This is a genomic window from Citrobacter sp. XT1-2-2, assembly GCF_023516235.1.
GTDB classification, from domain to species: Bacteria; Pseudomonadota; Gammaproteobacteria; order Enterobacterales; family Enterobacteriaceae; genus Citrobacter; species Citrobacter werkmanii.
The window spans coordinates 403,376-457,537 of the sequence record NZ_CP097324.1 but is presented as its reverse complement, the minus strand read 5'-3'; the positions used below and the strand labels follow the sequence as shown (position 1 = coordinate 457,537).

72 protein-coding genes (2 of these 72 only partly in view) are annotated in these 54,162 nt (G+C 50.8%); 17 read left to right on the top strand and 55 right to left on the bottom strand.

Going from position 1 to position 54,162, the window contains the following annotated elements:
- Nucleotides 1-980, top strand: the 3' portion of a protein-coding gene (gene trkA / locus M4I31_RS02230) for a Trk system potassium transporter TrkA (protein WP_006687350.1). 397 nt of this gene lie to the left of the window's left edge; the window shows 980 of its 1,377 coding nt (coding positions 398-1,377); its start codon lies off the left edge, out of view; it ends in the stop codon at nt 978-980.
- Nucleotides 981-1,121: 141 nt separating this feature from the next.
- Nucleotides 1,122-1,535, top strand: coding sequence for a large-conductance mechanosensitive channel protein MscL (gene mscL / locus M4I31_RS02225; RefSeq protein ID WP_003031152.1), 414 nt, complete (start codon nt 1,122-1,124; stop codon nt 1,533-1,535).
- On the opposite strand, the gene M4I31_RS02220 is transcribed toward mscL, so the two are convergent.
- From M4I31_RS02220 to M4I31_RS02060, 33 genes are all read right to left on the bottom strand, one after another.
- Complete coding sequence (locus tag M4I31_RS02220; RefSeq protein ID WP_085049668.1) at nt 1,532-1,750, bottom strand: alternative ribosome-rescue factor A; 219 nt, start codon at nt 1,748-1,750, stop codon at nt 1,532-1,534. The two genes, mscL and M4I31_RS02220, sit on opposite strands and share 4 nt — an antisense overlap.
- 59 nt (nt 1,751-1,809) lie before the next feature.
- Complete coding sequence (gene zntR, locus M4I31_RS02215; RefSeq protein WP_038634659.1) at nt 1,810-2,235, bottom strand: Zn(2+)-responsive transcriptional regulator; 426 nt, start codon at nt 2,233-2,235, stop codon at nt 1,810-1,812.
- A gap of 10 nt (nt 2,236-2,245) precedes the next feature.
- The gene (locus M4I31_RS02210; RefSeq protein WP_038634662.1) at nt 2,246-2,614 is read right to left on the bottom strand and encodes a DUF1992 domain-containing protein; all 369 of its coding nucleotides are present in this window, start codon (nt 2,612-2,614) and stop codon (nt 2,246-2,248) included.
- Nucleotides 2,615-2,721: 107 nt separating this feature from the next.
- A complete protein-coding gene (gene rplQ / locus M4I31_RS02205; protein ID WP_001216370.1) occupies nt 2,722-3,105 on the bottom strand; it encodes a 50S ribosomal protein L17 in 384 nt (127 codons plus the stop codon).
- Nucleotides 3,106-3,145: 40 nt separating this feature from the next.
- Complete coding sequence (gene rpoA / locus M4I31_RS02200) at nt 3,146-4,135, bottom strand: DNA-directed RNA polymerase subunit alpha (RefSeq protein ID WP_003031139.1); 990 nt, start codon at nt 4,133-4,135, stop codon at nt 3,146-3,148.
- A gap of 25 nt (nt 4,136-4,160) precedes the next feature.
- The gene (gene rpsD, locus M4I31_RS02195; RefSeq protein WP_003031138.1) at nt 4,161-4,781 is read right to left on the bottom strand and encodes a 30S ribosomal protein S4; all 621 of its coding nucleotides are present in this window, start codon (nt 4,779-4,781) and stop codon (nt 4,161-4,163) included.
- A 33-nt stretch (nt 4,782-4,814) separates the two neighbouring features.
- A complete protein-coding gene (gene rpsK, locus M4I31_RS02190; protein WP_003031137.1) occupies nt 4,815-5,204 on the bottom strand; it encodes a 30S ribosomal protein S11 in 390 nt (129 codons plus the stop codon).
- Between the two features lie 16 nt (nt 5,205-5,220).
- A complete protein-coding gene (gene rpsM / locus M4I31_RS02185; RefSeq protein ID WP_003031135.1) occupies nt 5,221-5,577 on the bottom strand; it encodes a 30S ribosomal protein S13 in 357 nt (118 codons plus the stop codon).
- Nucleotides 5,578-5,723: 146 nt separating this feature from the next.
- The gene (gene rpmJ / locus M4I31_RS02180) at nt 5,724-5,840 is read right to left on the bottom strand and encodes a 50S ribosomal protein L36 (RefSeq protein WP_000868187.1); all 117 of its coding nucleotides are present in this window, start codon (nt 5,838-5,840) and stop codon (nt 5,724-5,726) included.
- Nucleotides 5,841-5,870: 30 nt separating this feature from the next.
- Entirely contained in the window at nt 5,871-7,202 is a 1,332-nt protein-coding gene (secY, locus tag M4I31_RS02175; protein WP_001118864.1) for a preprotein translocase subunit SecY, read from the bottom strand.
- A 7-nt stretch (nt 7,203-7,209) separates the two neighbouring features.
- Nucleotides 7,210-7,644 carry a 50S ribosomal protein L15 gene (gene rplO, locus M4I31_RS02170; protein WP_001238917.1) on the bottom strand — a complete coding sequence of 145 codons (435 nt, stop codon included), beginning with the start codon at nt 7,642-7,644 and terminating at the stop codon, nt 7,210-7,212.
- 3 nt (nt 7,645-7,647) lie between these two features.
- Nucleotides 7,648-7,827: a 50S ribosomal protein L30 gene (gene rpmD / locus M4I31_RS02165; RefSeq protein WP_001140434.1), complete on the bottom strand. Its 180-nt coding sequence runs from the start codon at nt 7,825-7,827 to the stop codon at nt 7,648-7,650.
- A gap of 3 nt (nt 7,828-7,830) precedes the next feature.
- A complete protein-coding gene (rpsE, locus tag M4I31_RS02160) occupies nt 7,831-8,334 on the bottom strand; it encodes a 30S ribosomal protein S5 (RefSeq protein ID WP_003031131.1) in 504 nt (167 codons plus the stop codon).
- A gap of 14 nt (nt 8,335-8,348) precedes the next feature.
- Nucleotides 8,349-8,702, bottom strand: coding sequence for a 50S ribosomal protein L18 (rplR, locus tag M4I31_RS02155; protein ID WP_000358956.1), 354 nt, complete (start codon nt 8,700-8,702; stop codon nt 8,349-8,351).
- Nucleotides 8,703-8,711: 9 nt separating this feature from the next.
- Nucleotides 8,712-9,245 carry a 50S ribosomal protein L6 gene (gene rplF / locus M4I31_RS02150; RefSeq protein WP_006687355.1) on the bottom strand — a complete coding sequence of 178 codons (534 nt, stop codon included), beginning with the start codon at nt 9,243-9,245 and terminating at the stop codon, nt 8,712-8,714.
- 12 nt (nt 9,246-9,257) lie between these two features.
- Nucleotides 9,258-9,650 (bottom strand): 30S ribosomal protein S8, encoded by a 393-nt coding sequence (rpsH, locus tag M4I31_RS02145; RefSeq protein ID WP_003031127.1) that lies wholly within the window; start codon nt 9,648-9,650, stop codon nt 9,258-9,260.
- A gap of 30 nt (nt 9,651-9,680) precedes the next feature.
- On the bottom strand, nt 9,681-9,986 hold the full coding sequence (gene rpsN / locus M4I31_RS02140) for a 30S ribosomal protein S14 (RefSeq protein WP_003031125.1): 306 nt from the start codon (nt 9,984-9,986) through the stop codon (nt 9,681-9,683).
- Nucleotides 9,987-10,000: 14 nt separating this feature from the next.
- Nucleotides 10,001-10,540 carry a 50S ribosomal protein L5 gene (gene rplE / locus M4I31_RS02135; protein ID WP_003031123.1) on the bottom strand — a complete coding sequence of 180 codons (540 nt, stop codon included), beginning with the start codon at nt 10,538-10,540 and terminating at the stop codon, nt 10,001-10,003.
- Nucleotides 10,541-10,554: 14 nt separating this feature from the next.
- The gene (gene rplX, locus M4I31_RS02130) at nt 10,555-10,869 is read right to left on the bottom strand and encodes a 50S ribosomal protein L24 (RefSeq protein ID WP_004106345.1); all 315 of its coding nucleotides are present in this window, start codon (nt 10,867-10,869) and stop codon (nt 10,555-10,557) included.
- A 10-nt stretch (nt 10,870-10,879) separates the two neighbouring features.
- The gene (rplN, locus tag M4I31_RS02125; RefSeq protein WP_000613954.1) at nt 10,880-11,251 is read right to left on the bottom strand and encodes a 50S ribosomal protein L14; all 372 of its coding nucleotides are present in this window, start codon (nt 11,249-11,251) and stop codon (nt 10,880-10,882) included.
- A 163-nt stretch (nt 11,252-11,414) separates the two neighbouring features.
- Nucleotides 11,415-11,669 (bottom strand): 30S ribosomal protein S17, encoded by a 255-nt coding sequence (gene rpsQ, locus M4I31_RS02120; RefSeq protein WP_003031120.1) that lies wholly within the window; start codon nt 11,667-11,669, stop codon nt 11,415-11,417.
- Complete coding sequence (gene rpmC / locus M4I31_RS02115) at nt 11,669-11,860, bottom strand: 50S ribosomal protein L29 (protein ID WP_000644742.1); 192 nt, start codon at nt 11,858-11,860, stop codon at nt 11,669-11,671. Before rpmC ends, rpsQ begins: the two co-directional genes overlap by 1 nt.
- Nucleotides 11,860-12,270: a 50S ribosomal protein L16 gene (rplP, locus tag M4I31_RS02110; protein WP_000941208.1), complete on the bottom strand. Its 411-nt coding sequence runs from the start codon at nt 12,268-12,270 to the stop codon at nt 11,860-11,862. The genes rpmC and rplP overlap by 1 nt, the downstream gene beginning before the upstream one ends.
- 12 nt (nt 12,271-12,282) lie before the next feature.
- A complete protein-coding gene (rpsC, locus tag M4I31_RS02105; protein WP_000529945.1) occupies nt 12,283-12,984 on the bottom strand; it encodes a 30S ribosomal protein S3 in 702 nt (233 codons plus the stop codon).
- A 17-nt stretch (nt 12,985-13,001) separates the two neighbouring features.
- On the bottom strand, nt 13,002-13,334 hold the full coding sequence (gene rplV / locus M4I31_RS02100; RefSeq protein ID WP_000448832.1) for a 50S ribosomal protein L22: 333 nt from the start codon (nt 13,332-13,334) through the stop codon (nt 13,002-13,004).
- 14 nt (nt 13,335-13,348) lie between these two features.
- Nucleotides 13,349-13,627: a 30S ribosomal protein S19 gene (rpsS, locus tag M4I31_RS02095; RefSeq protein WP_001138115.1), complete on the bottom strand. Its 279-nt coding sequence runs from the start codon at nt 13,625-13,627 to the stop codon at nt 13,349-13,351.
- A 16-nt stretch (nt 13,628-13,643) separates the two neighbouring features.
- Complete coding sequence (rplB, locus tag M4I31_RS02090) at nt 13,644-14,465, bottom strand: 50S ribosomal protein L2 (protein WP_038634702.1); 822 nt, start codon at nt 14,463-14,465, stop codon at nt 13,644-13,646.
- Nucleotides 14,466-14,482: 17 nt separating this feature from the next.
- The gene (gene rplW, locus M4I31_RS02085; RefSeq protein ID WP_000617546.1) at nt 14,483-14,785 is read right to left on the bottom strand and encodes a 50S ribosomal protein L23; all 303 of its coding nucleotides are present in this window, start codon (nt 14,783-14,785) and stop codon (nt 14,483-14,485) included.
- Nucleotides 14,782-15,387, bottom strand: a complete 606-nt coding sequence (gene rplD, locus M4I31_RS02080) for a 50S ribosomal protein L4 (protein ID WP_000424395.1) — start codon at nt 15,385-15,387, stop codon at nt 14,782-14,784. The genes rplW and rplD overlap by 4 nt, the downstream gene beginning before the upstream one ends.
- A 10-nt stretch (nt 15,388-15,397) precedes the next feature.
- On the bottom strand, nt 15,398-16,027 hold the full coding sequence (gene rplC / locus M4I31_RS02075; protein WP_003031117.1) for a 50S ribosomal protein L3: 630 nt from the start codon (nt 16,025-16,027) through the stop codon (nt 15,398-15,400).
- 32 nt (nt 16,028-16,059) lie between these two features.
- Nucleotides 16,060-16,371 (bottom strand): 30S ribosomal protein S10, encoded by a 312-nt coding sequence (gene rpsJ, locus M4I31_RS02070; protein WP_001181005.1) that lies wholly within the window; start codon nt 16,369-16,371, stop codon nt 16,060-16,062.
- 245 nt (nt 16,372-16,616) lie between these two features.
- Nucleotides 16,617-16,994: a hypothetical protein gene (locus M4I31_RS02065; RefSeq protein WP_085049669.1), complete on the bottom strand. Its 378-nt coding sequence runs from the start codon at nt 16,992-16,994 to the stop codon at nt 16,617-16,619.
- Nucleotides 16,991-18,472: a peptidoglycan-binding domain-containing protein gene (locus M4I31_RS02060; protein ID WP_085049670.1), complete on the bottom strand. Its 1,482-nt coding sequence runs from the start codon at nt 18,470-18,472 to the stop codon at nt 16,991-16,993. Before M4I31_RS02060 ends, M4I31_RS02065 begins: the two co-directional genes overlap by 4 nt.
- Nucleotides 18,473-18,513: 41 nt before the next feature.
- Between M4I31_RS02060 and gspC the strand changes: the two genes are divergently transcribed.
- Genes gspC through M4I31_RS24040 form a run of 12 tightly spaced genes read left to right on the top strand, consistent with a single transcriptional unit; the run spans nt 18,514 to nt 29,361 of the window.
- Nucleotides 18,514-19,440: a type II secretion system protein GspC gene (gene gspC, locus M4I31_RS02055; RefSeq protein WP_085049671.1), complete on the top strand. Its 927-nt coding sequence runs from the start codon at nt 18,514-18,516 to the stop codon at nt 19,438-19,440.
- Nucleotides 19,441-21,438 (top strand): type II secretion system secretin GspD, encoded by a 1,998-nt coding sequence (gene gspD, locus M4I31_RS02050; RefSeq protein WP_085049672.1) that lies wholly within the window; start codon nt 19,441-19,443, stop codon nt 21,436-21,438. It abuts the gene before it with no gap.
- Nucleotides 21,435-22,910, top strand: a complete 1,476-nt coding sequence (gene gspE, locus M4I31_RS02045; protein WP_085049673.1) for a type II secretion system ATPase GspE — start codon at nt 21,435-21,437, stop codon at nt 22,908-22,910. Before gspD ends, gspE begins: the two co-directional genes overlap by 4 nt.
- Nucleotides 22,907-24,106: a type II secretion system inner membrane protein GspF gene (gene gspF, locus M4I31_RS02040; protein ID WP_085049674.1), complete on the top strand. Its 1,200-nt coding sequence runs from the start codon at nt 22,907-22,909 to the stop codon at nt 24,104-24,106. Before gspE ends, gspF begins: the two co-directional genes overlap by 4 nt.
- Before the next feature lie 9 nt (nt 24,107-24,115).
- A complete protein-coding gene (gene gspG, locus M4I31_RS02035; protein ID WP_038634727.1) occupies nt 24,116-24,559 on the top strand; it encodes a type II secretion system major pseudopilin GspG in 444 nt (147 codons plus the stop codon).
- Nucleotides 24,560-24,561: 2 nt separating this feature from the next.
- Nucleotides 24,562-25,062: a type II secretion system minor pseudopilin GspH gene (gspH, locus tag M4I31_RS02030; RefSeq protein WP_085049675.1), complete on the top strand. Its 501-nt coding sequence runs from the start codon at nt 24,562-24,564 to the stop codon at nt 25,060-25,062.
- Nucleotides 25,059-25,415 carry a type II secretion system minor pseudopilin GspI gene (gspI, locus tag M4I31_RS02025; RefSeq protein ID WP_085049676.1) on the top strand — a complete coding sequence of 119 codons (357 nt, stop codon included), beginning with the start codon at nt 25,059-25,061 and terminating at the stop codon, nt 25,413-25,415. Before gspH ends, gspI begins: the two co-directional genes overlap by 4 nt.
- Nucleotides 25,412-26,005: a type II secretion system protein J gene (locus M4I31_RS02020; protein WP_051594490.1), complete on the top strand. Its 594-nt coding sequence runs from the start codon at nt 25,412-25,414 to the stop codon at nt 26,003-26,005. The genes gspI and M4I31_RS02020 overlap by 4 nt, the downstream gene beginning before the upstream one ends.
- Nucleotides 26,006-26,040: 35 nt before the next feature.
- Complete coding sequence (gspK, locus tag M4I31_RS02015; RefSeq protein ID WP_233638892.1) at nt 26,041-26,979, top strand: type II secretion system minor pseudopilin GspK; 939 nt, start codon at nt 26,041-26,043, stop codon at nt 26,977-26,979.
- Nucleotides 26,980-26,989: 10 nt separating this feature from the next.
- A complete protein-coding gene (gene gspL / locus M4I31_RS02010) occupies nt 26,990-28,120 on the top strand; it encodes a type II secretion system protein GspL (protein ID WP_161668185.1) in 1,131 nt (376 codons plus the stop codon).
- Nucleotides 28,113-28,595, top strand: coding sequence for a type II secretion system protein GspM (gspM, locus tag M4I31_RS02005; RefSeq protein WP_161668184.1), 483 nt, complete (start codon nt 28,113-28,115; stop codon nt 28,593-28,595). The genes gspL and gspM overlap by 8 nt, the downstream gene beginning before the upstream one ends.
- Nucleotides 28,588-29,361, top strand: coding sequence for an A24 family peptidase (locus M4I31_RS24040; RefSeq protein ID WP_085049680.1), 774 nt, complete (start codon nt 28,588-28,590; stop codon nt 29,359-29,361). The genes gspM and M4I31_RS24040 overlap by 8 nt, the downstream gene beginning before the upstream one ends.
- 46 nt (nt 29,362-29,407) lie before the next feature.
- On the opposite strand, the gene bfr is transcribed toward M4I31_RS24040, so the two are convergent.
- The 13 genes from bfr to fkpA all read right to left on the bottom strand — a co-directional run bounded on the left by bfr (nt 29,408) and on the right by fkpA (nt 43,078).
- The gene (gene bfr / locus M4I31_RS01990; RefSeq protein ID WP_038634748.1) at nt 29,408-29,884 is read right to left on the bottom strand and encodes a bacterioferritin; all 477 of its coding nucleotides are present in this window, start codon (nt 29,882-29,884) and stop codon (nt 29,408-29,410) included.
- Nucleotides 29,885-29,955: 71 nt separating this feature from the next.
- Nucleotides 29,956-30,150: a bacterioferritin-associated ferredoxin gene (gene bfd / locus M4I31_RS01985; protein ID WP_038634750.1), complete on the bottom strand. Its 195-nt coding sequence runs from the start codon at nt 30,148-30,150 to the stop codon at nt 29,956-29,958.
- A gap of 134 nt (nt 30,151-30,284) precedes the next feature.
- Nucleotides 30,285-32,540, bottom strand: coding sequence for a glycosyl hydrolase family 18 protein (locus tag M4I31_RS01980; protein WP_085049681.1), 2,256 nt, complete (start codon nt 32,538-32,540; stop codon nt 30,285-30,287).
- Between the two features lie 571 nt (nt 32,541-33,111).
- Entirely contained in the window at nt 33,112-35,535 is a 2,424-nt protein-coding gene (locus M4I31_RS01975) for a glycosyl hydrolase family 18 protein (protein WP_085049682.1), read from the bottom strand.
- Nucleotides 35,536-35,798: 263 nt separating this feature from the next.
- On the bottom strand, nt 35,799-36,983 hold the full coding sequence (gene tuf / locus M4I31_RS01970; RefSeq protein ID WP_003031109.1) for an elongation factor Tu: 1,185 nt from the start codon (nt 36,981-36,983) through the stop codon (nt 35,799-35,801).
- Between the two features lie 69 nt (nt 36,984-37,052).
- Nucleotides 37,053-39,167, bottom strand: a complete 2,115-nt coding sequence (gene fusA / locus M4I31_RS01965) for an elongation factor G (protein ID WP_038634754.1) — start codon at nt 39,165-39,167, stop codon at nt 37,053-37,055.
- A 96-nt stretch (nt 39,168-39,263) separates the two neighbouring features.
- The gene (gene rpsG, locus M4I31_RS01960) at nt 39,264-39,734 is read right to left on the bottom strand and encodes a 30S ribosomal protein S7 (RefSeq protein ID WP_003023657.1); all 471 of its coding nucleotides are present in this window, start codon (nt 39,732-39,734) and stop codon (nt 39,264-39,266) included.
- 95 nt (nt 39,735-39,829) lie between these two features.
- Complete coding sequence (gene rpsL / locus M4I31_RS01955) at nt 39,830-40,204, bottom strand: 30S ribosomal protein S12 (protein WP_003023654.1); 375 nt, start codon at nt 40,202-40,204, stop codon at nt 39,830-39,832.
- Nucleotides 40,205-40,329: 125 nt separating this feature from the next.
- Complete coding sequence (gene tusB / locus M4I31_RS01950; RefSeq protein WP_038634759.1) at nt 40,330-40,617, bottom strand: sulfurtransferase complex subunit TusB; 288 nt, start codon at nt 40,615-40,617, stop codon at nt 40,330-40,332.
- Nucleotides 40,618-40,624: 7 nt separating this feature from the next.
- A complete protein-coding gene (gene tusC, locus M4I31_RS01945) occupies nt 40,625-40,984 on the bottom strand; it encodes a sulfurtransferase complex subunit TusC (RefSeq protein WP_038634761.1) in 360 nt (119 codons plus the stop codon).
- A complete protein-coding gene (gene tusD / locus M4I31_RS01940; protein WP_085048982.1) occupies nt 40,984-41,370 on the bottom strand; it encodes a sulfurtransferase complex subunit TusD in 387 nt (128 codons plus the stop codon). The genes tusC and tusD overlap by 1 nt, the downstream gene beginning before the upstream one ends.
- Nucleotides 41,370-42,092: a transcriptional regulator gene (locus tag M4I31_RS01935; protein WP_003023643.1), complete on the bottom strand. Its 723-nt coding sequence runs from the start codon at nt 42,090-42,092 to the stop codon at nt 41,370-41,372. Before M4I31_RS01935 ends, tusD begins: the two co-directional genes overlap by 1 nt.
- Nucleotides 42,093-42,259: 167 nt before the next feature.
- Nucleotides 42,260-43,078, bottom strand: coding sequence for an FKBP-type peptidyl-prolyl cis-trans isomerase (gene fkpA, locus M4I31_RS01930; RefSeq protein WP_085048983.1), 819 nt, complete (start codon nt 43,076-43,078; stop codon nt 42,260-42,262).
- Between the two features lie 232 nt (nt 43,079-43,310).
- On the opposite strand from fkpA, the gene M4I31_RS01925 reads away from it, so the two are divergent.
- Nucleotides 43,311-43,529 (top strand): protein SlyX, encoded by a 219-nt coding sequence (locus M4I31_RS01925; protein ID WP_038634770.1) that lies wholly within the window; start codon nt 43,311-43,313, stop codon nt 43,527-43,529.
- 197 nt (nt 43,530-43,726) lie between these two features.
- On the opposite strand, the gene slyD is transcribed toward M4I31_RS01925, so the two are convergent.
- From slyD to kefG, 4 genes are all read right to left on the bottom strand, one after another.
- Nucleotides 43,727-44,329 carry a peptidylprolyl isomerase gene (slyD, locus tag M4I31_RS01920; RefSeq protein ID WP_006687368.1) on the bottom strand — a complete coding sequence of 201 codons (603 nt, stop codon included), beginning with the start codon at nt 44,327-44,329 and terminating at the stop codon, nt 43,727-43,729.
- Between the two features lie 94 nt (nt 44,330-44,423).
- Nucleotides 44,424-44,624: a YheV family putative zinc ribbon protein gene (locus M4I31_RS01915; RefSeq protein ID WP_016154768.1), complete on the bottom strand. Its 201-nt coding sequence runs from the start codon at nt 44,622-44,624 to the stop codon at nt 44,424-44,426.
- Nucleotides 44,625-44,632: 8 nt separating this feature from the next.
- Nucleotides 44,633-46,438: a glutathione-regulated potassium-efflux system protein KefB gene (gene kefB / locus M4I31_RS01910; protein WP_038634774.1), complete on the bottom strand. Its 1,806-nt coding sequence runs from the start codon at nt 46,436-46,438 to the stop codon at nt 44,633-44,635.
- On the bottom strand, nt 46,438-46,989 hold the full coding sequence (gene kefG / locus M4I31_RS01905; protein WP_003023629.1) for a glutathione-regulated potassium-efflux system ancillary protein KefG: 552 nt from the start codon (nt 46,987-46,989) through the stop codon (nt 46,438-46,440). The genes kefB and kefG overlap by 1 nt, the downstream gene beginning before the upstream one ends.
- A 132-nt stretch (nt 46,990-47,121) precedes the next feature.
- Here kefG and M4I31_RS01900 point away from each other — a divergent pair, with 132 nt between their 5' ends.
- Nucleotides 47,122-49,023, top strand: coding sequence for an ABC transporter ATP-binding protein (locus M4I31_RS01900; protein WP_085048984.1), 1,902 nt, complete (start codon nt 47,122-47,124; stop codon nt 49,021-49,023).
- Nucleotides 49,024-49,039: 16 nt separating this feature from the next.
- Nucleotides 49,040-49,972: a LysR family transcriptional regulator gene (locus tag M4I31_RS01895; protein WP_069323833.1), complete on the top strand. Its 933-nt coding sequence runs from the start codon at nt 49,040-49,042 to the stop codon at nt 49,970-49,972.
- Between the two features lie 90 nt (nt 49,973-50,062).
- Here the strand turns inward: M4I31_RS01895 and mdcH are convergent, their stop codons facing one another.
- The 5 genes from mdcH to M4I31_RS01870 form a co-directional block, all read right to left on the bottom strand.
- Nucleotides 50,063-50,959: a malonate decarboxylase subunit epsilon gene (gene mdcH / locus M4I31_RS01890; RefSeq protein WP_085048985.1), complete on the bottom strand. Its 897-nt coding sequence runs from the start codon at nt 50,957-50,959 to the stop codon at nt 50,063-50,065.
- The gene (locus M4I31_RS01885; protein ID WP_085048986.1) at nt 50,956-51,576 is read right to left on the bottom strand and encodes a malonate decarboxylase holo-ACP synthase; all 621 of its coding nucleotides are present in this window, start codon (nt 51,574-51,576) and stop codon (nt 50,956-50,958) included. Before M4I31_RS01885 ends, mdcH begins: the two co-directional genes overlap by 4 nt.
- Nucleotides 51,577-51,579: 3 nt before the next feature.
- Nucleotides 51,580-52,539: an AEC family transporter gene (locus M4I31_RS01880; protein WP_065356474.1), complete on the bottom strand. Its 960-nt coding sequence runs from the start codon at nt 52,537-52,539 to the stop codon at nt 51,580-51,582.
- Between the two features lie 126 nt (nt 52,540-52,665).
- On the bottom strand, nt 52,666-53,466 hold the full coding sequence (gene mdcE / locus M4I31_RS01875) for a biotin-independent malonate decarboxylase subunit gamma (RefSeq protein ID WP_085048987.1): 801 nt from the start codon (nt 53,464-53,466) through the stop codon (nt 52,666-52,668).
- Nucleotides 53,466-54,162, bottom strand: partial view of a biotin-independent malonate decarboxylase subunit beta gene (locus tag M4I31_RS01870; RefSeq protein ID WP_038634789.1) — the 3' portion only. The gene runs 137 nt beyond the window's last position; the window shows 697 of its 834 coding nt (coding positions 138-834); the start codon falls outside the window, past its right edge; it ends in the stop codon at nt 53,466-53,468. The genes mdcE and M4I31_RS01870 overlap by 1 nt, the downstream gene beginning before the upstream one ends.

Here is a 54,162-nt window from a genome sequence, read left to right as displayed (position 1 = left end):
TTTATCGCCTGATTGAATATCCGGGCGCATTGCAGGTCGTGAATTTTGCCGAGGGCAAAGTCAGTCTGGCGGTCGTGAAAGCTTATTACGGCGGACCGCTAATCGGTAATGCGTTGTCGACCATGCGCGATCACATGCCGCATATCGATACCCGCGTTGCGGCGATATTCCGTCATGACAGGCCAATTCGCCCGCAGGGTTCTACCATCGTTGAAGCGGGTGATGAAGTCTTCTTTATCGCGGCATCACAGCACATTCGCGCCGTCATGAGCGAGCTACAGCGTCTGGAAAAGCCGTACAAACGCATTATGTTAGTCGGTGGCGGTAATATCGGTGCAGGGCTCGCGCGGCGTCTGGAAAAAGATTACAGCGTCAAACTGATCGAGCGTAATCAGCAGCGCGCATCGGAGCTTGCAGAGAAACTGCAAAATACGATCGTCTTTTTTGGCGATGCTTCGGATCAAGAGCTTCTGGCGGAAGAACACATCGATCAGGTTGATCTGTTCATCGCGGTGACCAATGACGATGAAGCTAACATCATGTCGGCGATGCTGGCTAAACGAATGGGCGCCAAGAAAGTGATGGTGCTGATCCAGCGCAGAGCGTACGTCGATCTGGTGCAGGGCAGCGTGATCGATATTGCGATTTCACCGCAGCAGGCGACCATCTCCGCACTCCTGAGCCATGTTCGTAAAGCTGATATTGTTGGTGTTTCATCACTACGCCGCGGCGTAGCGGAAGCCATTGAAGCCGTCGCACACGGTGATGAGACAACATCACGGGTAGTAGGTCGCTCGATTGATGAAATTAAACTTCCGCCCGGCACCATTATTGGCGCTGTTGTACGGGGTAATGATGTGATGATTGCTAATGACAACCTGCGTATTGAACAGGGCGATCACGTTATTATGTTCCTGACAGATAAAAAGTTTATTACCGACGTCGAGCGCTTATTCCAGCCAAGCCCCTTCTTCCTGTAATAATTTAGGCGCTAATATAGCGCCTTTTTTATTTCCCTTTATTTATCAGGGCCTAATAATTTTTCCTTTCCGCAATACATAAATGGAAATTGCCTAAACATTTGTTAAACTTATAAACGTCAGCTGCATAGGGAGAATAAAATGAGCATTATTAAAGAGTTTCGCGAATTCGCGATGCGCGGGAATGTTGTCGATTTGGCAGTGGGTGTCATTATTGGTGCGGCATTCGGTAAGATCGTTTCATCACTGGTTGCCGATATCATCATGCCGCCACTGGGGTTGTTAATTGGTGGGATTGATTTTAAACAGTTTGCTTTAACGTTACGTGATGCGCAGGGAGACATCCCGGCGGTGGTCATGCATTACGGCGTATTCATTCAGAATGTCTTCGATTTCATTATTGTTGCGTTTGCTATCTTTATGGCAATCAAACTGATCAATAAATTGAATCGTAAAAAAGCTGAAGAGCCAGCGGCACCCCCAGCACCATCTAAAGAAGAAGTATTACTAAGTGAAATTCGTGACCTGCTGAAAGAACAGAATAACCGCTCTTAAGCGTTCACTGAAACAAAAAGGCCAGTGGTAAAAAAGTGCTTCACTTTCTTGCCACTGGCCTCCCAGTTTCCCCGACTGCCATGTTTACCTTTACGTAGATAACTTCCTTTCCCTTTCTTATTTTTCTCAACGCGCTGCCTGAACAGTGGATCATGCAGAAGCGCCTCAATGGCGTTGTCCTTTATCTGTCCTTTGGTATGCTGATAACGGCTCATACTCTCTCCAGTTTGTGGGGTAATTTACGCCGGGAGTGTAGACCTGACCGTGCAAAAAATCAACGGTCTGATAGTGTCCCGCTGGCGCCTTGTTCAAGTGCTTCAAGAATAGAACAGTACACACTGCTGTGTGCTTTACCACAGCACGCATCATTTAATCGCTGTAACGATCGTTGCATCGCCTGAAGCTCCGCTATGCGCGCTTCGACCTCTTGTAATCTTTCCTGAACGATCCCTTTTGATTCCTGGCAGGTATGGTGCTCTGGATCTATGCGGATCGAAAGCAGTTCGCGAATCGACTCCAGTGTAAAACCAAGCTGACGGGCATAACGAATAAACTTAAGACGCTGAAGATCACTTTCCGTGTAGAGGCGAAAACCGCCTTCGGTACGTACTTCATGTTCCATCATCTGCTGCTTTTCATAGTAACGGATAGTATCCGGCGTCACGTCAGCCAGCTTCGCTAATTCACCAATTCGGTACATGCTCTCTCCGCTATTTGTCGTTGATCTTCTGTAGCAGCTTATCTGCGTATTCACCATGTAAAAACTCGGTGCTAAGCCCAGCCTGTCGAAGTTTTAGCTCCAGTAGCGACAACCGTCGACTGACTTCCTGATAACTGGGATCATCTTTGCGAATCCCCGCGAGTATTTCAAGCAGTTGGATCGCCTCTCTGCGCTGCTCAAGCTCAGGTGGAAGGCAGCCCGCATTTTTTAATAAACGGTATCCGGCCCGGAGTTCAGGCGGAATATGGGAATCATCGTCAAGAGTAAGCGGTTCGCCTGTACCAGGTAAATCATCAAACTCGCCTTTAGACTGTGCAGCAATAATATGGCGCTCCGCCCACTGGTCCAGTAACCACATATGACGCTCCAGGGGATGAACAAAAAGAGTACAGATATTGTAGATAAGTGGGGATATGGCGGATATAAAAAAACCCGCCGAGGCGGGTTTTTTTACGTTACTACAGATTACTCTGCAGCAGCTTCTGTTTTCTCTGAACGATCAACCAGCTCGATGTATGCCATCGGCGCGTTGTCGCCTGCACGGAAACCACACTTCAGAATGCGAGTGTAACCACCGGCGCGGCTCGCGAAACGCGGGCCCAGTTCGTTAAACAGTTTTGCCACGATCTCGTTATCACGAGTACGGGCGAATGCCAGACGACGATTAGCTACGCTATCAGTCTTGGCAAGAGTAATCAGCGGCTCAACTACGCGACGCAGCTCTTTCGCTTTCGGCAGAGTCGTCTTGATGATTTCATGACGAACCAGTGAACCTGCCATATTGCGGAACATAGCCTGGCGATGGCTGCTGTTGCGGTTCAGTTGACGACCACTCTTACGATGGCGCATGACCTTATCCTTCTCAGTAAAACCTTAACCTGTGATCCGGTTACTCGTCAGCGATGCTTGCCGGTGGCCAGTTTTCCAGGCGCATGCCCAGAGACAGTCCACGGGAAGCCAGCACGTCTTTAATCTCAGTAAGAGATTTTTTACCAAGGTTAGGCGTCTTAAGAAGCTCAACCTCAGTACGCTGTACCAGATCACCGATATAGTGGATAGCTTCTGCTTTGAGGCAGTTAGCAGAGCGGACAGTCAATTCCAGATCGTCAACAGGGCGCAGCAGGATCGGATCGAATTCTGGTTTCTCTTCTTTAACTTCCGGCTGACGTACATCACGTAAGTCAACAAAAGCTTCCAGTTGTTCAGCCAGAATGGTTGCCGCACGACGAATCGCCTCTTCAGGATCGATTGTGCCGTTGGTTTCCATTTCGATGACCAGCTTGTCCAGGTCGGTACGCTGTTCTACACGCGCTGCTTCAACATTGTAGGCAATACGCTCTACAGGGCTGTAGCATGCGTCGACCAGCAGACGGCCGATTGGGCGCTCATCTTCTTCCGAATGAATTCGGGTAGAAGCCGGCACATAACCACGACCGCGCTGAACTTTGATGCGCATACTAATAGATGCGTTCTCATCGGTCAGGTGGCAGATCACGTGCTGTGGCTTGACGATTTCGACATCACCATCATGGGTAATGTCGGCTGCAGTCACAGGGCCAATGCCAGATTTATTCAAGGTAAGAATAACGTCATCTTTACCCTGAACTCTCACCGCCAGCCCTTTCAGGTTGAGCAGGATTTCCAGGATATCTTCCTGAACGCCTTCTTTGGTGCTGTACTCATGTAGTACACCATCAATCTCAACCTCGGTCACCGCGCAACCCGGCATCGATGAGAGCAGAATACGGCGCAGTGCGTTACCCAAAGTATGGCCAAAGCCACGCTCTAAAGGCTCAAGGGTCACCTTGGCGTGCGTCGAACTCACTTGCTCGATATCTACCAGGCGCGGTTTTAGAAACTCTGTCACAGAACCCTGCATTGTGTCCTCTCTTTGGTACTAAGCTTTACTTGGAGTAAAGCTCGACGATCAGGTGTTCGTTAATGTCCGCAGACAGATCAGAACGCTCCGGCTTACGCTTGAACGTACCTTCCATCTTGCCAGCATCAACTTCCAGCCAGGTTGGCTTTTCACGCTGCTCAGCCAGCTCCAGAGCGGCTTTCACGCGAGACTGCTTCTTCGCTTTCTCACGAATGCTAACAACGTCATTCGGACTAACCTGATAAGAAGCGATGTTAACAACACGACCGTTTACCATAATTGCTTTATGGCTGACCAGCTGACGTGCTTCTGCACGAGTGGCACCGAAGCCCATACGGTATACAACGTTGTCCAGACGACCTTCCAGCAGACCCAACAGGTTTTCACCGGTGTTGCCTTTCAGACGTGCTGCTTCTTTGTAGTAGTTACGGAACTGACGCTCCAGCACACCATAGATACGGCGAACTTTTTGCTTTTCACGCAACTGCACACCATAGTCAGACAGACGCGGTTTACGCGCACCGTGCTGGCCAGGAGCTTGTTCAATTTTACACTTGGTATCGATCGCGCGAACGCCAGACTTAAGGAATAAGTCAGTGCCCTCACGACGGCTCAGCTTGAGCTTAGGACCCAAATATCTTGCCATTTTCTTTCTCCAACAATCCTAGAAACGACAGCGTTATACGCGACGTTTTTTCGGCGGACGACAACCGTTATGAGGGATCGGAGTCACATCAGTAATATTAGTGATGCGGAAACCAGCGGCGTTCAGAGCACGAACAGTAGATTCGCGACCTGGACCCGGTCCTTTGACCATAACTTCCAGATTCTTGATACCGTATTCTTTTACGGCTTCAGCGCAACGCTCTGCTGCAACCTGAGCTGCAAACGGAGTGGATTTGCGAGAACCACGGAAACCGGAACCACCGGCTGTTGCCCAACCCAGTGCGTTACCCTGACGATCAGTAATGGTAACGATGGTGTTGTTAAAAGAAGCATGGATATGAGCCACGCCGTCAGAGACTTGTTTTCTTACACGTTTACGTGCACGAATTGGTGCCTTTGCCATTATTCAATCACCCCGATTATTTCTTGATCGGTTTGCGCGGACCCTTACGGGTACGTGCGTTGGTCTTGGTACGCTGACCGCGAACCGGGAGACCACGACGATGACGCAAACCGCGATAGCAACCAAGGTCCATAAGGCGCTTGATGCTCATGCTAACTTCACGGCGCAGATCACCTTCAACGACAAATTTGGCAACTTCGTCACGCAGCGTGTCGATTTGTTCTTCAGACAGCTCACTGATCTTAACATCTTCAGCGATACCCGCTGCAGCCAGAATGGCTTTAGAACGGGTCTTGCCGACGCCGTAGATCGAAGTTAATGCGATCACAGCATGTTTCTGATCAGGAATGTTAATGCCTGCTATACGGGCCACTATGCACTCCTACTATTTAATATGTACGCACCATGCTGAAAAGCCCGTTTTCAGGATACTCAAATGGAAACGCACAGACATACAAAAGATTGGCTGGCTAATCTAGCCAGCTCAACCCAACTTTGCAAGAAAAATATGCGAATAAATCAGCCTTGGCGCTGTTTATGCTTCGGCTCGGCACTGCAAATCACACGGATGACACCATCACGCTTAACGATTTTGCAGTTACGGCATAATTTCTTGACGGAAGCACGAACTTTCATTTTTACTCTCCGTAACTTCTCGGGCGACTGTTAACGGCCGTAGCCTTTCAGATTCGCCTTCTTCAATGCAGACTCGTACTGACTTGACATCATCAGAGTTTGCACTTGAGCCATAAAGTCCATAATCACGACAACAACGATAAGCAGTGAGGTCCCACCAAAGTAGAACGGTACTTTCATTGCATCACGCATGAACTCCGGGATCAGGCAGATAAAGGTAATGTAGAGCGCACCAACCAAAGTCAGGCGGGTCATTACTTTATCGATATACTTCGCCGTTTGCTCTCCCGGACGAATTCCTGGTACAAATGCACCGGACTTCTTCAGGTTATCTGCTGTTTCACGCGGGTTGAAAACCAACGCCGTGTAGAAGAAACAGAAGAATATGATTGCAGACGCATAGAGTAACACATAAAGCGGTTGCCCAGGCTGCAAATACAGCGAAATTGTTGTCAGCCAGTTCCAACCAGTCCCGCCCCCGAACCATGACGCGATGGTCGCCGGGAACAGAATAATACTGGAAGCGAAGATTGCCGGGATTACCCCCGCCATATTCACTTTCAGCGGTAAATGTGTGCTCTGTGCAGCATAGACACGACGACCTTGCTGACGTTTCGCGTAGTTTACCACAATACGGCGTTGACCACGCTCAACAAATACAACAAAGAACGTCACTGCAAATACTAATACTGCAACCAACAGCAACACGAGGAAGTGCAGGTCGCCTTGACGCGCTTGCTCGATAGTATGGGCAATGGCTGGCGGGAGCCCCGCAACAATACCGGCGAAGATAATGATTGAGATACCGTTGCCGATACCACGTTCAGTAATCTGTTCGCCCAACCACATCAGGAACATAGTCCCTGTAACCAGACTTACAACAGCGGTGAAATAGAATGCAAAGCCTGGATTCATTACCAGGCCCTGCATACCAGGCATATTCGGCAGACCGGTAGCAATACCGATCGACTGGAATATCGCCAGCACCAGAGTACCGTAGCGGGTGTACTGGCTGATCTTACGACGACCAGACTCCCCTTCTTTCTTAATTTCTGCCAGCGTTGGATGAACCACCGTCAGCAGCTGGATAATGATCGACGCCGAAATATACGGCATGATCCCCAGAGCAAAGATAGAAGCACGGCTGAGAGCACCACCAGAGAACATGTTAAACATTTCAATGATGGTGCCTCGCTGTTGCTCAAGCAGTTTGGCAAGTACAGCGGCATCAATACCAGGGATCGGAATGAAAGAGCCAATACGGAACACAATAAGCGCACCGATTACAAACAGCAGTCTGCGTTTCAGCTCGCCTAAGCCACCTTTGGCACTTTGAAAATCTAATCCCGGTTGTTTAGCCATCTGCTACTTATTCCTCGATTTTACCGCCAGCAGCTTCGATAGCAGCACGAGCGCCTTTAGTAACACGCAGGCCACGAACAGTTACCGGAGTAGTGACTTCACCAGCCAGGATCACTTTCGCGAACTCGATCTGGATACCGATAATGTTAGCTGCTTTCAGCGTGTTCAGGTCTACAACACCGCCTTCAACTTTAGCCAGGTCAGACAGACGAACTTCGGCTGTAATCGCTGCTTTACGTGAAGTGAAGCCGAATTTCGGCAGACGACGGTACAGAGGCATCTGACCACCCTCGAAACCGCGACGTACGCCACCGCCAGAACGAGACTTCTGACCTTTGTGACCACGACCACCGGTTTTACCGAGGCCAGAACCGATACCACGACCCAGGCGTTTACCCGCCTTTTTGGAGCCTTCGGCCGGAGACAGAGTATTTAAACGCATCTCTTACTCCTCAACTTTAACCATGAAGGAAACCGCGTTGACCATACCACGAACTGCAGGAGTATCCTCGCGTTCTACGGTGTGACCAATACGACGCAGACCCAGGCCAAGCAGCGTTGCCTTGTGTTTCGGCAGACGACCGATTGCACTGCGGGTTTGAGTAATTTTAATAGTCTTTGCCATGGTTTATTTCCCCAGAATTTCTTCAACGGATTTACCACGCTTGGCAGCGACCATTTCCGGAGATTTCATATTTTCCAGACCGTCGATAGTTGCACGAACCACGTTAATCGGGTTAGTGGAACCATACGCTTTAGCCAGAACGTTACGAACTCCAGCGACTTCCAGAACGGCGCGCATTGCACCACCGGCGATGATACCGGTACCTTCGGAAGCCGGCTGCATGAATACACGAGAACCCGTGTGAGTACCCTTAACCGGGTGCTGCAGGGTGCCGTGGTTCAGCGCGACGTTAATCATATTGCGACGGGCTTTTTCCATCGCTTTCTGGATCGCTGCTGGAACTTCACGCGCTTTACCGTAACCAAAACCAACGCGACCGTTACCATCGCCAACTACAGTCAGAGCTGTGAAGGAGAAAATACGACCACCTTTAACGGTTTTAGATACGCGGTTTACCGCGATCAGCTTTTCCTGCAGTTCGCCAGCTTGTTTTTCGATGTGAGCCATCTTACACCTCTACCTTAGAACTGAAGGCCAGCTTCACGGGCAGCATCTGCCAGTGCCTGGACACGACCATGATATTGGAACCCGGAACGGTCAAAGGACACATCTTTGATGCCTTTTTCCAGAGCGCGTTCGGCGACAGCTTTACCCACAGCTGCTGCAGCGTCTTTGTTACCGGTGTACTTCAGTTGTTCAGCGATAGCTTTTTCTACAGTAGAAGCAGCTACCAGAACTTCAGAACCGTTCGGTGCAATTACCTGTGCGTAAATATGACGCGGGGTACGATGTACCACCAGGCGAGTTGCGCCCAGCTCTTTGAGCTTGCGGCGTGCGCGGGTCGCACGACGGATACGAGCAGATTTCTTATCCATAGTGTTACCTTACTTCTTCTTAGCCTCTTTGGTACGCACGACTTCGTCGGCGTAACGAACACCCTTGCCTTTGTAAGGCTCAGGACGACGGTAGGCGCGCAGATCTGCCGCAACCTGACCGATCAGCTGTTTATCAGCGCCTTTCAGCACGATTTCAGTCTGAGTCGGACATTCTGCAGTGATACCTGCCGGCAGCTGATGATCAACTGGATGAGAGAAACCTAAAGCCAGGTTTACTACATTCCCTTTGACCGCTGCACGATAACCTACACCAACCAGCTGCAGCTTCTTAGTGAAGCCTTCGGTAACACCGACAACCATTGCATTCAGCAGGGCACGCGCGGTACCAGCCTGAGCCCATCCATCTGCGTAACCATCACGCGGACCGAAGGTCAGTGCATTATCTGCATGATTTACTGCAACAGCATCGTTGAGAGTACGAGTCAGCTCGCCGTTTTTACCTTTGATCGTAATAACCTGACCGTTGATTTTTACATCAACGCCGGCAGGAATAACGACCGGTGCTTTAGCAACACGAGACATTTTTTCCTCCGATTAGGCTACGTAGCAGATAATTTCGCCACCAAGACCAGCCTGGCGCGCTGCACGATCAGTCATAACACCTTTAGAGGTAGAAACAACTGCGATACCCATGCCAGCCATAACCTTCGGCAGCTCGTCTTTACGCTTATAAATGCGCAGACCTGGGCGACTGACACGCTGAATGCTTTCTACAACAGCTTTACCCTGGAAATACTTAAGAGTAAGTTCCAGTTCCGGCTTGGTGTCGCCTTCAACTTTAAAATCTTCAATAAAACCTTCTTCCTTCAGCACGTTGGCAATTGCCACTTTCAGCTTGGAGGAAGGCATGGTGACCGCAGCTTTATTCGCGGCCTGACCGTTACGGATACGGGTCAGCATATCCGCGATCGGATCTTGCATGCTCATCTGTCTTTACTCCCGTGATTCAATTGGTAATTACCAGCTAGCCTTTTTCAAGCCTGGTACTTCACCGCGCATAGCGGCTTCACGCAGTTTGATACGGCTCAACCCGAACTTGCCCACATAGCCATGCGGACGACCTGTTTGACGGCAGCGGTTACGCTGACGGGACGGGCTGGAATCACGCGGCAGAGACTGCAGCTTCAGAACTGCGTTCCAACGATCTTCGTCGGTCGCGTTCACATCAGAGATAATAGCTTTCAGTTCAGCGCGTTTTGCGAAGTACTTATCAGCTAAAGCTACGCGCTTTACTTCGCGTGCTTTCATTGATTGCTTAGCCATTCAGTAACCCTACCTTACTTGCGGAACGGGAAGTCAAAGGCAGCCAGCAGAGCACGGCCTTCTTCGTCAGATTTCGCAGTAGTGGTAATGGTAATATCCAAACCACGCACGCGGTCGACTTTATCGTAGTCGATTTCTGGGAAGATGATCTGCTCACGGACACCCATGCTGTAGTTACCACGACCATCGAATGACTTAGCGGACAGGCCACGGAAGTCACGGATACGTGGAACAGCAATAGTGATCAGACGCTCAAAGAACTCCCACATGCGTTCGCCACGCAGAGTTACTTTACAGCCGATCGGATAGCCCTGACGGATTTTGAAGCCTGCAACTGATTTGCGTGCTTTGGTGATCAGCGGTTTTTGACCGGAGATTGCTGTCAGGTCAGCTGCTGCGTTATCCAGCAGTTTCTTGTCAGCGATCGCTTCACCAACACCCATGTTCAGGGTGATCTTCTCGACCCGAGGGACTTGCATGACAGAATTGTAGTTAAACTCAGTCATGAGTTTAGCGACTACTTCGTCTTTGTAGTAATCATGCAGTTTCGCCATCGTACTACTCCAAATTACTTGATAGTTTCGCTGTTAGATTTGAAGAAACGGACTTTTTTGCCGTCTTCGAATCTAAAGCCTACACGGTCAGCCTTGCCGGTTGCCGCGTTGAAGATTGCAACGTTAGAAACCTGAATAGCAGCTTCTTTTTCAACGATGCCGCCTGGTTGGTTCAGAGCCGGAACCGGCTTCTGGTGTTTCTTAACCAGGTTGATACCTTCAACAATGAGCTTGCCGGAAGACAAGACATTCTTAACTTTACCGCGTTTACCTTTATCTTTACCGGTTAACACGATAACTTCGTCATCACGACGGATCTTCGCTGCCATGATTCGCTCCTTAGAGTACTTCTGGTGCCAGAGAGATAATTTTCATGAACTTCTCGTTACGAAGTTCACGAGTTACCGGCCCAAAAATACGCGTACCGATAGGTTGCTCGCTGTTATTGTTTAAAATAACGCATGCATTACCATCGAAGCGAATGACAGAACCGTCCGGGCGACGAACACCCTTCTTGGTGCGCACCACTACCGCCTTCAGCACATCACCTTTTTTGACCTTACCACGCGGAATTGCTTCCTTGATGGTGATCTTGATGATATCGCCGACGCCTGCGTAGCGACGGTGCGAGCCACCCAGAACCTTGATACACATTACGCGACGTGCACCGGAGTTGTCGGCGACGTTCAGCATAGTCTGTTCTTGGATCATTTTAGTGCTCCGCTAATGTCAACTACTACTGAGACCCGAAAATCAGGTCGTTAAAAAAGCCCCATATCGGGGGCGCGGCATTATAACACCGCTCAAACGATATGGGTAGAAAAAATAAACGGCTCATCGCTGAGCCGTTTATTCGTTGAGAATGCCTACTGTATTACAGAACAGCTTTCTCTACAACGCGAACCAGCGTCCAGGACTTAGTCTTGGACAGCGGACGGCATTCGCGGATTTCAACCACGTCACCAGTACCGCATTCGTTGTTCTCGTCATGTACGTGCAGTTTGGTCGTACGCTTAATGAATTTACCGTAGATCGGGTGTTTCACAAAACGTTCGATAGCAACAACGATGGATTTCTCCATTTTATCGCTAACAACGCGACCTTGCAGAGTACGGATTTTATCGGTCATTACGCACCCGCCTTCTCAGTCAGTAAAGTCTTAACGCGTGCGACATCACGACGCACTTGCTTCAACAGGTGAGACTGTTGCAGCTGGCCACTTGCAGCCTGCATACGCAGGTTGAACTGCTCACGCAGCAGATTCAGCAGCTCGGTGTTCAGCTCTTCAACACTCTTCTCACGCAGCTCTTTTGCTTTCATTACATCACCGTCTTAGTTACAAAGGTGGTTTTAATCGGCAGTTTCGCTGCTGCCAGCTTGAATGCTTCACGGGCCAGCTCTTCCGGTACGCCGTCCATTTCATACAGGACTTTACCCGGCTGAATCAAGGCAACCCAATACTCCACGTTACCTTTACCTTTACCCATACGCACTGCCAGCGGCTTTTCAGTGATCGGTTTGTCCGGGAATACACGGATCCAGATCTTACCTTGACGCTTAACTGCACGGGTCATAGCACGACGTGCTGCTTCGATCTGACGGGCAGTCAGACGACCACGGCCAACAGCTTTCAGACCGAAGCTGCCGAAGCTAACATCCGCGCCAGCAGCCAGACCGCGGTTACGGCCTTTGTGCATTTTACGGAATTTTGTACGCTTTGGTTGTAACATCAGCGACGCTCCTTATTTACGGCCTTTACGCTGCTGCTTTTTAGGTTGCGCAGCCGGTTTTTCCGGTTGTTCAACAGCAGCCATACCACCCAGGATCTCGCCTTTGAAGATCCACACTTTAACGCCGATTACACCGTAAGTGGTGTGCGCTTCAGAGGTGTTGTAGTCGATGTCAGCACGCAGAGTGTGCAGCGGTACGCGACCTTCGCGGTACCATTCGGTACGTGCGATTTCCGCGCCGCCCAGACGGCCGCTAACTTCAACTTTAATACCTTTAGCGCCCAGACGCATTGCGTTCTGTACAGCACGCTTCATAGCACGACGGAACATAACGCGACGTTCCAGCTGAGAAGTGATGCTGTCAGCAACCAATTTTGCGTCCAGTTCAGGTTTACGCACTTCGGCGATATTGATCTGGGCAGGAACGCCAGCAATATCAGCTACGACTTTGCGCAGTTTTTCTACGTCTTCGCCTTTCTTACCGATAACGATACCCGGGCGAGCGGTGTGAATGGTCACACGGATGCTCTTAGCCGGACGCTCGATAACGATACGAGATACAGACGCTTTAGCCAGTTCCTTAGTCAGGTACTGACGTACTTTAAAATCGCTGTCCAGGTTGTCAGCGAATTCTTTGGTGTTCGCAAACCAGGTTGAGTTCCATGGTTTTACAATACCCAGGCGAATACCATTAGGATGTACTTTCTGACCCATTGCTAGTCTCCAGAGTCTCAGCGATCGGACACAACCACAGTAATGTGGCTGGTGCGCTTCAGGATGCGATCTGCACGACCTTTTGCACGCGGCATAATGCGCTTCATGCTCGGGCCTTCGTCTACGAAAATTTTCGTAACTTTCAGATCGTCAATGTCAGCGCCATCGTTGTGTTCAGCGTTAGCAATGGCAGATTCCAGGACTTTCTTAACCAGTACAGCCGCTTTCTTATTGGTGTAGGTCAGAATATCCAGAGCCTGCGACACTTTCTTACCGCGAATCAGGTCTGCAACAAGGCGAACCTTCTGAGCAGAAGAACGAGCATGGCGATGTTGAGCTAAAGTTTCCATCTCTTCCTCCTACCTTATTTCTTCTTCGCTTTTTTATCAGCAGCGTGGCCGCGATAAGTACGAGTCGGTGCGAATTCACCCAGTTTGTGACCGACCATTTCGTCGGAAACAAATACCGGAACGTGCTGACGACCATTATGGACAGCGATGGTCAAACCGATCATGTTAGGAAAGATCGTTGAACGACGGGACCAAGTGCGCAGGGGCTTCTTGTCTCCGCTTTCCACCGCTTTCTCTACCTTCTTCAGCAAGTGCAGGTCAATAAAAGGACCTTTCTTGAGAGAACGTGGCATGGCTTATCCTCTAAAATTATTTGCTACGGCGACGTACGATGAATTTATCAGTACGCTTGTTGCTGCGGGTCTTCTTACCTTTGGTCTGAACGCCCCACGGAGTTACCGGGTGCTTACCAAAGTTACGACCTTCACCACCACCATGTGGGTGATCGACTGGGTTCATCGCAGTACCGCGAACGGTAGGACGAACACCACGCCAGCGTGCAGCACCTGCTTTACCCAGAACGCGCAGCATATGCTCAGCATTGCCAACTTCGCCCAGAGTTGCACGGCAGTCTGCTTCGACTTTACGCATTTCACCAGAACGCAGACGCAGGGTGACATAAGCACCATCACGAGCAACGATCTGAACGTAAGTACCAGCGGAACGTGCCAGCTGACCGCCTTTACCTGGTTTCATTTCTACGTTATGAACGGTAGAACCAACCGGGATATTGCGCATCGGCAGGGTGTTACCTGCTTTGATTGCAGCATCAACGCCAGATTGAACCTGGTCGCCAGCTTTCAGGCCTTTAGGGGCCAGAATGTAACGGCGTTCACCGTCTTTGTACAGAACCAGCGCGATGTTCGCGGAGCGGTTCGGATCGTACTCAAGACGTTCAACAATTGCTGGGATACCGTCTTTGTTGCGTTTGAAGTCAACAATACGATAAGCCTGCTTGTGACCACCACCGATGTGACGAGTGGTGATACGGCCATTGTTGTTACGACCACCGGATTTGCTGTTTTTTTCAACCAGCGGAGCAAAAGGTTTGCCCTTGTGCAGCTCTGGGTTGACCACTTTAACAACGTGGCGACGACCCGGAGATGTCGGTTTACATTTAACAACTGCCATTGTATTACTCCTCCGACTTACTCAGCGCCGCCGACGAAGTCCAGATTCTGGCCTTCCTTCAGGGTGACGTAAGCTTTTTTCCAGTCGCTACGACGACCGATACGCTGTCCGTGACGTTTAACTTTCCCTTTAACTACCAGGGTGTTAACGACTTCGACTTCGACTTCAAACAGTTTCTGCACAGCAGCTTTGATCTCTGCTTTGGTCGCGTCTTTAGCAACTTTGAGAACGATGGTGTTAGTTTTTTCCATCGCAGTAGACGCTTTTTCAGAAACGTGCGGTGCGCGCAGCACCTTCAGCAGACGTTCTTCACGAATCATGCCAGCATCTCCTCAACTTGCTTAACAGCATCAGCAGTCATTACGACTTTGTCGAAGGCGATCAGGCTAACCGGGTCGATACCAGTTGCATCGCGTACGTCAACCTTGTGCAGGTTGCGCGCAGCCAGGAACAGGTTTTCGTCCAGCTCACCGGTGATGATCAGCACATCTTCCAGAGCCATGTCTTTCAGTTTCTGTGCCAGCAGCTTAGTTTTAGGCGCTTCTACAGAGAACTTCTCGACAACGATCAGACGATCCTGACGTACCAGTTCGGACAGGATGCTTTTCAGCGCGCCGCGGTACATCTTTTTGTTAACTTTTTGACTGTGGTCCTGCGGGCGAGCAGCGAAGGTCACGCCACCTGAACGCCAGATCGGGCTCTTGATAGAACCTGAACGCGCACGGCCGGTACCTTTCTGGCGCCACGGCTTTTTGCCTGAACCAGTTACTTCAGCACGAGTCTTCTGAGCACGAGTACCCTGACGAGCACCAGCTGCATAAGCAACAACAACCTGGTGAACCAGCGCTTCGTTGAAATCACGACCGAAGGTAGTTTCGGAAACAGTCAGCGCGCTCTGCGCGTCTTTCAATACTAATTCCATTGCTATCCCCTTACGCCTTCACAGCTGGTTTAACGATCAGGTCGCAACCGGTCGCACCCGGAACACCACCTTTAACCAGCAGCAGGTTGCGCTCAGCGTCAACACGTACTACGTCCAGGCTCTGAACGGTTACACGTTCGTTGCCCAGCTGACCTGCCATTTTCTTGCCTTTGAACACTTTGCCCGGAGTCTGGTTCTGACCGATAGAACCCGGAACGCGGTGAGACAAGGAGTTACCGTGAGTAGCGTCCTGGGTACGGAAGTTCCAGCGCTTAACGGTACCAGCGAAACCTTTACCTTTAGAGGTACCGGTTACGTCAACTTTTTTAACGTCAGCAAACAGTTCAACGCTAATGTTCTGACCAACGGTGTATTCTTCACCATCTGCCAGACGGAACTCCCACAGGCCGCGGCCAGCTTCTACGCCAGCTTTAGCAAAGTGGCCAGCTTCCGGCTTAGTTACACGGTTAGCTTTTTTAGCACCGGTGGTAACCTGAACAGCGCGGTAGCCGTCGTTAGCCAGATCTTTAACCTGAGTAACGCGGTTTGCTTCAACTTCGATAACGGTTACTGGGATAGAGACGCCATCTTCAGTGAAGATGCGGGTCATACCCACTTTTTTACCGACTAAACCAATCATTGTATCAACCTCTCAATCGCTCGATGACCTGATTAACCCAGGCTGATCTGCACGTCTACACCGGCAGCCAGGTCCAGACGCATCAGAGCATCAACGGTTTTTTCAGTTGGCTCAACGATGTCAACCAGACGCTTGTGAGTACGGATCTCGTACTGATCACGCGCGTCTTTGTTAACGTGCGGAGAGATCAGAACGGTGAAACGCTCTTTGCGGGTCGGCAGCGGGATCGGACCACGAACCTGCGCACCAGTGCGCTTGGCAGTCTCGACGATTTCCGCGGTTGATTGATCGATCAGACGATGATCAAACGCTTTCAAACGGATACGGATTCTTTGGTTCTGCATGAGACCAGAGCTCCAATTATTTTATAGACGAAATAGTTACTCCTCAAACCCATTACGATTGATGGGAGAGTGTAACCGTTCTTACAGAGTTCCCCGATTGGGAACATTGTCAGATAGTCAAATCGACTATCAGTGGCTCATATCGAACCAGCCGTCAATTAAGACAAGCCCGCGCATTATACGTATCTGCGGGCTTAATGCAAGTGAAGTTGTATCGATAATAACCAACCTTTCGCAGAACGACGTTATTGCTGGTCAATTTCCGCTATGGCCTGCTTCACTCGCGCTTTGAGATCCCCGTTTTGAACAGGCTCGTCAGGCGCTGACGGTTCTTCGCTGCGCATATCATCCGCGCCTTCTTCTTCAACGGTCTCTTCCGGTTCCGGCAGCGGCTGCTGCTTATATATATAGTGCGCGTCAGACAGACGAAAGTTCGGCGGCACGGCCGGCGTCGCGGTATGCTGAATAAACGCGCTATGCGTATAGTAGCCTATGATTACCATGCCAATGCTCAACCCCAGCCATGAAAGCGCGATACGCGCGCACCGCCATAACGTAAGCGGCATATCTGGACGGTCAAAACGCAGGTTTTCGCCACAATAATATTCATGATCCGTTTTCATGCTTTCCCTCCGTCATGCATCAGTTTTGGGCTTTCATCCAGCGCCTGCCATAGACGAATAAGAGTAAGCCGCCCTACCATACCGTCAGCTTTAATCTTATTTTGCATTTGAAACTGGCGGACTTTTTCCGATAAAAGAGGGCTCCACTCTCCCGTGCTCTCAGCCTCAACATTCAACACGCGACTCAGCATCATATCCAGCCAGAGAATGTCGTCGACGCTGCTTTTCTTCATGATGCTCACATTACCGTCTGGTGAAGGTTTCCACATTAGCGTGTAATTCCCTTGCCACACTTCACTGAACCAGGCTTTATCCATAATCCATGTACCAGCGCCCGACTGGGCGGTGATGGTCTGGTTGCTTTCTCCAATCACGACAACAGGTATAAGGCTATTATCTACCTTTAGCGTTGCTATCCAGGGGAGTTGCTGGGCCAGAAGCGATTCCAGCGTATCAGTGCCCGACAGGCAAACCAAACCCGCCCGGTACGCCTGATCGCACCATGCTTCCCCTTTATTGACCTCATATCCCCAGACGCTGTAAAGCCGCGCGAGCGACTCATTAGTTGACATAATCGTTGACGTCAGCGTTGTGGAAGAAAGTGATGCAGCCGATGGCTGTCCTGCAGGCCATATGCTGGCTATGGGCGGCAACCATCTGTCAAGCAATGGACTGAAGTGCCAGCCAGCACTACCACATAGCGCCGCGACGACAACCACTGCCAGACACGTCCCCCCGGTTCGACGAGGCGCAGGCAGACAACGCAGCGCTTCACGTTGCTGAAGCGGCGTGATGCTGGTTTGTTGTTCACCCTGTTTCGTTTTATTACGCGTAAGATTCCACCCGACACGCGCCGCCAGATGCAGATTACCGCGGCAACGTTTCTTGATATGTCGGATAAATGTCTCAGGAAGGGCATCTTTGCCCTCCTGTTCCGTTTCGATACAGGGTGCGATTACCCTACGGTAATCCTCAATATCCGGGATGGGGACGTCGAACCAGAGCGGATGCATCGTACGTAACTGGCGCTGCTGTCTCAGACTGTATCTACCGGTTACTAGCAGCCGGGCCTTCGGCATTATGGCGATAAACGCCTTAACCGTTGCAGTAATACCGGTGGTGACCTGATGTCCGTCTTCCAAAATAAACAGAGGCTTATCGCATGCCTTAACGGTTATCAGACCAAGTAATTCGCTCCAGATCGTCTCGCCAGAAAATGACCGTCCGGTTAAACAGCCCTCCTTTTGCGTATCTGCGATAACCTGCCATTCCCACCTATAACCTTTTCTATTTACAGGTGCCAGAGTTAGCACCCGATGTGGCCATAACGCTTCTACACTGCGTGCAAGCGTGCTTTTTCCGGTGCCTTTTGCCCCATGTAATACCAGCCATTGTTCGTTCAAAAACGCGGAAAGGATATTATCCCGCAACAGTTGCTGGCGGGAGGTCAAAACAGAAATGAACTCATCCATGAACATTCATATTTTCCATAAAATTTATTATTTCCTAAAGTAGGAACGTGGGAGCCAAAACGCTTGTCGCCTGGCAACAGGATAAATATATTATCGTTATCATTAACAAGAAACAGATTAACTTGTTAGTTATTCTTAATCATAATTTTATGAAAACTATCCGCCACGTATTCAAAAGCACGCTATTTTATCATGGCGCCTATCTCATAGTGATATTTGCAAGCGTTATATGTATTTTTGCTTGTATACATAAAGGATATGAACAGTGGTTTGAAAACAAAACATTGCGGACAGCATCAAGTCAAATTCATCAGGAGAATATCTCAAACAGAAAACAACAATGGCATTTATCATCCGTGCCCTTAGATACAGATATGAATGTTTCCCCCCATCAACAATCGCATGCGCAAGAGGCATTGCTGTCCGGGGTCGTTGTCAGCGGAATTATTCATAGTTCAAATAAATCCATTTCCCGCGCAATCTTGCAGGAAAATGGTGAGCAAAATGTTTATGCCATTAATGATTATCTGAAGTCCTCCAGCAAAATACGTGTTACGGGTATTACAAAGAATCAGATAATGTTTTCTTCTGGTGAGCAAACACTGCAACTGACATTGCTTGCTGAACTGGCACAACCGTCCGGGCCTCAGGGGGCGGTAGCATCCCGGCAAGAGCAACAAGCGGTAACGCTGGCTGATTTCATTGATGCCAGTCCTGTAGTGGATAAGAACACTTTACGTGGTTTACGCCTTCTACCACGAAAACAGGTTCAGTTTTTTAAGCATTCTTCCCTCGAACCTGGAGATATAGCCATTCAGCTAAATAATATTAAGTTGACTCAACAGGCAAATTTAGGCAAAGCACAAAATGCGCTTAAGCACCTTAAAATGGCTCAGTTCACCGTCTTACGTAATGCTTCGCCACGGTTAATTAATGTTTCAGTTCAACAATTCCAGGATGGAAAGGAAGACTAAATGGAGAGAACTGTTTTACATCGGCGACTGAAAAGTTGGTCGTTGATACTTTTACTCGCAGCCTCCTGCCGCACTGCATTCGCAGTCGATTATACCGCTAACTTTGACAATGCGGACATTCAGACATTTGTCAATATTGTCGGCCAAAATATGGGTAAAACCATTCTGATTGATCCCGATGTTAAGGCTTCAATATCCGTCAGAAGCAATGATACCTTCAATGAGGATGAATATTATCAGTTTTTCCTGAGCGTACTGGATCTCTACGGTTTCTCAATTATTACTCTTGATAATGGGTTACTTAAGGTAGTGCGTTCAGAGCAAGTCAAAACAATGCCAGGAAGACTCATTAGCGGGACGAAACCCGGCAAAGGAGATGAACTGGTGACGCGTATTGTGTCACTGGAAAACGTTCCTGCTCGCGTATTGTCCCCCTTGCTTCGACAAATGCTTGATGGCGGTAAGGTCGGTAATGTTGTGCATTACGAACCATCAAATGCATTGATCATCACCGGCAAAGCCTCAACCGTCAATCGTCTGTTGGAGGTGGTTAAACGTGTCGATGTGATGGGTGATGCCAAGGAACAGGTTTTCACACTGAAGTATGCCTCAGCGACCGACCTGGCCGACGTCCTCAATGACCTGGCGCGAGAAAATGGCAAAGAGGCTAAACCGGCCACACTTCAGACGCGCATCGTTGCAGATAAACGTAGTAATGCGTTAATTGTCAGCGGTTCCGATCGTGCCCGGGCGCGTATGGCACAACTTATTTCCCGGCTGGATACGCAAGATCAAGGTGAGGGCAACACCCGTGTCTGGTATTTGAAATATGCCAAAGCAGATAAACTGGTTGAAGTTTTAACCGGCGTCACGCAAAAGATGAAGGATGAAAAAAGCAGCGCTTCAAAATCATCAGCCAGCAGCAGCAATAACGATATATCCATCACGGCAGATGAACAAACCAACTCGCTGGTTATTACCGCAGACCAAAGTATCCTCCAGCAGTTAGAAGATGTCATCGCCAAACTGGACATTCGCCGCGCCCAGGTTCTGGTCGAAGCTATCATCGTGGAAGTTCAGGATGGTAAAGGCATTAATCTTGGGGTCCAGTGGGCCAACAAAAACGTCGGCGTGCAGCAGTTTACCAAGACCAATCTTCCCATTTTCAATGCCGCACAAGGGGTTCAAGAATTCAAGAGACAGGGCGGTACCACCAGCGATAACCCTGCATATGATTTGTTCAGTAACTTCAATGGTCTTGCCGCAGGATTCTTCAACGGCGACTGGGGGGTTCTCCTTACCGCGCTGAGTAGCAATAGCAAGAATGATATTCTTTCTACTCCGAGTATCGTGACACTCGATAACAAAGAGGCATCTTTCAACGCCGGACAAGACGTTCCGGTGCTTTCCGGGTCGCAAACCACCTCGGGCGATAATATTTACAGCACCGTCGAACGTAAGACAGTCGGCACTAAGCTAAAGGTTACGCCGCAAATCAATGAAGGCGATTCCGTATTAATGGAAATTGAGCAAGAGGTGTCCAGTGTCGATTCTACGGCAACCTCATCCACTCTCGGCCCTACATTTAATACCCGTACTATTCAAAACGCCGTCCTGGTAAAAAGCGGTGAAACCGTGGTATTGGGCGGATTGATGGATGACTCAAGTAAACAAGAGGTTTCGAAAGTTCCCTTACTGGGTGATATCCCCCTCATTGGGCAACTTTTTCGCTATACCTCAAATGAAAAAAATAAACGCAACTTGATGGTGTTCATCCGACCAACCATCATCAGAGATGATGAAGTCTATCATTCGCTTTCGAGGGATAAATATACTGGCTTCAAGGAGATGCAACAAAACAGGAGTAGCAAGCAAAACGGTAGCCTGATTGATGTCGATGCCATTGAATCATTAGATGACCACGCATTTGACTCCTCTGTGGCCACACCAGCTAAGTCAAACAGCAAAAATCCGTTCCATAACGGCAGTGCAAAATGACAGCCTTTACGTGGAAAAAAGCACAGCGATACGGTATTGCCGTACAGCAGGAAGAGCTGATTTATGCTGAAAATACCTCGCTTGAATCTATGCTGGACGTAGCCGCAACAGCGCCTGAATGTAGCCGGTTTACCCGGCTCTCTACGCAACAGTTTGAGGAAAAACTCGAGCACCTGTATCAACAGAACAGCGGCACTGCCCAGTTGATCGCAGAAGATATGAATAACCTTGATGATCTCAACATTCTTTCTGAGGAGATCCAGTCCAATGAAGATCTGCTTAACGAACAATCCGATGCGCCGGTCATACGACTAATTAATGCCGTACTCAGTGAAGCAATCAAGGAACATGCATCCGATATTCATATCGAAGTATTTGAGAAAACGATGGGGATCCGCTTTCGCGTCGATGGCGTTCTGCGTCCAGTGGTTCAGCCTAATAAAAAGCTGGCGGCCCTGCTGATCTCACGTATTAAAGTGATGGCCAAGCTGGATATTGCCGAAAAGCGCCTCCCACAGGATGGTCGCATAACGTTAAAAATAGGCCAGCGGAATGTGGATGTGCGTGTCTCTACGCTCCCCTCACAGCATGGCGAACGTGTCGTTTTGCGTCTGCTGGATAAAACCAGCCTGCGGTTATCAATCGATAAGCTGGATATGTCAGCAGAAGACACACACAGCCTGAAAGATCTGATTGCCCTCCCCCACGGCATTATTCTGGTCACCGGCCCAACGGGTTCAGGAAAAAGTACCACGCTATACGCCATCCTTTCCGCACTGAATAGCCCGGAGCGTAACGTCCTCACCGTTGAAGATCCGATTGAATATGAACTGGAAGGGATAGGTCAAACGCAGGTCAATAGTCGCGTAGATATGTCTTTTGCCCGTGGGCTACGCGCCATTTTACGTCAGGATCCTGATGTCGTGATGGTAGGTGAAATTCGCGACGCCGAAACAGCGCAGATTGCTGTTCAGGCGTCGTTGACCGGACATCTGGTTCTTTCGACTCTCCATACAAACAGCGCCAGCGGAGCCGTAACACGATTGCGGGATATGGGGGTGGAATCGTTTCTGCTTTCTTCATCACTTGTCGGGGTTATTGCCCAGCGTCTGGTAAGACGACTGTGTAACCACTGCAAAATACCGCGCCCCGCCACCCACCAGCAACAACAACTCCTGCTGGCTCAAGGGATCAATACCTCTCAGGTCTGGCATGCCGGGGGCTGCGAGGCATGCAGGCATAGCGGCTATCAGGGGCGACTGGCAATTCACGAGCTGTTACTTGTTACGCCTGAACTGCGCGAAGCCATTCACACAGAGACCAACGAACAGCATCTGGAGCAAATTCAGCGTCGTCACCATCGTAGTTTGCTGGCAAACGGTCTCCGCGTCGCCGCAGAAGGCATTACATCGCTGGAGGAAGTGCTAAGAGTGACATCGGAAGGGCAAACACCGACGGAGCAGCCTGAATGAAATATTGCTGGACCGCAACAGATGTGAAGGGAAATCGTATTACGGGCGTTAGCGAGGCCGCAAGCGAACGGGACATGGTGGCGCAACTGCGTAGCCAGGCCCTATTGCCGCAAACGATAAAACCCCAACGACGCGGGCTCCCCCTGAAGACCCTCCCTGCACGAGTCAGTCACAGTGAATTAACGCTTTTTACGCGTCAGATTGCAACGCTAATCGCCGCAGCATTACCGCTGGATGAAGCCCTCGACGTGGTTCGGCAACAAAAAGAAAATAAGAAACTTGCCGATGTGATTACGACTCTTCGGCAGTCCATTCTTGAAGGAAAATCACTGTCAACTGCGATGCAGGCGTATCCCCGCCTGTTTGATGCCGTCTTTTGTACGCTCGTTAAAGCGGGCGAAACGGTGGGTCAGTTAGGCGCAGTTCTGGAAAGACTGGCGGATTTTAACGAAGCGCGCCAGCGAATGCGCAGCAAGCTTACGCAGGCTTTAATCTACCCTTCCCTGCTCACTACGGTCGCTATTCTGGTGGTTATTATTTTGCTCACCACCGTGGTGCCTAAGGTCGCAGCGCAGTTTATCCACCTCAAACACGCATTGCCGCTCACCACTCGGATCCTGCTCGCGACCAGCAATTTTTTGTCGGCATATGGCCCTTGGATCCTGCTCACCCTCATTGGCGGTGGCTGCCTGTTTTCTTTCTGGCTTAAACAAAAGGGAAACCGGCATCGATTTCACCGTTGGTTAATTCAGTTTCGCTTAACGTCGCCTTTAGTATGCGCCATCAATAGCGCTCGCTACTTACGCGCCCTGAGCATTCTTAACAGCAGCGGCGTTCCTCTTTTACAAGCTATGTCGCTTTCCGCTGAGGGAGTGAGTAATCAGGAAATACGCCAGCGTCTGGGTGAAGCGGCTGAGAGCGTTCGCCAGGGCAACAGCGTTAGCCAGTCGCTGGAGAAGACGAAGATTTTTCCCGCGATGATGCTCTACATGATCGCCTCCGGGGAAAAAAGCGGTCAGCTTGGAGAACTCATGCAGCGGGCAACAGAAAATCAGGAAATCCAGCTACAAAACCGCATCGCACTGACGCTGGCAATTTTTGAACCTGCGTTGATCGTTGTGATGGCGATGATCGTTTTGTTCATTGTCGTCTCGGTTATGCAGCCAATTTTACAACTTAACTCATTAATGAACTAAGGAAAGGTTATGGAACAACAGACACGGGCCACAGAGCGTGGCTTTACCCTCATGGAATTGATGGTGGTCATTGTGATTTTGGGGGTTCTGGCAAGCCTGGTCGTGCCGAATCTGATGGGCAACAAAGATCGCGCGGACAGACAAAAAGCGGTCAGCGACATTGTCGCGCTCGAAAATGCGCTGGACATGTACAAGCTGGACAACCATCGCTACCCCACGACGGAACAAGGTCTGGAAGCACTCATCACCGCGCCGGAGCTCTCTCCCAAGGCCGAGAATTACAATACTGACGGTTATATCCGACGTCTGCCTGCAGACCCCTGGGGGAACGACTATATCCTGATAAGCCCCGGCGAACATGGCGCTATTGATATCAGCTCCGTAGGGCCAGATGGAGAAGCTGGAACGGCGGATGACATTAACAACTGGGATAATAACAAAAAATCGCAATAAACATGACGCATCAGAAAGGATTCACGTTGCTGGAAGTGATGCTGGTTGTGGTCATTATCGCCATCTCAGCTACGGGCATTATCGCCATGCAAAGTGACCGGCTGGGATCAGGCGGAAAGCTACTACAGCGGATCGACACCTTCAGGCAGACGGTGAAATACGCGTCAGACCTGGCGTTGCTGGAAAAGCATGTGGTCGGTTTGCGGTTGACCACTGAAGGCTGGGCTTTTTACCTGCCGCAAAAGGATTCAACCCACAAATGGAACTGGCAAGAGCTGGCCGACAGCGACAGTTTACCGCTTTACGGTAACTGGGCTGCGCCAGCGAAACCTGAAGTAACGCCTTCAGCAGCAAATGCAAATCCACAAATTATGATCTTACCCGATGGTCAACTGACGCCTTTTACCGTGATGTTCAGAGATGAAGACGGTGCAAAATTCGTGACTCTGCGGTGTGACGGATCGCTACCGCTGGATATCACTCGCCTTGAGGATGCGCAATGAAGCAACAAAGCGGAATGCTCCTGCTTGAGGTATTGCTGGCGATGGCAATCTTTGCGACCGCTGTAATAGCGCTGATTAGCAGTATGCAATGGCAACTCTCTGCTCTCGACACGCTGAAGCAAGAAACTCTGGCACTCTGGGCTGCGGACAACGCCTTGATTGGAACCATTAACGACCAGACCACCTCGGGAAAAGGTCAGACAATACTGCTGAACGAGACTTTCTCCTGGCAGTTGTCGGGTAGCCTGCAAAACCAGTCAGCCATTAATCAAAAGCAAGCCAGCGTAACCTCCGCCAGCGGACGGACGCTTAATCTGTACTCCTGGACGCCAGAAAACGGAGACAAAAAATGAGTAAGATGCCGCGGGGCTTCACGTTACTGGAAGTGATGCTGGCAATTGCCATTTTCTCGACGCTCAGTTTTTTGGCCTCAATGGTTTTTTCCCAGGCCTCAGAGCAGCATCAGCGTGCAAAAAAGACAGCCGATAATTTTGATGCTATTCAGCATACGATGCTGCTGTTTGAAAACGATTTGATGCAGTACGTTCCGCGAAAAAACCGTCAGACGAATCAGCCTTTTTTCAGCGAAAAAGATGGCGCGATTTTCACTACCCAGACACGAGACCCAGCCATGCCTTTCGAGGCCGCTTTCATTCTCACTACCGTCCACTGGTATGTGGACAACGGCACGTTATACCGCGCGATGAGACGCTCGCCCGATGGCAAAAAGGAGGCACCGCCACAAGCGTTACTCTCCGACATCGCTCATCTGTCCGCAACAATGGCTCTCGCTGAGGGCGACAGTGCATCCACAACGGCTAAAATAACGCTGGAGCGTGAAAACGGAGAGATTCTTACTCGTCTTTTTATTCTGCCCGGCTGGTTCCCGGAGAAACAGAAATCCAGCCCGACTTCAGGGGCGGCTACAGGGACAGCTAAATGAGTAATCAAAGGGGATCGGCGTTACTGATCGTGTTGATGATTCTGGCGCTGATGGCCGCGCTGGCATCAGAAATGACGATCAGCTTTCAGACTCAGTTGCAGCGCAGCCGACGCACAAATGACAGTATCCAGGGGAAATATGCGCTGCTGTATGCCGAAGCGCAAGCCACTGCACAAACGCTGCAGAATGCCAAGGATAAGCTTAGCCAACTTGATGAACTCCCCCAGTTTGCAGAACTTCGCGACAACACAACGGTAAGCTGGCAAACCAGCGATCTACAACATTGCTTCAATCTGAACGCATTAGCAGATGTGCCGACGGACCCGATGACCACTCTGCCCTATAAAATCGAGGTGTTCGCAGCCCTGTTGGAAAAAATCGGCGTGGAAAAGTATCGCGCAGACGAGATCGCTCAATCTGGCGCAGATTACATTGACGCTGACGTGACGCCCCGTGTCAAAGGCGCTGAAGATGAGTATTACAAGTCCAGCCAACCGGGTTTTCTTACAGCAGGCCAGATGATCTTTTTACCTGCCGAAATACGCAAGCTCAAAGGAATGACCGACGCTATTTATCAAAAATTATCCCCTTTTATCTGCGCGACATTCAGCAATGAACTCGCCATAAATATTAATACTCTTACTGAGCAGCAGGCCCCTCTATTAGCTGCGCTATTTCTCAATAACCTCAGTGACTCAGATGCAAAAACACTACTGAAGAAACGCCCCGAAGGTGGCTGGAAAACGGTAGATGCCTTTCTCTATCAGGCACAACAAGATTACAGCGCCGCCAAACCCCTGACGGATTCGCTTAAAAAACAGTTAACCGCCAATAGCACCTTTTTTTTGACCACATCTACAGCCCACGAGGGTGACCTTACTTCCGGTATGCGCACATTTTTCTTTTATGATGAAAAAAATAAAACAATTAAAATCTATTTACGCCAACTTACGGATGGCAGTAGCGAAGAGTAAAGCAGTTTCAGTGTCCTCACCAAAACTGCTTATCCGCCTGCAAAAACAGCCGTCAGCCCCCGTGGAATGGGTGGAGTATACTGAAGGTGGCGGAGGTGAAATCCAGCATCTGTCCATGGAACAGTTAGCGGAGCTTGGTACACTTCCAGCGGCGCAGTCCGCACATCTGCTTCTTTCCGCCAGTATGGCGACATGTAAAACAATCGTCATACCGGATGAAGAGTATGAACTGACTGACCAAAAGCTTCACTGGCTCGCTGATGAAACGCTCGACGAAGGGGCGCCCTCATTGCACTGGACATTACTGTCCCGTCAGGGGTCTCGTCTCACTGTTGCAGGCATTGATGCCGACTGGCTTGAGTCTCAGCTCCGAACCCTTGCCGATGCAGGTATTAACACCACATGTGTCACGTTTGACGCCTGTTGCCTGCCGGCATGCGACAATGGCTGGACGGTATTAAGAGAGGGCGATCGGTGGTTGCTCAGAACACAGGAAAATTATCTCTCCTGCCTGACGGAGGCGTGGCTTACCCACCTGCTTACGCATTTCGGCCCTCCGCAATTGGTAAACTACGGTTCGTTACCACTGGCCTGTTCCAGTACAGAGAGTCAACCTGAACGCCATATTCTGACTCTCTACCCAAACGGCAATGTACCTGATCTTCTACACGATAAGATTCGCGCCCCTTCTCCACGCTCGCCCACGACCGCGCTCCTGAAGCGCGTCGCGCTATTCAGCATCATGCTGGCTGCGGGTGTCGCACTGCTTACCCGCTCTATTACCTACTGGCAACTCCATAGCCTGGAGAAGCAGCTCAGTCAGGATCTGGTACAGCAGTGGCAGCGATACATTCCTGAGAACAGACACAGTAGCAATTTGCGAACCTATCTGCCGAAACAGTTACAACAACATATCCCCGCCCCCTATTTGTTCTTGCAGCAGTTGCAGTCAAAGCTGTCAGCATTCCCGGGATTGGCGCTGGAAGGACTGAACTATGATCCGGCGAGTAAATCTTTGCAGCTTTTCATCTACGCCAGTGATGAAAGCCAGGTACAGGCATTCATCAAAGCGTGCATCTATGGCTTGCCATTAAAAGTCGAAAAACATGAACAGGGAATGTGGACACTTCGAAATGATTAAACGTGCTCAGGTCTGGTTTCATCATAAAAATACGCATGAGCAACGCATCTTTATAACGTTGTTCGGATGCTGCCTGTTGGCCATTTTTTGGTTTGGCGCCTGGCAGCCTTTAGGTCAGGCTATCGATACAATGCAATCCCGGGACGAAAAGTTACAGCTCGACATACAGTGGCTGCACAAACAGGCTTCAGCAGCCGGTCTTCTTCCACAGCGGACGCAATCGGACTCCCTGGAAACGCTGGTGAAGCGCAGTCTTAAAAAATCGGGACTTAACGCAACACTCCAGCCGGCTCACGGTGGTGGACTCAATATCAGCGCCTCCACCATCAAGATGGACACCTTCGTACGCTGGTTGGCGGTGTTACAGGGCGAATATGGTCTGCACATCGTGGCGCTTGAGTTTCACGCCAGTAAAGACGATGCCGACAGTATTACGCTGACACGACTGACGATTGGAGCGAAAAAAAATGGATAACGGGTTAGCAATATTGTTCCTTGTCGTTGGACTACTGGCGGGCAGCACCATGGGAATGCTCACCTGGCGCCTGCCTCTGATGGTGCTCCCCCCCTCCCCCGCAGACGGAGCGCTCTCCCCTTTTAATTTATGGCTGCCTGGTTCGCATTGCTGCCACTGCCAAACCCCGCTGGCGTGGTATGACAACATTCCCCTACTGAGTTGGCTATGTCTGAAGGGGAAGTGTCGTCATTGTGGTCTTCCTGTCTCGAAACGCTATCCTTTGCTCGAAGCACTCTGTGCTGTTATGGCCGTTTTCTGTTACGCCCTCCATCCCAACGAAATCCTGCTGGCGCTCTTTATCTATTTTTGGTTTGCGCTCGCACTCAGCGTAATCGACCTGCAGCATTATCTTCTGCCTGACAAACTCACGCTGCCATTGCTGTGGCTCGGGCTGTTATTCAACGCCAGTTTCGGTGTTATACCCGGCAAAGACGCCATCATTGGAGCCGTTGCGGGATATATGATTTTGTGGTTGATCTACTGGTTAGTCAGGTTGTTATGGCATAAAGAGGGGATCGGCTACGGGGACTTCAAAATGCTGGCCGCTGCCGGGGCCTGGAGCGGTTGGCAAAGTATACCAATGATTCTTTACGCAGCTTCAATCACAGGGATTATGTATGGTCTTCTGTTATGGGCAAAAAAAGGACGTCGCGGCGCGCTGATTCCTTTTGGTCCGGCACTGGCTGTAAGTGGGTGGGGTTACTTTTGTTGGATAAGTTGGTGAACTCAACAGGAAGGATTAACTCCTTCCTGTATTAACGACTCTGCTTCTACTCTTCTTCGCGAATTTGCGCCTGCAGATAATTCTGGATCCCCAGTTTATCGATAAGATCCAGCTCGGTCTCCAGCCAGTCGATATGGCCTTCCTCATCCGCCAGAATTTCAATCATCATGTCACGGCTGACGTAATCAAATACACTGTCGGCATAGGCGATTGCTTCACGCAGGTCTTTTGCACCTTCCAGCTCAAGAGCCAGATCCGAACGCAGCATCTCTTCAACATCTTCACCGATGCCAAGTTTGCCCAGATCCTGGAGATTGGGAATACCTTCAAGAAAGAGAATACGCTCAATGTACTTATCGGCGTGTTTCATCTCGTCGATAGATTCATGATATTCAACGTCATTCAGACGTTTGAAACCCCAGTTTTTGAACATTCTCGCATGAAGAAAATACTGGTTGATGGCGACAAGCTCGTTTCCCAATAATTTATTGAGATAATTTATTACCTTAACATCACCTTTCATTATATAGTCCCTCCGCTTCCACTCTTAGAGAGTAGATGGGGCTAGCGGGATGTCAAAAAAAAGAGTGTGACTCAGGCGATCTCTTTAAATTCTGGCATTTGCATTAATTCTTCCTGCATCACTTCGCGCGCGGCCCGAATACATTTACCACATTGATTTCCAACAGGAATAAACTTGCGTAACTGCTGAAATGACTGTGGGTGAAACTGGCGTACCGCCTGACGAATTTTTTTATCACTGATGCCGTTACATAAACAAATGTACATATATGCTCCCAACCATGAACACCATCAGGATAAATGATTATTGTTCTCAATACAACGTCATCTAAAAGAAATAAATCCCTCCCCCTGCACAGAATCGGGTTTGGGATTTATTTCAACGAGTTAACAACTAATCATTAATGGACCAGAGCACCGCCATCCTTCAGAATATCGTCTGTGAGTACCACTTCTGCAATAGTCGTTTCAACGCTATTACTGAAACGATACAAGCGAACAGTATCTCCCGCTTTCAATTCTTTGACCCAGGTCCCCGTGACAGTATCATTCGCTTTATTAACGCGTTTCTGACCACCACTGATTGAACCAAACTGGCTTTTGCCGATATATTTTCCATTTAACTGAATAGAGTAGTTTTTATTTCTTGCCTCATGAGCGGCAGTAGTCAGAGTCATACTTAACGCAGGCTTGTCGTCCTGAATAACAACCTGGAACTCTTTCAGTTCACTGGCAATCTCCGGACGCATATCTTTTTTACCTGCCAGAGTTTCTTCTGTCACCGTTACTTGCTCCAGTGGGTAGAGTACACCATTGCTGTAGCAGCTCAGTTCAATAAGATCGCCAACCTTCAGCGGCATTCCCCAGCTCGCGGTAACAGTACCTTCCTCTTCATTAATTTCTTTTTTACCCCAATCATAAATGGTGCCGTACTGGCTCTTACCGTAATATTTTCCATTCTGATAAACAGAATAGTTCATATTCCTGGCCTCATGTGCCGCTTTGGTGATGGTGAATTCCGTCATCGGCGTACCGTCTCGCAGATATATGCCAAAATCTGACAGATTCGCGCGGCATTCGGATAAAGGCACTTCCATTATATCATCGACAATCTCACCCAATTCATGTTCTGGAGTATCACCGCTAATATCCCAGATTATCGCTCCGCCGTATCCTTGCTGGTTAATGTAGGCAACTTTTTTCTGAATCGACTCCGGATCGTCATACGTCAAGAACTCTTGCGTTTTCGCATTATACAAGTAAGGAACCTGTGATTCCGGATCCCAGTAGCGAGTGTAGTCAGCAGAAGAAGAATACTGTTTTAACAGATAGTAGGGGTTAGTACCGGTATACTGATCTTCATCATCCCACGCGCCGTGTACGGTAGCGGAACCTGAAGCGAACAGACCAGGCAGACCTTTAACGATTTCCGTCGGCGCCACGCTACCCCAGCCACGGCCGTAGAACGGGATCCCCATCATCAGCTTACTTTTGGGCACATGCCATTTCGAACTGTATTCCTGCATCGTGGAAGCGACATTTAGCAACTGATCGGCATCCTGGCTGTTGGCATAGAGCGGAGCATTGTGGCCTGTGATAGGGTCAAAAGCGCCATGAATATCATATGCCATGACATTGACGCTATCCAGCAATGGTGCGGTGACCTCTGGGTTGATGTACTCAATATTATTATGGTTGGTTGTTACTGCTGCGGAAAGTTGGAAGTACTTATCGCTCTGTAAACCAAGGGTATCCAGTTTACTTCTGAGCGTCTGGATAAGTTTAGTGAAATTGGTCTTTTCAGTATCGCTATCCGGGTATTCCCAGTCTACATCAATACCATCAAACCCCCACTCCTGCATGAAAGCAATCATGCTGTCTGCCAGTTTATTGATACCGTCATCCGTTTTGGTGGCTTCTTCGAATACACCTTCTTCAGAGTTATTCCATCCGCCAACGGAGACCATATTTGTGACGTTGTTTTGCTCAGTCAGTTTGTCCAGCTGACGGAGCAGATCCGGGCCTTTATAGGTATCATGGACAATAACTTCACCATCCTTAATAACCGCAAAGCCATAGTTAAGGTGGGTTAACTGACTGAAGTCAATTTTATCCGGCGTGAAATAGTTATGTGCTTCATAAACGCCCCACTCAGGGAAATAGCCGATAACTTTACGTTGCGCGGCAGCCTTATCTTTACCTTGTTTTTGCAGATCTGCCGCTTTCTGGCCGGTATAAGGCGTAAAACTGAACGTGGCAAGATTTTGTATTTGAATAGGACCGACCTTCAGCCATACAGAGTCACTTCCTGGAACCATACCGGGATCAACCCACCACTGACTTTTCCAGTAATAGCCATTATATCGAACAATTGTTCCTGTCGTACCATAAGTGGCAGTGGGATCATAGTCTACAGAATTAATTGCGTTATTATCCTTTTCCGCTACGGTTACCGTCACCGTACCCGGAAAATTATTTTGACTACTGTCTGTATAAGCGACCCAGGTATTACCATTATCCTTCGTCAACATCTGACTATTATCAAGGCCGCTGATTGTATTAGTGTCGTCATTCATCGACAACGTTGCAGCAAATGATGAAAAAGACAATGACATCCCAGCAGCAAGTATTGCCGCTGTTAATTTATTTAGTTTCATACATTATCCTTAATGATAAAATTATCGCTCGGTAAATAGCCATTTTTGGCAATGTTAGAATAGGTAATAGAACCAGCAATAACAATTAATACATTTCTCATCAAACCAGCGATTATTGCTATATATAAACCTCACTAATATACCGTCAGAAAGGGAGTATTACTGGCAAAAATATCATCACAGCAGTCAATAATCACAATATAAAGATCCGTTACATATCTGGCCAATCACGCATGTCAAAGAAAAACGATAACCGATATCACTTCATTCACCCCTACGCCATCCAAATAAAATAGGTAGTGTGAATAATAAAAAGTGTAATTTTTTATTACAGATGGGAGCATCATAAAAAAGCCTGAGCAGAATAGGTTATCTGACTCAGGCCTTGAGACTAACTCGATTTGTAATACTTCAGGTTACAACTGCAATGACCGCGCTCACTCTCCACAATCACACAGTAACCTTTTGCTGCTGAGGATGAATGAGGAACCTCCTTGTCCCTCGTTCAAAGGCAACCTTTGGATGTTTTTAGCCTGTAACCCGAATGATTAAGGGCATAAACTGTTTTCAGTTATTTCAGCATATCTTCCGTAACAACTACTTTCGCAATGGTCGCCGGATTTGGTGTCACACGCTCGACAACCACCGTTTCACCCACTGAAATTGCACGCTCATCAGATTTTACGGTTGTCACACCATTTTTGGTTGATTTCGAAGAGTAGTAACATTTGCCATTATCACAGCTGAAGACGTAGTTACCGTTTTTCTCATCACCCATAACTTTAACCATATATGCGCTGTTGGTGCCTGCAGCAACTTTATCAGCGGCAAAATCGACATACACCATAGGAATGCCATTCTCTTTCTTCACCGTCAGAGAAGACACATCCGCACTGCCTACCAGTGGATTATTGCCTGCCAGCATGTCATCCGTCACGGTGAGCGTCGCCAGTACCTGAGCATCAGGGTGAGTACGCTTCACTGTCACCACGCTGCCAGGATGAAGCATATAACTCAAGCCGCCAGTACGCAGAGTCGACTGTTCGCCATAGTTATAACGGTAGCTGTAATAATTCTTCTTCCCTTCCGTCGAGAAAACATATTTACCATCGACCTCAACACGGTAGTTATTAGAATCACTCAGCTTGCTGGCATCAAAGTTCACATTGACTCGCTGTGAGCCATCAAAAACATCAATGTAAACGGCTTTGACATCACCCGCTAAATCACCTGCAGTTTCGCTTTGGGTAAACGGGGCAAAGACTTCGCTAAAGGCGTATTTCGCAGCCTGCTGTTCGGTCAGACCGCTGTGCTCAGGGGAAACCTGCCTGGCCACGCCAGGCTGATCGCGCATCATGGACCATATGCCAATCATGCCCAGACCACGATCAGTGGCATCCTGCATCACCAGTTTCGCATCAGACATATAAAACACTTCGCCCTGAACGTCGTTGTAACCGATCATCGGCGTCGTGCCCATCATGGCGTTGATTTCCGCATCGCTCTTGTCAGTGAAAATCTGCTTCATCTGGCTATGGAGGTTTTCAATGGCGGATGTCGCACACTTGCCATGAATGTTTTGGCCTTCAGTACCATCAGACTGGCAAATGCTGTTACCGTAATCCATCGCCATGACGTTGACACCAGCCAGTTCAACGCCCTTGGCTTTCGCATCTTCAAGTACGTAAAGACCTTCAGCCGTCAGGCCCGTTGGCAGAATAGGCAAGGTGTACCAAATTCCGACGCTACGACCTTCTGCTTTCCAGGTGTCCTGAACAGCCTTCACCGCTTCATTACGACGGTTTATGGATTCATGATCCGCAACCCAGGTGCCTTCAATATCGAAGTCCAGCACGTTAAGATTCAGGTTGTCTACGATATCGTAATAATGCTGCTTCAGGTCATTCACATTCTTACAAGACGCTGCCAGTGGGGAGTTATTCGCTCCGCCAATGGAAACCATGATGTCGCCACCTGCTTCACGCAGCGCTTTAATTTTGCTGTACTGAGCGTAGTCGTTAACGTTATATGCGGTACCCCATGTCGGCAGGCAGGTATCAGCATCTTTACTGACCACGAAAGCCATGGTGAAGTGGGTGACATTCTGGTTCTGCGCAAGGCTTGCCAGATCCGGCTGTGAGTTGAGGGTAAAATCGACATATGGGGCATAGACATGCGCAGGCCATGGTGACTTCGGCGTGCCTACTTTTTCTTTGGTGCCGGTCCAGTCGATAAACACGCGCCATGGATTGGTATCAGATGGGGAGACTTTCTGTACTTTGGACTGCGAAACGTAATTACCACCGTTATAGCGGATCAGCGTGCCGCTTTCATATACAGTGGAGGAATTATATTCTGGAGTTTTATTCAACTGGTCCTGAGTATAAGAGACAACAGCGCCCAGTGGTTTCCATGGACGACCATTTGTGCCGGTTGGGTTTTGATTAGCTGGAAGAGAAGGATCATCCCCTACGGTATAAAACAGGGCTTCATATTCCTGGCCATTTTTCTGAACTTTATCGCCTTTATTATAGACGGTCGAGGACGCCCATTGCGTGACAACGGCATAAGCCTCCCATGGATTTTCCTGACCAGGAGCAAAACCATAAGCGCTTTGCGCGACAGACGTTTTATACGTCGCATTATTATAAATAACAATATCACCAGCATTATAAGCGATACTATTGTCATATGCTGGGTAAGTTACCGTACCGCCACCCGTATCGCAGGTTGTTGGATTACCATATTTCGTTATTTCATCAGCGGTCGCTGCTCGCTCGTAGCGCCATGGGTTATTCGCTTCGTCGCCCGCGGCGTTTCCCGGACAATCCGATGCACCTACCCACCACGCATTGCTATACACGCCGCTGTCGAAAATCACTTCATACGTACTGCCGCCTTCCTGACCGCTCCATGCTTCCAGGGCAAATGCTGGCAAGGCAGCACATGTCAGCCCCATACAAAATAAGGCTTTTGTTGCGAGATTTAATTGCATTATTAAACATTCCTGTTGTTATAAATCCATCAATTTATTACATATGTATGTAATAACGCATAAGGTAGATATAACAACAAACAAGTTCAATTAATAAAATACAAATCGCAATGCTTTAAGAAATGGACAAACTTATCCTACCAGATAAATTATTTATATATTGAGATTAACTAATATTTCTGAAATCTTTAAATAAACACAAATAAAAAAGCCCCGAAATATATTCGGGGCTTTTAAACTAACTACGTTAAATAAACGTAATATTAGCTCATTACTTTAGCAACAACGCCCGCACCTACAGTACGGCCGCCTTCACGGATTGCGAAACGCAGACCGTCGTCCATCGCGATCGGGTGGATCAGGGTAACAACCATTTTGATGTTGTCGCCCGGCATTACCATCTCTACGCCTTCCGGCAGTTCGATGGTGCCAGTCACGTCAGTAGTACGGAAGTAGAACTGCGGACGGTAGCCTTTGAAGAACGGAGTATGACGGCCGCCTTCGTCTTTGGACAGGATGTACACTTCAGATTCGAACTTGGTGTGCGGCTTGATAGAGCCCGGCTTAGCCAGTACCTGACCACGTTCGATTTCTTCACGTTTGATACCACGCAGCAGAACACCAACGTTCTCACCAGCACGGCCTTCGTCCAGCAGTTTGCGGAACATTTCAACGCCAGTACAGGTAGACTTAGCAGTCTCTTTGATACCAACGATTTCAACTTCTTCACCAACTTTGATGATACCGCGCTCTACACGACCGGTAACAACGGTACCACGACCGGAGATGGAGAATACGTCTTCGATAGGCAGCAGGAACGGCTTGTCAATCGCACGCTCTGGTTCCGGGATGTAAGAGTCCAGGAAGCCAGCCAGTTCGATGATTTTCGCTTCCCACTCTGCTTCGCCTTCCAGCGCTTTCAGAGCAGAACCACGAACGATCGGCGTGTCGTCGCCCGGGAAATCGTACTGAGACAGAAGTTCACGAACTTCCATTTCTACCAGTTCCAGCAGCTCTTCGTCATCAACCATGTCGCATTTGTTCAGGAACACGATGATGTACGGAACGCCTACCTGACGACCCAGCAGGATGTGCTCACGAGTCTGCGGCATCGGGCCGTCAGTCGCAGCAACAACCAGGATCGCGCCGTCCATCTGCGCAGCACCGGTGATCATGTTTTTAACATAGTCGGCGTGGCCCGGGCAGTCTACGTGTGCGTAGTGGCGAGTCGGGGTGTCATATTCAACGTGAGAAGTGTTGATGGTGATACCACGAGCTTTTTCTTCCGGCGCGTTATCGATCTGGTCGAATGCACGAGCAGCACCGCCGTAGGTTTTAGCCAGTACGGTGGTGATTGCAGCGGTCAGGGTAGTTTTACCGTGGTCAACGTGGCCGATGGTGCCGACGTTAACGTGCGGTTTTGTACGTTCAAATTTTTCTTTAGACACGGCTATATTCCTTACTATAGTGCTCTCCCCTATGGAGAGAGCACGGGACTTAGGTTTTAATCCTGTGGCTTATTTACCACGGGCTTCAATAACGGCCTGAGCAACGTTGTTCGGCGCATCGTCGTACTTCAGGAACTCCATGGAGTAAGAAGCACGGCCTTTGGTCAGAGAACGCAGCTGGGTTGCATATCCGAACATTTCAGACAGCGGAACTTCAGCATGGATAACAACGCCAGTGACGTTGGATTCCTGACCACGAAGCATACCACGACGGCGGCTCAAGTCACCGATAACGTCACCGGTGTTCTCTTCCGGAGTCTCTACTTCAACCTTCATGATAGGCTCAAGCAGAACTGGTTTCGCTTTCTTAAAGCCATCTTTGAAGGCGATAGAAGCGGCCAGTTTAAACGCCAGCTCAGAGGAGTCAACGTCATGGTAAGAACCGAAGTGCAGACGCACGCCCAGATCAACAACCGGGTAACCAGCCAGCGGGCCAGATTTCAGCTGTTCCTGGATGCCTTTATCAACGGCCGGGATGTATTCGCCAGGAATTACACCACCTTTGATGTCGTTGATGAACTCGTAGCCTTTCGGGTTTGAACCCGGCTCCAGCGGGTACATGTCGATAACAACATGACCGTACTGACCGCGACCACCAGACTGCTTAGCGTGTTTACCTTCGATATCGGTAACTTTCGCGCGAATCGCTTCGCGGTAAGCAACCTGAGGTTTACCGACGTTCGCTTCAACGTTGAATTCACGCTTCATACGGTCAACGATGATGTCGAGGTGCAGCTCACCCATACCAGCGATAATAGTCTGGTTAGATTCTTCGTCAGTCCATACGCGGAAAGACGGGTCTTCTTTAGCCAGACGGCCCAGAGCCAGACCCATTTTTTCCTGGTCAGCTTTGGTTTTCGGTTCTACCGCGATGGAGATTACCGGCTCAGGGAATTCCATACGTTCCAGAATGATCGGGTGATCCGGGTCACACAGAGTGTCACCAGTGGTCACGTCTTTCAGACCGATTGCAGCAGCGATATCGCCCGCGCGAACTTCTTTGATCTCTTCACGTTTGTTGGCGTGCATCTGAACGATACGGCCAAAACGCTCACGTGCAGTTTTCACGGAGTTCAGGATGGTGTCACCGGAGTTAACCACACCAGAGTACACACGGAAGAAGGTCAGGTTACCCACGAACGGGTCGGTAGCGATTTTGAATGCCAGAGCAGCAAACGGCTCATCATCGCTAGCGTGACGCTCAGCCGGAGTATCTTTACCGTCGTCCAGAATACCGTTGATCGCAGGTACGTCGACTGGGGATGGCAGGTAATCAATTACCGCATCCAGCATCGCCTGAACACCTTTGTTCTTAAACGCAGAACCACAGGTTACCAGGATGATTTCGTTGTTCAGAACGCGCTGACGCAGAGCTTTTTTGATCTCTTCTTCAGTCAGTTCTTCACCACCCAGGTATTTCTCCATCAGCTCTTCTGAAGCTTCCGCTGCGGACTCGATCAGGTTCTGGTGCCATTCGTCAGCCAGTTCCTGCATGTCAGCCGGGATATCTTCATAAGTGAAGGTTACGCCTGCATCTTCTTCGTTCCAGTTGATGGCTTTCATTTTCACCAGGTCAACAACACCGGTGAACGCTTCTTCAGCGCCAATCGCCAGCTGCAGCGGAACAGGGTTCGCGCCCAGACGGGTTTTGATCTGACCAACAACTTTCAGGAAGTTCGCACCCATACGGTCCATTTTGTTAACGAACGCAATGCGCGGAACTTTATATTTGTTTGCCTGACGCCATACGGTTTCAGACTGAGGCTGAACACCACCAACTGCGCAGTAAACCATTACTGCACCATCAAGCACACGCATGGAACGTTCTACTTCGATAGTGAAGTCAACGTGCCCCGGGGTGTCGATGATGTTTACGCGATGCGGTTCATACTGCTTAGCCATACCAGACCAGAATGCAGTAGTCGCTGCGGAGGTGATAGTAATACCACGCTCCTGCTCCTGCTCCATCCAGTCCATGGTGGCTGCGCCGTCATGAACTTCACCGATTTTATGGTTTACACCGGTGTAGAACAGAATACGTTCGGTAGTAGTGGTTTTACCGGCGTCGATGTGCGCACTGATACCGATGTTACGGTAGCGCGCGATGGGTGTTGTACGAGCCATTTGATTCCTCGTTTATCTTTTAGGCGTTCAATTTAAGTAGCCCAAAGCGGGCTGCTTACTGGAAGCGCCCGCCTGGTGACTAAAACTCCGAAGGGATTACCAACGGTAGTGTGCGAACGCCTTGTTGGCTTCTGCCATACGGTGAACGTCTTCACGTTTCTTAACTGCAGTACCTTTGTTTTCTGCAGCATCAGAAAGTTCGTTCGCCAGGCGCAGAGCCATGGATTTATCACCGCGTTTACGAGCAGCTTCAACGATCCAACGCATTGCCAGGGCATTACGACGGACCGGACGGACTTCAACTGGTACCTGATAAGTAGAACCACCAACGCGGCGAGACTTAACTTCGACAGTCGGGCGCACGTTTTCGAGAGCTACTTCGAAAGCTTCCAGTTCGTTTTTACCAGAACGCTGAGCCAGGGTCTCCAGCGCGCTGTATACGATAGTTTCGGCAGTAGATTTTTTACCATCTACCATCAGGATATTTACAAATTTAGCCAGCAGTTCTGATCCGAACTTCGGATCCGGCAGAATTTTACGCTGACCAATGACGCGACGACGTGGCATGGAAATACTCCGTTGTTAATTCAGGATTGTCCAAAACTCTAAGAGTTTAGTTTGACATTAATATAAAACGTTTGGCCTTACTTAACGGAGAACCATTAAGCCTTAGGACGTTTCACGCCATACTTGGAGCGTGATTGCTTACGGTCTTTAACGCCGGAGCAGTCAAGCGCACCACGAACGGTGTGGTAACGAACACCCGGGAGGTCTTTTACACGACCGCCACGGATCAGGATCACGGAGTGCTCCTGCAGGTTGTGACCTTCACCACCGATGTAGGAAGTCACTTCAAAACCGTTAGTCAGACGAACACGGCAAACTTTACGCAGTGCGGAGTTCGGTTTTTTAGGGGTGGTAGTATATACACGAGTACATACGCCACGTTTCTGCGGGCATGCTTCCAGCGCAGGCACGTTGCTTTTTGCAACTTTGCGTGCACGTGGTTTGCGTACCAGCTGGTTAACTGTTGCCATTAAATAGCTCCTGGTTTTAGCTTTTGCTTCGTAAACACGTAATAAAACGACCTCATACAATATGAGGACGCAGAATTTTAGGTCGGTGTCGAAAAGGTGTCAAGAAATATACAACGATCCCGCAATTACCAGGACATCTGGTTGGGATGCTTCACCGTAAGTCTGACGAAGTCAGTATAGCTAACCCTGACGACACTGTCTGAAATTTGACCATCTAACCCGCGAGCTTTAATGTCTTCTTCCAGTACAGAGACCTTAATGGAGGCATTTTGCAGACTTTCAAGGAAACGGCTTCCTTCTATTGCGGCAGTCACGCCATCCTGGAGCAGTAAAAGCTCATCGTCTTTTTCAATCAAGCGAAGAAGAGAGGAGAAATCAGTAAGCCACGCGGAGCGGTGTAGTGTGTGCAGCATGAGAGTCTCAAAACCTTAAAATGACGTCATAATTGCCTAGCTCACGGCGCAAATCTTCAGGTTCCAACGGCGTGGCATCAACCACAAAATTGACACCCTGCTGAAGACCCCGCTCACGTAATGAGGCGGCACAAAGCCAACATTGATCGATATCGTACAACTCCAACAGCTTAAACGTTGCGATATAGTTGCGAGCCAGAACGACATCCGGTTGTTGACCCTGGAGGATCTGGAACACGCCATCGCCGATAAAAAACACGCCGAGACCTTCCGTTAGCGCAGATGTCGCCAGTAAGGCATCTAACCCTTCACGGCCGGATGCGCTGCCGTGCGGCACGGTAGAAAAGACAAAAGCAACCCGTTTCATTAAAACTGCACCACGCGCTCGCAGGTCAGGGACGCCTCAGCCAGCGAACCCAGCCCGCTGAGATTGAAACCTGATTGTAAATTAGCACCTGCCAGCCCAAGCCGCTTTGCTTCAGCTTCATCAACAACGCCGCGGCGCAACGCCGCTGCAACGCAAATATTTAGCGTCACGCCATGTTGTTGGTTCAGCTGTTGCCAGGCTCGTACCAGATCATACTCATCGCTGGCGGGCGAAGTCAGGAAGTTGGCGTTATACACCCCTTCACGATAGAAAAATACGCTGCTTAACTCATGCCCTTCCTTGAGTAGCGCGTGGGCAAATTGCAACGCGCTACTCGCCTGCTGTGTACCATAAGCAGGTCCCGTCACCATGATGGTAAAGCGCATTACTTGTCTTGCCCCTGGAAATCGCCGCTTTTGAACTGGCGAATATAGAGGTAGACCGTGTGCTTGGAGATATTCAGCCGATCGGCGACCTGGTTAATCGCATCTTTAATATCGAAGATACCTTTCTCATACAGATTCAGGACAATCTGGCGGTTTTTCGCATTGTTGGATACATTGCGATCGGCATTCACTTCTTCGATCGTGAATTCCAGCGTCTGGGTGACCAGATCTTCGACTGAAGAAGCAAAGTTCACGGCAGAGCCCACTTCCGGGGTTTCCGGTGGGATAAAGGTATTCATTATCTGCGAGAATGGCACATCGAGGTTCATGTTGATGCACAGCAGACCAATCACGCGATGCTCTCGGTTACGAATGGCAATCGTCACCGACTTCATCAAGACACCGCTTTTCGCACGTGTGAAGTAACACTTCGACACGCTGCTATCCGCACCCGTCATATCATGCAGCATACGCAAAGCAAGGTCGGTTATCGGTGAGCCAATTTTACGGCCCGTGTGTTCACCGTTCGCAATGCGGATAGCTGAGCATTTCAAATCCTGCAAAGAGTGCAATACGATTTCACAATGGGAACCAATGAGCATCGCCAACCCGTCCACTACCGCTTCATAGGATTTAAGGATATCGAAGTCAGTTTGATCGAAAGGACGTTGATCCAGTAAATCTAGCTCACTGGTTTCGTTGGTTAAAAGCGACCTGGACATGAAAAAAAGCACTCCTTTTCAGGAGCCTGTCGTTATGTTGTCAGGGCAGGCTCATCACTATTATAGGGGCATCTAAAGTAATACAGCGCACAAGGCGCTTTCCAGTATTAATTATATCCTGTCGATAATAAAAAACCGCCGCCCTGTGGGCGGCGGTTACTGTTCGCTTACTTTTTGCTGCTATCTGCAGCTTTATCGGCCGGTGCAGCATCTGGCTGCGCCTCGGCTTTCGGCGCCGGTTTGATGTCTAACAGTTCAACATCAAAGACCAGCGTAGAGTTGGCCGGAATACCCGGAACCCCGGTTTTGCCGTAAGCCAGATCCGGTGGGATAACCAACTGAATTTTACCGTCTTTCTTGATGTTTTTCAGACCTTCAGTCCAGCCTGGGATAACACCATCAAGACGGAAAGAGAGCGGCTCGCCACGGGTGTAGGAGTTGTCAAACTCTTTACCATCAATCAGCGTACCTTTGTAGTTTACAACCACAGTATCGCTGTCTTTCGGCGCAGCGCCGGTACCTTCTTTCTCTACTTTGTAGATCAAGCCGGTGGAAGAGGTTTTAACGCCTTTCTCTTTAGCAAATTTCTCGCGGTAAACTTTACCTTTGGCTTCATTGTCAGCCGCGTCTTTTTCCATTTTCGCCTGAGCGGAGCTCTTCACGCGCGCTTCAAACGCCTGCAGAGTTTGTTCGATTTCCTGGTCAGAGAGCTTGCTCTTGTCAGCAAACGCATCCTGAACGCCAGCGATCAGCTGATCTTTATCCAGTTTGATGCCCAGCTTTTCCTGCTCTTTCAGGGAGTTTTCCATATAACGACCCAGTGACGCGCCCAGCGCGTAAGCGGATTTTTGGTCGTCATTCTTGAATGCTGCTTTGCTGTCAGCAGTAGCGGCTGGTTTCGCAGCATCAGCAGCGAAGGTGATCGGGGCATGCAGAGCAACAGCCATTGTGGTCGCCAGCAGCGTTACTTTAAACAGTGATTTCATCCATATCTCCAGGGCCGGGGCATCTCACCCCAGGGTTATCTAACATAAAAATGTACTATAAAGCGTTGCAGAACAAATCAACATACAGGCACGCCCTATTATCACCACTTTTCAGACTCTTTTTGTTTAAATTAGTTTCGTTGCCGAAGATTGAATGCTGTGCAAACAGGCAAAGTTAAGTAGAATTCGCCGCAGTCCGCGATCTGCCGGAGAAAAAAGAAAGAGGTGAATCATGCAGGATACAACATTGGAAACTCGCCTGGCCGAGCTGGAAAGCCGCCTGGCATTTCAGGAAATCACCATTGAAGAGCTCAACGTGACGGTAACTGCGCATGAACTGGAAATGGCTAAACTACGCGATCATCTGCGTCTGCTGACTGAGAAGCTGAAAGCCACGCAGCCGTCCCACATCGCGTCGCAGTCCGAAGAGACCCCACCGCCGCATTATTAAGACGTAAAAAAAGCGGGGATATCCCGCTTTTTTGTGCCCGATGGCGCGAACGCTTCGCAGGCCTACTCACATATACCCAAAGGATTTCAAATCACAGCAAGGCGGCAAGCTTGAGGAAGTCCCGGGAGCATAGATAACTATGTGACCGGGATTTGAAAGCGCAGCCAACACCGCTGTGGGTTGAAAGACGAAGGGTATTAGTGGCAACCGCAGCCGCCGTTACCTTTACCGCCACCGCCGCAGCAGCCTTCGCCACCGTGCTCGTGACCATGGTCGTGGCCGTGACCACCGCAGCAACCATCGTGACCGTGGTCATGATCGTGGTCGTGACCGTGCGCGCCGTGAACGTGACCATGAGCCAGTTCTTCTTCGGTCGCTTCACGAATCGCTACAACTTCTACGTTGAATTTCAGGTTCTGGCCAGCCAGCATGTGGTTACCGTCAACCACAACGTGGTCGTCTTCCACTTCGGTAATTTCTACCGGTACTGGACCCTGGTCAGTTTCAGCCAGGAAACGCATGCCAACCTGCAGTTCGTCAACGCCCATGAAGACGTCTTTAGGAACGCGCTGCACCAGGTTTTCGTCGTACTGACCGTAAGCGTCGTTTGCGCCAACAGCAACGTCGAATTTGTCGCCAACTTCATGACCGTCCAGCGCTGTTTCCAGGCCAGAAATCAGGGAACCGTGACCATGCAGGTAGTCCAGCGGTGCACTCACCGGAGACTCATCAACCAATACACCGTCTTCTGTACGTACCTGATAGGCCAGGCTGACCACCAGGTCCTTTGCTACTTTCATGATATCTCCTGAGCATGGAAAGAATAGTGGCGCAGATTGTAGCGGAATTCTGCACCCGTGTACCCTCTAGCTTAAAAAAAGCTGCGCCATATCGCTAGTCCGGATGAAAAATCCCGATCACTTGCTCTTCTTTGCGAACATGTTCGCGCGCCTCTTTATCGGCTTCCCGCATCTGATGCCCGCACTTAACACACTCAACAATATCGATATTATTTTCGCGCCACATCGCCAGCGTATCCTGCGCCTGGCAGGACGGACATTTTGCGCCTGCAATAAAACGTTTACGAATTGCCATGATTACCTCTACTCAAATTCATCCCAGCCATCCAGCTGACGCCGCTCTTGCTGCATCTCACGTTGGAAAATTTCCTCCAGTTCACGCCGGGCTTCCCTGGCTCGCGAGATTTGTACCGTGTCTGTATGCATGGGAATCAGTTCCCGCAACATGCGCATATCGAGCCGCCGAAAATGCAGCTGAGCGCGCTGAGCCTGGTGCGGATGCATCCCCAACGTGACCAGCGTTTTACGCCCCAACTCCAGCGCACTGGAGAACGTTTCGCGGGAAAACTGCGTCACCCCGGCCTGTAATAACTCATGCGCCTCTACACGTCCGCGCGCTCGCGCAAGAATATGCAAATGCGGAAAGTATTGTTGGCAAAGCTCCACCAGTTTCATGGTGTCTTCGGGTTCATTACAGGTAATGACGATGGATTGCGCCGCCTCTGCCCCCGCAGAACGCAACAGATCCACTTGGGTGGCATCTCCGTAATAGACCTTATAACCATATTTGCGCATCAGATTCACAGCGCTGATATCTCGCTCCAGGACGGTAATACGCATTTTATTGGCCATCAGTAAGCGACCAATAACCTGACCAAAGCGTCCAAACCCCACGACAATGACCTGCGGTTTATCATCCTCCACCCAGGGTTTTTCATCTTCTTCATCCGGGCCATTAAACTGGCGGGAGAGCCATTTATCAATCAGCTTCATCACCAGCGGCGTGGTCATCATCGACAACGTGACGGTCACCAGCAGTAGCGCCATTTGATCGCCCTGAAACAATCGTTGCGAGGATGCCGTTGAAAACAGCACGAAAGCGAATTCACCGCCCTGGCTTAACACGCCGGCAAACTGCATTCGTTCAGAGCTTCTCATGCCGTTCAGTCGTGCCAGCACATACAACACCAGCATCTTCACGACCACCAGCACGATTACGCTCGCCGCTACCCACAGAATATGGGTATAGAGCACGCCGAGATTGAGCGACATGCCGACGGAGATAAAAAACAGTCCGAGCAACAGGCCCTTAAAGGGATCGATTGCCGTTTCCAACTCATGGCGGTATTCGCTTTCCGCCAGCAGCACGCCCGCGATAAACGTTCCCAGCGCCATCGACAATCCCAGCGCATCCATAAATAGCGCGGAACCCAGTACCAGCAGCAGCGTAGCGGCGGTGAACACTTCCCGCACGCCAGAACCCGCAATGAAGCGGAAAACAGGGCGCAGCAAATAGCGTCCGCCAATCAACATGCCGGCGAAAGCCAACACCTTCATGCCCACTTTGATCCAGTCAAAATGTTCATCGGCAGACCCCGCCAGCAGTGGAACCAGCGCCAGTGCGGGGATTACGGCCAAATCCTGGAACAGCAGCACCGAAAAACCCAGTTGCCCGGATTCGCTGCGGTTCATGCCTTTTTCGCGCATCAACTGTAGCGCCATGGCGGTCGATGACATCGCCAGACCAATGCCGCCGACCACTGCCGCTTGCCAGGAGAATGCGGTAAGCATCAGCAAACCAGCCAGTACCACTGCGCTCAACATCACCTGCGCGGCACCGACGCCAAAAATTGAACGCCGCAATTGCCATAACTTGGCCGGGTTAAGTTCCAGCCCAATGATGAACATCAAAAAGACGACGCCCAGTTCGGAAAAGTGCAGGATTTCATCTACATCGCTAATGAATCCTAATCCCCACGGACCGATAGCGATCCCCGCCAGCAAGTATCCTAATACCGGGCCAATACCCAGCCGCGATGCCAGCGGCACCGCAGCGACCGCCGCGAAGAGGAACAACACTCCCGCGGTCAATAAATCAGAACCTTCCATCAGCGGCCTCCCACAGGAATCGGATTCGCCAGCCAGTCACCGTACGCTTTAGCATGGCTGTCCAGCTCCTGCTTCGTTTGCCGCCTTGCCCAGTAAACGATGATTGGGCTCATCCAGTGCATGCGGCACATACCGGCCGTTAGCTCAAAAGGGCGCAGTACATCGCTCATCGGATAACGGTTCAGCGCGTCATAACGGTACGCGCTTTCCGGTTCACCGGTGGTGATGACGCTTCGCCAGTACTTTCCCGCCAGTTGATTCCCTCCGGGACCGCTGGCAAATCCGCGGCTCAGTACACGGTCAAGCCACTCCTTTAACAGCGCCGGGCAGCTATAGGTGTAGAGAGGATGCTGAAAAACAATCACATCATGCTCACGCAACAGCGCCTGCTCATGCGGAATGTCGATGAAAAAATCAGGATAGTGCGCGTAAAGATCGTGCACGGTCACATTACTGAGTTGCATGGCCGGTTTAAGCAGAACCCGGTTCGCGACCGAGTCCTGAGATTCCGGATGGGCATACAGCAGCAACACTTTCGCTGGCTGGAACATCATCCCCCTCCCGGTTTTGTCTTTTGTCTATTTTCGACGTTTTGGGCTACCATGGCGCCTCAGTGCGGCAAACAGCCCACACATTACATTATCATAATGATAAATTAACATAGTCTGAACATACGGCGCCTTATGATTGTTTTCTCATCGTTACAAATTCGTCGCGGCGTGCGCGTCTTGCTGGACAATGCCACGGCCACCATTAATCCAGGGCAGAAAGTTGGCCTGGTGGGCAAAAATGGCTGCGGTAAATCTACTCTGCTGGCATTGCTGAAAAATGAACTCAGCGCTGACGCCGGAGGATTTACCTATCCGGGAAACTGGCAGCTCGCCTGGGTGAATCAGGAAACGCCAGCGTTGCCACAGCCCGCGCTGGAGTACGTGATTGACGGCGACCGCGAGTATCGTCAACTGGAAGCGCAGTTGAACGATGCCAACGAACGTAACGATGGACACGCCATTGCCACCGTCCATGGCAAGCTGGATGCCATTGACGCCTGGACCGTACGCTCACGCGCGGCAAGCCTGCTGCATGGCCTCGGCTTCTCCAATGAACAGCTTGAACGTCCGGTCAGCGATTTTTCCGGCGGCTGGCGTATGCGTCTTAACCTGGCGCAGGCGCTGATTTGCCGTTCAGACCTGCTGCTGCTTGATGAACCGACCAACCACCTCGATCTTGACGCGGTGATCTGGCTGGAAAGATGGCTGAAAAGCTATCAGGGCACGCTGATTCTGATTTCCCATGACCGCGACTTCCTCGACCCGGTGGTGGACAAAATTATTCATATCGAACAGCAAACCATGTTCGAGTACACCGGCAACTACAGCGCGTTTGAAATCCAGCGCGCCACCCGCCTCGCGCAGCAACAGGCGATGTACGAAAGTCAGCAGGAGCGTGTGGCGCACCTGCAAAGCTATATCGATCGTTTCCGCGCTAAAGCAACCAAAGCAAAGCAAGCGCAGAGCCGTATCAAAATGCTGGAACGTATGGAGCTCATTGCCCCGGCGCACGTGGACAACCCGTTCCACTTCAGCTTCCGTCAACCGGAAAGCCTGCCAAACCCGCTATTGAAGATGGAAAAGGTCAGCGCCGGCTATGGCGATCGCGTCATTCTCGATTCGATCAAACTGAATCTGGTGCCGGGTTCACGCATTGGCCTGCTCGGTCGTAACGGTGCGGGTAAATCAACCCTGATTAAGCTGCTGGCGGGTGAACTGGCCCCCATCAGCGGTGAAATTGGTCTCGCCAAAGGCATTAAACTGGGTTACTTCGCGCAGCATCAGCTGGAGTTTTTACGTGCCGATGAATCGCCCATCCAACACCTGGCGCGCATGGCGCCGCAGGAACTGGAGCAGAAACTGCGCGACTACCTCGGCGGATTCGGCTTTCAGGGCGATAAAGTCAGCGAACAGACCGCCCGCTTCTCCGGTGGTGAAAAGGCACGTCTGGTGCTGGCATTGATCGTCTGGCAGCGCCCGAACCTGCTGCTGCTTGATGAACCGACTAACCACCTGGATTTGGATATGCGTCAGGCGCTGACCGAAGCGCTGATCGATTTCGAAGGCGCGCTGGTCGTGGTCTCGCACGACCGTCATCTGATTCGCTCCACTACCGACGACCTCTATCTGGTGCACGACAAGAAAGTCGAGCCGTTTGACGGCGATCTGGAAGATTATCAACAGTGGCTGAGCGATGTGCAGAAACAGGAAAACCAGAGCGACGAACCGGCGAAGGAGAGCGTGAATAGCGCCCAGGCGCGTAAGGATCAGAAGCGTCGCGAAGCTGAACTCCGCACCCTGACGCAGCCGCTGCGCAAAGAGATCACCCGTCTGGAAAAAGAGATGGAGAAACTACAGGCGCAGTTGGCGCAGGCGGAAGAGAAACTCGGTGATAGCGAACTCTACGATCAAAGTCGCAAAGCCGAACTCACTGCCTGTTTGCAGCAGCAAGCGAATGCAAAATCCGGGCTGGAAGAGTGTGAAATGGCCTGGCTGGATGCGCAGGAACAACTCGAACAGATGCTGGCCGACTAACGATAGGAAGACGATGATGAATCAGCTGACGACCAACGATATTACCTTCCGCAAGCTGAGCATCTTCATGACCTTTATGGAGAAGGGTAACATCGCCCGCACCGCCGAGGCGCTGAACATCAGCGGCGTTAGCGTTCACCGGGCGTTACACACGCTGGAAGAGAACGTTCGTTGCCCGCTGTTCGTTCACAAAGGGCGTAATCTTATCGCCCAGCCTGCAGCGTGGACGTTGCTGGAGTACTGCCAGGAAGTCACCCAATTGATGGAACGCGGGCTGGAAGAGGCGCGCAAAACGGCAGGCGTGGGTCAGGGCCGTTTACGCGTTGGCACGCTCTACTCACTGACGCTGGAGACGGTACCGCACCTGATTATGGGCATGAAGCTGCGCCGCCCGGATCTGGAGCTGGATCTCACCATGGGCTCCAACGAAGCGCTGCTGAAGATGCTGGAAGACGGCGTGCTGGACGCCATCCTCATCTCCATTTCCGAAAGCGAAATCGACCGCAACAGCCTCGAAGTGCTGCCCCTGTTCCACGACGATATCTACCTCGCCGCACCGATGTCAGCTACGCTGGACGCCACCATGAAGGCGGACCTGCGCCACTATCGCAATGAGAAATTTGTCTCGCTGGCGGAAGGATTTGCCACCTACGCCGGTTTTCAGGAAGCATTTCATATCGCCGGGTTTGAGCCTGAAATCGTTACCCGCGTAAACGACATCTTCTCCATGCTCAGTCTGGTACAGGCAGGGGTGGGTTTCTGTTTAATGCCGGGGCGAATGAAGAAAATGTATGAGAATACCGTGAAGCTGCAAAAACTGGCTGAACCCTATCAGATGCAGCAGCTTATCGCGATTGTCTTTGCCCGCAACCGCGAGCGCGACCCAAGCCTGTTAGCGCTGGCCGCCGAAGGGCGCATGTACGCCAGGACGCTGAACCAGAACGCCTGAATCGCCGGATGGCGACGCTTCGCGTCTTATCCGACCTACACCAGGTGCGAGCCGTAGGCCCGATAAGCGCAGCGCCATCGGGCAATCACATCACGCACGAAGGCGTTTCGCCAGATGCACGGCAACATCGACGCCGTTGCGCTCCAGAGAAATAGACTCCCCTTCCCACGCCGCCTGACGCGTTAAGCAGGTCAGTACGCCACCGGGCGGCATTTCAATCGCCAGCCGCGCTTCACGTTCGTTAGCGGAAATCACCGCCTCCTGCCAACGCACCGTGCGCGCCATATTCATCGCCAGATCGTCGGCAATGCGTTCCGGCTGCCACAGCACGCGTCCGGTACTGCCGCTCAGGTAGGCATAGCGCGGACGGGAAAGCGCCACGCGGCTGAACGCTTCCACCAGCTTTTGCGCGGGCTCGGCCAGCAGTTCACAGTGCGACGGCACGCTCACCGCCAGACGAGAAGCCTTACTGGCCCCTTTGGCCATCGCGCGTTTTGCCACTTCCGCCATCGCTTCATCGGTACCCGCAATCACAATCTGCGTTTCGGCATTCAGGTTGGCAATATAGGTTTCGCTGTCTGCCACCAGGCTTTCCACCTGACTTAACGTTAGCCCCATAATCGCCGTCAGGCCGTAACCATGTGGGTATGCTTGCTCCATTAAGTCACCGCGCAGCGCCACCAGCCGCAGCGCATCGCTAAATTCCAGTGCTCCCGCGATAACCGCTGCCGGATAAGCACCGATCGACAGTCCGCTCACGATATCAGGCGCGACACCACGACGTTCCAGCTCACGCGCCCAGGCAACGCCGGCAATCAGCAGAGACAGTTGAACGGCTCGGGTATGTTTCAACGCTTCAGGGCTATCCAGCGTATCCACCTCTGCGCCCAGCACTTCACGCGCCTGAGCGAGCTCCGCCCCCGGAAGGTTTTGCAGCATACCTTCGTGCTGTGTCCCTTGCCCCGGGAAGGTAAACAGAATTTTCATGACTCCTCCCTGCCCCACAGATCGCGCACCAGTTGCGGCCCCTGTGAGGTTTTTAACAGCGCTTTTCCATCACGCAGCCATTCATTGAGGGCAAAGCCGCCGCGCGGAGTATCCACTTGGGTATCCGCCCGGCACAGCCCGCCCGTCAGCTGCTGCTGCCACTTCTCCAGCGCTTGTCGGGAGAGCGGCTGAGGCGCGCGGATCAGCAGATCCAGATCGCTTGCCGCATGGATCACCGGGATCCCGGTCGCCAGCGCATAGCCGGTACTCCCGGTAATGCCCCACGTCCACGGCCACGACTGCTGGGCCAATAATAAAGCCACCTGAAGCGGCGGCTGAGAGATAAAGGGCGAACGCAGCAGCGTCTGCGGGTCCACCAGCGATTCCGGCGAGCAGACGCGAACGACCGCCTCCGCTTTCACCCAACCGGCGGCGCGCTGGTCGCGCTTCATCCCGCGGACGCCCACGGGAATACGCCCCTGCGCATCAACATCACGCCGCACGACCACCGGCAGACCGCTATGCCAGACGGTATCCACCCAGGATTCCGTGACATCCTCGAGCGCGTCGCGTGCGTTCAGCCAGATAAGATCGTGTGGACGTAATGTTGTGCTCATGATTTAGATTCCTGAAGTCAGCGAGATAAACAGCGGCAGCGACAGGATACACAGTACAGAGCTCAACAGCAGCACGGCTTCTGCATCTGGAGACTGCACGCCAAAGCGGTTACCGAACACCACGCCGAAGAAGCCCGCGGACAATGCAATCATCAGGATGGCAGTGATAGCCACGGAACCATGCAGGCCGAAAATCAGCACGATACCCCAGGCAATGGCCGGTTGAATCAGCAACTTAGCGATGGTGGAAGTAATCACCACGGTATTGATTTGCAGTTTACGCGCAGAGAGGATCACACCGGTCAGGAACAGCGCCGCCGCAGTAGCAGACAGACCCAGCGGTTTGATCGCCGCCAGCACCAGCTCCGGCATTTTAATACCAATGGCGGAAAGGATAACCCCCAACAGCGGGCCCATTACGATTGGCTTTTTAATCGAACGCCACATCAGTACTGGCAGCATAGAGAGCGTAGAGCCGGTGTTACCGCCTTCAGCACGCGCTTTTTCACGTTCGAGGATCAGCAGGCAGAACGGTGTCATCAGTACGGAACCGCAGGCGATGGAAACGGCAACGGAAAGCGAGGTGGAAGAGGTTTCACCCAGCACGCTACCCAGAATCGGCAGACCCAGCGCGGCATAGTTTGGCAACGCAACGGTCAGGGTCAGCACGGCGGCATCCTGTGGAGATTTCTTGAAAACTTTGGTCGCCATAAAGTAGATAGCGGCATAGGTAATCCACATCGCCAGCGTCAACACCACAATCAGCGGTGACTGAGCCACGATACCGGCCCACGGCGTTTGTACCGTGGCGCTAAACAGCGCTGCGGGTAACGCAAAGTCCATCACAAAGATGTTGAGCAGGGAGACATTTTTGTTGTCGACCATTTTGGCCTTCCCGGCCCAGAATCCCAGCAACATGATGACGAAAATCGGAGCAAGAGCATGAACAATTACGTAAGTCATATTTCACCTGTAATCTTAAAAGAAGTAGCACTGACGCGATGATTGTTATTTTTCAGATGCAGCGACCCACGCGGGTGCAGTCACTGCACCCGCGGAGCCGTACATCCGGCAGGTCTCTTTTTTTACTTACCAGCTTGCTCGCATGCGTTCGCGTACGAGGGCAGAGCTGCGGCGATTGTCGGCACCCAGACGGCTTTTAAGCGTAGGGTCCTGACGCGCGTCGTTGATGGCCTGTTGCAGGGTGTTTTTCACCAGCGCCAGGTCTTGTGCGGATGGGGCATCCGGGTTGCTGATATCCAGCAGGTTTTCCAGCAGGCCCAGGGTGGCGTAGTTGCTGATGTCATAGGCCATCGGCGGAATAGTTGCCGCCAGTTTTTCCAGCGCCTCAACGGTACGCAGGGTAATGCGCGCCGCGGACTCTTTGCCCATCGCGTGAATCAGTACGCCTTTATCGTTGAAGGCGATCAGACGGTTTGCCTGGTAGCCGTGCGCCAGAAACGCACCGGACATCGCTTTACCGACGATAAGGCCAATCACCGGGTGGCCTGCCAGACGCGCATTGGCATACGCCGCAGCCGCGCCAGCCAGCGCCTGATGAATGCCAAAGCCTTCTTCACGACGACCATAGGCCTGGCTGGCGACGTCAATCACCGCCACGATCGGGCGCTTCACGGCGCTGTTGGCATCGGCGGCGATGGTTTCGCTGACAACTTTCGCAAGCCACCAGCCTTCCAGCAGACCGACTTCACCTTTAGTGGCGCGCGGATAGTGGTTATGGGCATCCGGAACGACGGCGATAAAGCGCACGTTTTCACCGTTCAGCTCGCCATCAGCGGCCTGTACGGACGGGCACAGCCCTGCAATACGTTTGGCGCCTGGCGCCAGCGTTTCCAGCCATAATTCGCCACGGCTAATTACGTTACTCATTATTTCACCTCCCGGGCGAAGAGCGCTCTAATCTGTTCTGAATCGGCCTGTTTGCGGGTATCAAAATGGCTCAGGCGGTCGAGATACCAGTCGTAATTATCGGTGCGATGTTTTGCCGGAACGCCTTTCGCCAGCGCCTCGTTCATGGCGGCTTTCACCGCGTTCACACCGTCGTTGACCAGTGCTTCTACCAGCCCGCTTTCGTAGCGAACTTCACCACCGGTCATGCTCCAGATGAACGGACGGTCGCGGGAGTCATACTCCTCAATCCCGGCTTCCTGTTCGATTACCTGCGGGCCGTTCAGGCCGAGACGCGCTTCGCGGGTCACAATCAGATAGCTACACAGCGCCGCCGCGATGGACATCCCGCCGAAGCAGCCCACAGTACCGGCCACAATGCCAACCACCGGGGTGTAACGACGCAGATCCACAATCGCCGCATGAATATCGGCAATCGCCGCCAGACCGAGGTTCGCTTCTTGTAAACGAACCCCCCCGGTTTCCAGGCTCAGTACCGCCTGAGTAGGAATGCCGTTACGGTTATCTTCCGCCGCCAGCTCCAGCGCCGCTGCCATTTTGGCACCGGACACTTCGCCCATGCTGCCGCCCTGGAACGCGCCTTCAATCGCTACAACAACGGCCGGTTTACCATTGATGGTGCCTTTTGCCACCACCATGCCGTCATCGGCCTGTGGA

Excerpts from the sequence above, each read along its gene's own strand:
- M4I31_RS24040 (WP_085049680.1), top strand. The coding sequence starts at position 28,588 with ATGGATAACGGGTTAGCAATATTGTTCCTTGTCGTTGGACTACTGGCG.
- rpsH (WP_003031127.1), bottom strand. The coding sequence starts at position 9,650 with ATGAGCATGCAAGATCCGATCGCGGATATGCTGACCCGTATCCGTAAC.
- M4I31_RS01975 (WP_085049682.1), bottom strand. The coding sequence starts at position 35,535 with ATGCAATTAAATCTCGCAACAAAAGCCTTATTTTGTATGGGGCTGACA.
- fusA (WP_038634754.1), bottom strand. The coding sequence starts at position 39,167 with ATGGCTCGTACAACACCCATCGCGCGCTACCGTAACATCGGTATCAGT.
- rpsE (WP_003031131.1), bottom strand. The coding sequence starts at position 8,334 with ATGGCTCACATCGAAAAACAAGCTGGCGAACTGCAGGAAAAGCTGATC.
- M4I31_RS01915 (WP_016154768.1), bottom strand. The coding sequence starts at position 44,624 with ATGGCAATTCGTAAACGTTTTATTGCAGGCGCAAAATGTCCGTCCTGC.
- kefB (WP_038634774.1), bottom strand. The coding sequence starts at position 46,438 with ATGGAAGGTTCTGATTTATTGACCGCGGGAGTGTTGTTCCTCTTCGCG.
- fkpA (WP_085048983.1), bottom strand. The coding sequence starts at position 43,078 with ATGAAATCACTGTTTAAAGTAACGCTGCTGGCGACCACAATGGCTGTT.
- rplC (WP_003031117.1), bottom strand. The coding sequence starts at position 16,027 with ATGATTGGTTTAGTCGGTAAAAAAGTGGGTATGACCCGCATCTTCACT.
- rpmJ (WP_000868187.1), bottom strand. The coding sequence starts at position 5,840 with ATGAAAGTTCGTGCTTCCGTCAAGAAATTATGCCGTAACTGCAAAATC.
- rpmC (WP_000644742.1), bottom strand. The coding sequence starts at position 11,860 with ATGAAAGCAAAAGAGCTGCGTGAGAAGAGTGTTGAAGAGCTGAACACC.
- M4I31_RS02210 (WP_038634662.1), bottom strand. The coding sequence starts at position 2,614 with ATGTGGTTACTGGACCAGTGGGCGGAGCGCCATATTATTGCTGCACAG.
- M4I31_RS01980 (WP_085049681.1), bottom strand. The coding sequence starts at position 32,540 with ATGAAACTAAATAAATTAACAGCGGCAATACTTGCTGCTGGGATGTCA.
- rpsL (WP_003023654.1), bottom strand. The coding sequence starts at position 40,204 with ATGGCAACAGTTAACCAGCTGGTACGCAAACCACGTGCACGCAAAGTT.
- bfd (WP_038634750.1), bottom strand. The coding sequence starts at position 30,150 with ATGTACATTTGTTTATGTAACGGCATCAGTGATAAAAAAATTCGTCAG.
- M4I31_RS01900 (WP_085048984.1), top strand. The coding sequence starts at position 47,122 with ATGATTGTTTTCTCATCGTTACAAATTCGTCGCGGCGTGCGCGTCTTG.
- M4I31_RS01880 (WP_065356474.1), bottom strand. The coding sequence starts at position 52,539 with ATGACTTACGTAATTGTTCATGCTCTTGCTCCGATTTTCGTCATCATG.
- mdcE (WP_085048987.1), bottom strand. The coding sequence starts at position 53,466 with ATGAGTAACGTAATTAGCCGTGGCGAATTATGGCTGGAAACGCTGGCG.
- rpsQ (WP_003031120.1), bottom strand. The coding sequence starts at position 11,669 with ATGACCGATAAAATCCGTACTCTGCAAGGTCGCGTTGTTAGCGATAAA.
- gspI (WP_085049676.1), top strand. The coding sequence starts at position 25,059 with ATGAAGCAACAAAGCGGAATGCTCCTGCTTGAGGTATTGCTGGCGATG.
- slyD (WP_006687368.1), bottom strand. The coding sequence starts at position 44,329 with ATGAAAGTAGCAAAGGACCTGGTGGTCAGCCTGGCCTATCAGGTACGT.
- rpsJ (WP_001181005.1), bottom strand. The coding sequence starts at position 16,371 with ATGCAGAACCAAAGAATCCGTATCCGTTTGAAAGCGTTTGATCATCGT.
- gspE (WP_085049673.1), top strand. The coding sequence starts at position 21,435 with ATGACAGCCTTTACGTGGAAAAAAGCACAGCGATACGGTATTGCCGTA.
- rplO (WP_001238917.1), bottom strand. The coding sequence starts at position 7,644 with ATGCGTTTAAATACTCTGTCTCCGGCCGAAGGCTCCAAAAAGGCGGGT.
- rplF (WP_006687355.1), bottom strand. The coding sequence starts at position 9,245 with ATGTCTCGTGTTGCTAAAGCACCGGTCGTTATTCCTGCCGGCGTTGAT.
- M4I31_RS01935 (WP_003023643.1), bottom strand. The coding sequence starts at position 42,092 with ATGTCCAGGTCGCTTTTAACCAACGAAACCAGTGAGCTAGATTTACTG.
- gspK (WP_233638892.1), top strand. The coding sequence starts at position 26,041 with ATGATTCTGGCGCTGATGGCCGCGCTGGCATCAGAAATGACGATCAGC.
- rplD (WP_000424395.1), bottom strand. The coding sequence starts at position 15,387 with ATGGAATTAGTATTGAAAGACGCGCAGAGCGCGCTGACTGTTTCCGAA.
- tusC (WP_038634761.1), bottom strand. The coding sequence starts at position 40,984 with ATGAAACGGGTTGCTTTTGTCTTTTCTACCGTGCCGCACGGCAGCGCA.
- rpsN (WP_003031125.1), bottom strand. The coding sequence starts at position 9,986 with ATGGCTAAGCAATCAATGAAAGCACGCGAAGTAAAGCGCGTAGCTTTA.
- gspD (WP_085049672.1), top strand. The coding sequence starts at position 19,441 with ATGGAGAGAACTGTTTTACATCGGCGACTGAAAAGTTGGTCGTTGATA.
- mscL (WP_003031152.1), top strand. The coding sequence starts at position 1,122 with ATGAGCATTATTAAAGAGTTTCGCGAATTCGCGATGCGCGGGAATGTT.
- kefG (WP_003023629.1), bottom strand. The coding sequence starts at position 46,989 with ATGTTCCAGCCAGCGAAAGTGTTGCTGCTGTATGCCCATCCGGAATCT.
- rpsG (WP_003023657.1), bottom strand. The coding sequence starts at position 39,734 with ATGCCACGTCGTCGCGTCATTGGTCAGCGTAAAATTCTGCCGGATCCG.
- rpsK (WP_003031137.1), bottom strand. The coding sequence starts at position 5,204 with ATGGCAAAGGCACCAATTCGTGCACGTAAACGTGTAAGAAAACAAGTC.
- M4I31_RS02060 (WP_085049670.1), bottom strand. The coding sequence starts at position 18,472 with ATGTTCATGGATGAGTTCATTTCTGTTTTGACCTCCCGCCAGCAACTG.
- rplR (WP_000358956.1), bottom strand. The coding sequence starts at position 8,702 with ATGGATAAGAAATCTGCTCGTATCCGTCGTGCGACCCGCGCACGCCGC.
- M4I31_RS01895 (WP_069323833.1), top strand. The coding sequence starts at position 49,040 with ATGAATCAGCTGACGACCAACGATATTACCTTCCGCAAGCTGAGCATC.
- rplP (WP_000941208.1), bottom strand. The coding sequence starts at position 12,270 with ATGTTACAACCAAAGCGTACAAAATTCCGTAAAATGCACAAAGGCCGT.
- M4I31_RS02065 (WP_085049669.1), bottom strand. The coding sequence starts at position 16,994 with ATGAAAACGGATCATGAATATTATTGTGGCGAAAACCTGCGTTTTGAC.
- M4I31_RS01925 (WP_038634770.1), top strand. The coding sequence starts at position 43,311 with ATGCAGGATACAACATTGGAAACTCGCCTGGCCGAGCTGGAAAGCCGC.
- rplN (WP_000613954.1), bottom strand. The coding sequence starts at position 11,251 with ATGATCCAAGAACAGACTATGCTGAACGTCGCCGACAACTCCGGTGCA.
- rplV (WP_000448832.1), bottom strand. The coding sequence starts at position 13,334 with ATGGAAACTTTAGCTCAACATCGCCATGCTCGTTCTTCTGCTCAGAAG.
- gspG (WP_038634727.1), top strand. The coding sequence starts at position 24,116 with ATGGAACAACAGACACGGGCCACAGAGCGTGGCTTTACCCTCATGGAA.
- rplB (WP_038634702.1), bottom strand. The coding sequence starts at position 14,465 with ATGGCAGTTGTTAAATGTAAACCGACATCTCCGGGTCGTCGCCACGTT.
- rplW (WP_000617546.1), bottom strand. The coding sequence starts at position 14,785 with ATGATTCGTGAAGAACGTCTGCTGAAGGTGCTGCGCGCACCGCACGTT.
- M4I31_RS02220 (WP_085049668.1), bottom strand. The coding sequence starts at position 1,750 with ATGAGCCGTTATCAGCATACCAAAGGACAGATAAAGGACAACGCCATT.
- rplE (WP_003031123.1), bottom strand. The coding sequence starts at position 10,540 with ATGGCGAAACTGCATGATTACTACAAAGACGAAGTAGTCGCTAAACTC.
- gspM (WP_161668184.1), top strand. The coding sequence starts at position 28,113 with ATGATTAAACGTGCTCAGGTCTGGTTTCATCATAAAAATACGCATGAG.
- rpsD (WP_003031138.1), bottom strand. The coding sequence starts at position 4,781 with ATGGCAAGATATTTGGGTCCTAAGCTCAAGCTGAGCCGTCGTGAGGGC.
- rpoA (WP_003031139.1), bottom strand. The coding sequence starts at position 4,135 with ATGCAGGGTTCTGTGACAGAGTTTCTAAAACCGCGCCTGGTAGATATC.
- rpsC (WP_000529945.1), bottom strand. The coding sequence starts at position 12,984 with ATGGGTCAGAAAGTACATCCTAATGGTATTCGCCTGGGTATTGTAAAA.
- rpmD (WP_001140434.1), bottom strand. The coding sequence starts at position 7,827 with ATGGCAAAGACTATTAAAATTACTCAAACCCGCAGTGCAATCGGTCGT.
- gspH (WP_085049675.1), top strand. The coding sequence starts at position 24,562 with ATGACGCATCAGAAAGGATTCACGTTGCTGGAAGTGATGCTGGTTGTG.
- tusB (WP_038634759.1), bottom strand. The coding sequence starts at position 40,617 with ATGCTGCACACACTACACCGCTCCGCGTGGCTTACTGATTTCTCCTCT.
- rplX (WP_004106345.1), bottom strand. The coding sequence starts at position 10,869 with ATGGCAGCGAAGATCCGTCGTGATGACGAAGTTATCGTGTTAACCGGT.
- rpsS (WP_001138115.1), bottom strand. The coding sequence starts at position 13,627 with ATGCCACGTTCTCTCAAGAAAGGTCCTTTTATTGACCTGCACTTGCTG.
- zntR (WP_038634659.1), bottom strand. The coding sequence starts at position 2,235 with ATGTACCGAATTGGTGAATTAGCGAAGCTGGCTGACGTGACGCCGGAT.
- bfr (WP_038634748.1), bottom strand. The coding sequence starts at position 29,884 with ATGAAAGGTGATGTTAAGGTAATAAATTATCTCAATAAATTATTGGGA.
- secY (WP_001118864.1), bottom strand. The coding sequence starts at position 7,202 with ATGGCTAAACAACCGGGATTAGATTTTCAAAGTGCCAAAGGTGGCTTA.
- tusD (WP_085048982.1), bottom strand. The coding sequence starts at position 41,370 with ATGCGCTTTACCATCATGGTGACGGGACCTGCTTATGGTACACAGCAG.
- M4I31_RS02020 (WP_051594490.1), top strand. The coding sequence starts at position 25,412 with ATGAGTAAGATGCCGCGGGGCTTCACGTTACTGGAAGTGATGCTGGCA.
- rplQ (WP_001216370.1), bottom strand. The coding sequence starts at position 3,105 with ATGCGCCATCGTAAGAGTGGTCGTCAACTGAACCGCAACAGCAGCCAT.
- mdcH (WP_085048985.1), bottom strand. The coding sequence starts at position 50,959 with ATGAAAATTCTGTTTACCTTCCCGGGGCAAGGGACACAGCACGAAGGT.
- M4I31_RS01885 (WP_085048986.1), bottom strand. The coding sequence starts at position 51,576 with ATGAGCACAACATTACGTCCACACGATCTTATCTGGCTGAACGCACGC.
- gspF (WP_085049674.1), top strand. The coding sequence starts at position 22,907 with ATGAAATATTGCTGGACCGCAACAGATGTGAAGGGAAATCGTATTACG.